Raw genomic sequence first — 57671 nt, 5'->3', positions numbered from 1 at the left:
CTGGAGAAGAGCAGGCAGATCATGCGCAATCAGCTTACCGACCGGGAATATCGCAAAAAATGTAAATTCATGATTGACAACAGCAGCGATATTGTAGAAAATACGTATGAACAAATAGATAAAGGATTGGTAGAACATGGATTTTTGTAGTATAGCCAGCGGCAGCAGCGGAAACTGCATTTTTGTCGGGACGGACCACACTGGCGTCCTGATCGATGCCGGGATCAGCGGGAAAAAGGTAGTCGCAGGTCTGCAGTCTATTGATCGCAGGCCGGAAGAGATCGATGCGATCTTTATTACACATGAGCACTCAGACCATATTAGGGGACTTGGCGTGCTGGCGAGAAAGTATGGGATCCCCGTCTACTCTACCGCAGGAACGAGGCGGGCGATGCTCGGGCAGAAGACGCTGGGGAAGGTAGATGAGAGCCTGTTTTTTGAGCTGAAAGCAGATGAACGCTTCTGTATCCGTGATCTGTGCGTCGAACCATTTCGTGTTTCACATGACGCGGCAGAGCCGGTCGCTTACCGCTTTTTTCAGGGCGATAAATCCGTTGCAGTTGCGACAGACCTCGGATACTACGATGAGTATATTGTGGATCATTTAAAGGATCTCGATGCAGTGCTGGTTGAGTCGAACCATGATACTCACATGCTTCAGGTCGGGGCGTATCCGTATTATCTGAAACAGCGCATTCTCGGCAAACGGGGGCATCTGTCGAATGAACATGCCGGACAGCTGCTGGGAGAGATATTAAATGATAAAATAAAAGCCGTAATGCTGGGACATCTCAGCCGGGAAAACAATTATGAGGCGCTTGCGATGGCGACGGTATGTGCGGAGATCACGATGGGGGAAAATCCGTTTAAGGCAGAGGATTTTCAGATCCAGATCGCCGGCCGGGAGGAACCTTCGCCGCTTATTGCCATCTGAGTGCAAGGCAGCTATGCAAAATACATATCTTACAGACTGATACGAAGAACCAGGGACTTGTATCAGGATCAGGCTATTTTATGAGCAGCAGGAGGAGAACGATATGAAAAGGACAATTATTACAGTAGTAGGGAAGGATACCGTGGGGATCATTGCGAGGGTGTGTACGTATCTTGCCGAAAATCATGTAAATATTCTTGATATTTCCCAGACGATCGTACAGGGTTTTTTTAATATGATGATGATCGCGGACGCAACGGATGCCGGGAAGGGCAGCGCGCAGATCGCAGAGGAGCTGGAAAAGCTCGGAGAAGAGATTGGTGTAACGATCCGCTGCCAGCATGAAGATATTTTTAATATGATGCACCGTATCTGAGAAAAGAACAGACAAAAAGCGGCTCGTCAGAATGTGTATACGGTAAGGAGAAGAAGTATCCATGATAAATATTTTAGAGGTAAATGAGACGAATAAAATGATCATGCAGGAGAATCTGGATGTCCGGACGATCACGCTGGGCATCAGCCTTCTGGACTGTATTGATAATGATCTTGATACACTCAATAAAAATATATACCGCAGGATCACGACTGCTGCAAAGGATCTTGTAGCGACCGGTGAGGCGATCGAGCGCGAGTACGGGATCCCGATCGTAAATAAAAGGATCTCGGTGACACCGGCAGCTTTGGTGGGCGGCAGCGCATGCAAATCCCCGGAGGATTTTGTGACGATCGCAAAGACGCTGGACCGTGCGGCAAAGGAGGTTGGGGTGAACTTCCTCGGAGGCTATTCGGCCCTTGTCTCAAAGGGGATGACAAAGGCAGACGAGTACCTGATCCGTTCGATCCCTCAGGCGCTCTCAGAGACAGAGCGGGTGTGCAGCTCTGTAAATGTCGGATCGACCAAATGCGGGATCGACATGGACGCGGTGCGTCTGATCGGCGAGATGATCCTGGAGACTGCCGAGCGCACAAAGGAACAGGATTCGCTCGGATGCGCAAAGTTTGTGGTATTTTGTAATGCGCCGGATGATAATCCGTTCATGGCTGGGGCATTCCACGGTGTGACGGAGGCAGATGAGGTCATCAACGTAGGCGTAAGCGGACCGGGTGTTGTGAAGCATGCGCTGGAGAGCGTGCGCGGCGCAGACTTTGAGACACTTTGTGAGACGATCAAAAAGACTGCGTTTAAGGTGACGCGTGTCGGACAGCTCGTTGCGCAGGAGGCTTCAAGACGGCTGGGGATCCCGTTTGGGATCATCGATCTGTCTCTTGCCCCGACACCGGCGATCGGCGACAGTGTGGCGGAGATCCTCTGCGAGATCGGACTGGAATATGCAGGAGCTCCGGGGACAACGGCAGCGCTTGCGCTGCTTAATGACCAGGTAAAGAAGGGCGGCGTGATGGCTTCCTCCTATGTGGGCGGTCTGAGCGGTGCGTTTATCCCGGTCAGTGAGGATCAGGGCATGATCGATGCAGTAAAGGCCGGAGCGTTAACGATAGAAAAGCTTGAGGCCATGACCTGCGTCTGCTCTGTAGGACTTGATATGATCGCGATCCCGGGTGATACGAAGGCATCTACGATCTCCGGTATGATCGCGGACGAGATGGCGATCGGCATGGTAAATCAGAAAACAACGGCTGTGCGTGTGATCCCGGTTATTGGGAAAGGAGTCGGAGAGACGGTAGAATTCGGCGGCCTGCTCGGCTATGCCCCGATCATGCCGGTGAATGGCTATTCCTGCGACGCATTTATCAGCCGGGGCGGAAGGATCCCGGCTCCGATCCACAGCTTCAAAAATTAAACGGACCTGCTCCGGGTGCAGGAGGATCAAAGGACAGACTCCCTTTCTGGCAGACAAGGAAAAACAAACCTGTTGCCGGAAAGGGAGTCTTTTTTTATCAAATAAGACATTTTTAAGTTTGTAGTTCTGCCGGGACACAAATGTTAAGTAAAAGTTAGGTAACAATAAGTAGGCATTAAGACGAAAAGATACGAGAAAGAGTGGGGGAAACAGGGGAATATAAACGAGCAAAAAACAATGAATGGTACAAAATAGACAATAAAGAAAGGAAAAAGCAGGTAGAAGTAAAAAAAATGACAAAATGTGCTTGACAAAAGTCCGGGCGAGAGTTAGGATATAGGCATATAAGTTAAGTAACAATAATCCAGGTGGACAGGAGGGTGGTGAGGCGTTTGGCAGGACGAAGCACAGTGTCCATGCAGAATATAGCAGACGAGCTTGGGATCAGTAAGGTTACCGTATCCAAGGCGATCAATGGCAAGGACGGCGTTGGCGAGGCACTAAAGGAAAAAATCTTGCAAACAGCAGCTGCGCGGGGGTATGTGCTTCCAGATTACGGACAGAGGAAAGCGAGAACGGTCGGCATCATCATGAGCGAACGTTTCAATTCCGGGGGCAGAGATCGTTTCTATATGGGGATGTACGATACGATCATCCACGAACTGAGAATGCGGGCGTATTCCAGCGCGATGATCACGCCGAACCGGGAAAGCCTTGAGCAGGATGCGGAGATGATCGAAAAGCCGGGAGTCTTTGACGGTCTGATCTTTCTCGGGATCCTGGATCGGGCAGTGCGGGAACGGATCGACCGGGTCGCGCTTCCAAAGGTATACGTGGATCTTTATGATGCAACATACCACTCTGATTCAGTCGTAACTGAGAATATTTATTCTGCATATGAAATGACAAAGTATCTGATCCGAAACGGGCACCGGGAGATTGGCTTTGTGGGGTCGCTCGGAGTGACAACGAGTATCAATGACCGCTATCTCGGATATGTGAGAGCTCTGCTTGAGAAAGGGCTCCCAAGACAAGAGATGTGGATCATTCCGGACCGGGATCGGGAAGGAGGCGCAGTAGAGCTGCAGCTTCCGGAAAAGCTGCCGACAGCCTTTATGTGTAATTGCGATGAGACGGCATTCCGGCTGATCAAGGCGCTGAAACTGAGAAATCTGTCCGTTCCGAAGGATGTGTCCGTCGCCGGATTCGATAATGATATCTATGCAAGACTGTGCGAGCCGGGGCTTACAACGGTTGCCGTGGACATGGAAGAGATCGGCAGAGTGGCAGTGGCGAGAATTGTCAGATGTATGGAATCTCCGGGCGAGAGGGACGGTGAGGTTTACCGGATACCTGGAAAGCTTGTTTTTCGGGATTCGGTGCAAGAATTGAGAGGAGAGTGAAAAAGTGAAGGAAACGAAGAAAAAGGTTTCCGTAAAGAAACCAAGATGGACCAAGAATGATACGGAGCTTTCGATCCTGGCGCTGCCTACGACGATATGGTACGTACTGTTCTGTTTCCTGCCGATGTTCGGTCTGATCATCGCATTTAAAAACTACCGGGTGACCGGGGGAAAGAGCTTTATTTACAATGTACTGCACAGTGACTGGTCAGGACTTAAAAATTTTGAGTTCCTGTTTAAGTCAAATGATCTGTTTGTTATCCTGAGGAACACGATCCTGTACAACGTTGCCTTTATTGTCCTTGGTATGTTCCTGTCTGTGGGACTGGCTATCCTGATCAGCCTCCTGCACAGCAAGCGCAAGTCAAAGGTATATCAGACGCTGATGTTCTTCCCGTATTTCATGTCATGGGTAGTAGTAGCGTACTTCCTGGATGCGTTCCTGAATCAGGATAATGGTCTGATCAACAGCATGCTGCGTGACGGCGGAGCAGAGCCGGTGCGCTGGTATATGACCGCCGGTGTATGGCCGTTCATTCTGATCTTTATGTACCTGTGGAAATCCACCGGTTACAATATGGTCATTTATCTCTCCAGTATCACAGGAATCGACACAACGCTGTATGAGGCGGCAGTCGTAGACGGCGCGACAAAGCGCCAGCAGGTATGGTATATTACCCTGCCGTGTCTGAAAAATGTCATTATCATGATGTTCATCCTGAATATTGGAAAGGTCTTTTATTCGGATTTCGGTCTGTTCTTCCAGCTCTCGCAGGGAGCTTCGGGATCGATCTTCAATACGACAGCAACGATCGACACATACGTATTCAATGCGATCCGCTCTTCAACACCGATCGGTATGACGTCGGCAGTTACTTTCTTCCAGTCTGTAGCCTGCTGCATCACGATCCTTGTAGCGAATGCAATTGTGCGTAAGATTGATGAAGACAGTGCGATTATATAGGAGGGAGAAAGATGGCAAAGAAAAAAGATATCATTGAGGCGCCGAAAAAGCTGAATCAGATATCGAAGAAATCAGATATCTGCTTTAATATCTTGTTTATCATCCTGGCCCTCATATGTATTGTTCCGGTAATATTTATTTTCATTATTTCCATATCCTCAGAGGAATCGATCCGCCATATCGGCTACCGCTTCATTCCGGAGTCCTTATCGGCAGATTCCTATATCTTCCTGTACCGGGAGGCGGATATGATCCTGCGTGCGCTCGGCGTTTCCGTATTTGTTACGGTAGTAGGTACGGCGCTCGGCGTACTTCTGACAACAATGATGGGCTACGTGCTCTCAAGAAGCAACTACAAGCTGAAGGGCTTTGCTACGATGATCGTGTTTATCCCGATGATCTTCAACGGCGGTATGCTTTCTTCCTACGTAGTAAATACACAGTTCATGCATTTAAAGGACAGCGTCTGGGCACTGATCCTGCCGCTGCTTGTTTCCTCCTTTAATGTCGTGATCTGCAAGACCTTCTTTAAGACAAATATTCCGGAGTCCGTCATGGAATCTGCACAGATCGACGGAGCATCGCAGTTTACGATCTTTGCGAAGATCGCGCTGCCGCTGGCGAAGCCGCTTCTGGCTACGATCGCTCTGTTTCTGACCTTTGGTTACTGGAATGACTGGTTCCAGTCTTCCCTGTATATCACAAATCAGAAGCTGTTCTCTCTGCAGGCGCTTCTGGACCATGTACAGAGAAATATCGAGATGATGGCAAACAACCCGGCGCTCGGCGCTACGATGGTAGAGTATATCAACAACATGCCGAAGGAAGGCGCCCGCATGGCGATGGCGATCATCATTATCGTACCAATCGCATGTACGTATCCGTTCTTCCAGAGATATTTTATCTCAGGTCTTACGGTCGGCGCGGTCAAAGGCTGATACTGCATTTTATAGTGGGGAAGGCCGTATGGCCTCCCTGTAAAAAATAAAATGGCTGCCTGCGGGCAGTACAAAATAAAAGGAGGATTTTTCATATGAAAAAGAAAAAGGTTCTTGCAATGACACTCTCAGCAGCAATGGCTCTTGGCGCATTCGGAGCAATGGGAGTGACCGCATCAGCAGACGATGTTGTTACCCTGAAATGGGTGCAGGTAGGTAACGGTATGCCGGAAAACTACGACGCATGGCTTGAGCAGATCAATCCGTATCTGGAGGAGAAGATTGGCGTAAATCTTGATATGGAGATCGTTCCGTGGGGCGACTGGGAAAACCGCAGAAGCGTTATCACAAACTCCGGTGAGTATTTTGATATTCTTTTTACTGACCAGACGAGATACAGCTCAGAGGTTGCTACAGGCGTGCTGATGGATCTGACAGAGCTTCTTCCGGAAGTTGCTCCGGAGCTCTACTCCTTCATTCCGGAGGATTACTGGAAAGCAGTTTCTGTAAACGGAAGCATCTACGGCGTTCCGTCCTACAAGGACAGCTCCGTAACACAGTACTTTATCTGGGACAAGGATATTGCTGACAAGTACGAGATCGATATCCAGAGCGTAACAGACTTTGACAGCCTGTATGAAGCGCTTACAAAGATCAAAGAGGGCGAGGGCGGATCTCCGTACTACATGTCCAAAAATGGCGCAGACTTCCTGGTAACAAACTACTTTGACCAGCTCGGCGCAGGTCTTTCTGCACTTGGTATCCGCTACGATGATGAGACAAAGACTGTCGTAAATCCGCTTGAGGATGAGGAGCTTCTTTCTGCTCTTGATGTAGTGCATAAGATGTATGTAGACGGCATCATCAACGGAGATGCTCCGACAGCAGATGATTCCAACAAGTACAGAACATTCTTCACAGCTCAGGGATGGAGCGGCGCAGCAAAATCCACATGGGGACCGAACAACGGTATCGCAAACTGTGAGGCAGTACAGTACGGTGAAACAATCGTATCCAACACGACTGTACGTGGTTCGATCAGTGCGATCTACTCCGGCTGCGAGCATCCGGAAAAGGCACTTGAGCTTTTACAGCTCGTAAATACAGACAGCAAGGTACGTGACTGGCTGTACTACGGTGTAGAGGGCGAGAACTTTGAGTACAATGAGGACGGCACAGTTACAAGACTGAACAGTGACTGGAGCATGGCTGGTTATACACAGGGTACCTTCTTTGACGTATCTGACATTCAGGGTCAGGAAGGCCAGTGGGAAGAAGTAAAGGCGCTCAACGAGGCTGCAACACCGTCCGCAATGCTTGGATTTGATATGGATACAAGCAAGGTTGAGACTGAGCTGGCAAACTGCCGCGCCGTATATGAGAAGTACAAATCAGAGTTCTTCACAGGCGCTCAGGATCCGAGAGAACTGATCGAGACGATCAAGAGCGAGCTCGATGCAGCAGGCTGGGAGACCATCCGTGCAGAGGCACAGGCTCAGGTAGACGCTACGAAGTAATGAATGACTGGCTCTTCGTGAGCCCTTAGCGAGCCATATGGCTGCTGCAAATTGTGTATCTTATATTTCGCATTTTGCAGCAGCCTTTTTTTACTACAATAACAGTGAGAGGAGGAGTGATATGTATCTTTTACCGGTTCCGAAGGAAGTGGTTTACCGGGAGAGTGAGTATGCTCTGCCGCATAAGGCACAGATTGTTTTGGCACAGTCCTGCACACAACAGGTATATGAATATGCCCTGCTTTTAAAAGAATCGCTCCAGGAGTGCGGCTGCAGCTGCTCTGTCCGCAGAGGCGGAAGCGGCGGCACAGTATCGCTTGCAGCAGATGAGAGTATGCCGGAGCAGAAATATTATCTGGAAATAGGAGAAAAGGGGATCCGGATCGTGGGAGGAGGAGACAGCGGGATTCTGTATGCGGTACAGACTCTCCGCCAGATCCTGCAGCAGTCCGGGCTTTTGCTTCCTCATATGGAGGTGACGGACTGGCCGGATTATGAAGTGCGCGGGTTTTATCATGACGCAGCACGCGGCCGGGTACCCAGGATGGAGTGGCTGGAGTCGCTTGTTGATACACTTAGCTTCTATAAGATCAATCAGCTCCAGCTTTATATTGAGCACAGCTACCTGTTTGCAGGGATGAGCGAGCTGTGGAGGGATGATACACCGCTTACGTCGGATGACATTCTGGCGCTGGACCGCTACTGTCAGAAGCGCGGCGTAGAGCTGGTGCCGTCCCTGTCTACCTTTGGCCATCTCTACAAGCTGCTCTCTACCACGCAGTATCGCAGATACTGTGAGCTTCCGGATGCAGGAGGGCAGCCATTTGGATTTAAGCAGCGTATGGATCATCATACGATCAATGTTTCAGACAAAGATGCCTTTTCGCTGATCTGTGATATGATCGCTCAGTTCCTTCCGCTGTTTTCCTCAAAGCGTTTTAATATCTGCGCAGATGAGACGTTTGACCTGGGAAGAGGAAAAAATAAGGAGCGTGCAGAGCGTGAGGGCAAGGATCGACTGTATATGGATTATGTAAAAAAGCTCTGTGCATTCGTGACAGAGCAGGGAAGCACTCCCATGCTGTGGGGCGATGTGCTGCTTGGTTTTCCTCAGCTGGCATCGGAGCTTCCGGAGGAAGCGATCTGCTTAAACTGGGGATATGCGCCTGATCAGAGTGAGGAGTCCACACGGATCTATGCAGGAACGGGTGTGCGTCAGTACGTGTGTCCGGGCGTAGGCGGCTGGAACCAGTTTATCAATCTGCAGCGATCCGCATACGAGAATATCAGCCGGATGAGCAGCTATGGTGTGAAGTACGGCTGCGAGGGGCTTCTGAATACAGACTGGGGCGATTTTGGGCATATTAATCATCCGGCGTTTAGTATTCCGGGGATGATCTGCGGCGCGGCAGCCTCCTGGAATGCAGGAGAACTGCCGGAGTATGAGCGGCTCAACCGGCAGATATCTGTTTTGCAGTACGGGGATGCGTCCGAACGGTTCAGCGGGCTTACCGGAATCCTTTCTGAGCAGGTGAGCTTCGGATGGCATGACGCAGTTCTTTTAAAAGAGCTGTGGGCGCCGCAGGGAAAGGAAGAGCTGTGTGCGCGGCTGGAAGAATCGCGTGCTCAGATCAAGACCGGACCACAAAAATGCAAAAAGATAGAAGAATGTATCCATGAACTGAAACGGTGCACGAGAACGATGGAAGGTGCAAAGCGCCGGATGGTCTATCCCTATCTTCTTGCTGCGCAGGGGATACAGATTTTTAATCAGATCGGAGAGCTTTTGCTGGATGCAGTGTGCGGTGACGCCGGCTGCGCGCAGACGGACTTTGACCGGGCGGATGCCGGAAAGAACCGGACAGAGTTTTCACGCAGAGCGTATGATACAGCGTCAGCGCTGGAAGAATGGTATTATCATTATCGTACACTCTGGAACACGGTGAGCCGCGAGTCGGAGCTCTACCGGGTCTCAGAGGTGATTTTCTGGTATGCAGATACACTCAGAGAGCGAGTGGCAAAATATACTTGGTGACAGGAGGAATGACAACAGATGTGGTATATTGACAAGAGGATACAGGTGATCTGCGATGAACTGAATAAGCTGATCACAGTAAAGACAATGCCGTTTGATTCGATTGAGTATAAGGAAGGACTGTTCTACTATCCGGATCAGGCGGAAAGAGAAGGCGGCGAATGGAAGGAGTTTGTGCCAAAGACCATGAAATGGTACGGACCGGATCGTTACTACTGGTTCCGGACCGATTATACTGTGCCGCAGGAGCTCGATGGAAAGGCTCTGCGTCTCCATGTGAAAACACAGATTGATGAGTGGGATGACGCAAGAAACCCGCAGTTCCTTCTTTTTGTAGATGGCGAGGTTACCCAGGGCCTTGATATGAATCACCGGATCGTGCAGATGACAGATGAAGCGAAAGCAGGACAGAAGTGGACTTTTGATATGCAGTCCTACACTGGCACGCTGTATTCCGAGTTTGACATGATCTTTGAGATGCAGCAGGTTGATCTGAAGGTTGAGAAACTCTACTATGATCTGGTTGTTCCGCTGCGCGCGTTTACACGTATGGAAAAGGATGACAAGAACCGGATGGACATCGAGACCGTGCTGAACAATGCAATAAATATGCTGGATCTGCGCACGCCGTACTCGGAGGAATTCTACAGGAGCATCGATGCGGCAGAGGAGTATCTCGAAAAGGCGATGTATCAGGACATGGCAGGCTGTGAGGATGTGATCGCTACGTGCATCGGTCATACGCACATTGACGTTGCATGGTGGTGGACCGTATCTCAGACCAGAGAGAAGGTGGCAAGAAGCTTTGCGACTGTGCTCAAGCTGATGGAGGAATATCCGCAGTACCGCTTTATGTCCAGCCAGCCGCAGCTTTATCAGTTTTTGAAGGAACGCTATCCAGAGGTCTATGGACGGATCAAAGAACGCATGAAGGAAGGCCGCTGGGAGCCGGAAGGCGGTATGTGGCTTGAGGCAGATACGAACCTGACGTCAGGAGAGTCGCTCACGCGTCAGTTCCTTTACGGAAAGAAGTTTTTCCGTGAGGAGTTTGGAGTGGACAGTAAGATTTTGTGGCTTCCGGATGTATTCGGATATTCCGGAGCGCTTCCGCAGATCATGAAAAAGAGCGGGATCGAGTATTTTATGACAACGAAGCTTGCCTGGAATCAGGTAGACAAAATCCCAAACGATACGTTTATGTGGAAGGGTATCGACGGTTCCGAGATCTTTACGCATCTGATCACTACGCTTGGCGTGGGACAGGATGAGGCAGATTTCTTTACGACATATAATGGTATGCTCCATCCGGATGCGATCATGGGAGGATGGCACAGATACCAGAACAAGGACATCAACAATGATATCCTGATCGCGTTCGGCTACGGAGACGGAGGCGGCGGCCCGACCAGAGATATGCTCGAGACGGCGAAGCGTATGGAAAAAGGAATCCGCGGCATTCCGAAAGTACGCCAGGAGTTTTCTAAAGTATACTTTGATGAACTGTATGACCGTGTCAGGGATAATCCGAGACTGCAGACGTGGGAGGGTGAGCTGTACTTTGAGTATCACAGAGGCACGTATACCTCTGTTGCCCGCAACAAGCGTTCCAACAGAAAATCCGAGGAGCTGATGATGGATCTGGAGCTTCTGTGCACCCTCGGTGCGCTGCAGGGCATCAAGACGCCGACGGAGCAGCTTGAGCGGATGTGGAAAGTGATCCTTTTGAACCAGTTCCATGATATCCTTCCGGGATCCAGTATCCATGAGGTATATGAGGTGACAAAGAAGGAGTATGCACAGCTGGAAGAGGAAGGAAACGCACTGCTTCGCGAGAGACTTGCAGCTCTTACGGGACAGGGCGAGAGTGTGACACTGCTGAATACGGCAGGCTTTGAGCGAAATGATGTGGTGCGTCTGCCGGCACATATCTCCGGAGCGCTTGAGGATGAGGATGGCAGCCGCTATCCGGTACAGGCGCTGGACGCAGAGGCAGTTGCTTATGTAAAAGGACTTCCGTCCAAGGGCTTTAAGTCCTTCCGCGTGGTAGCAGGTGAGGCGCAGTCCCCATTTACGCAGTCGGGCAATACGCTTGAGACGCCTTATTATACAGTAGTCTTTGATGAAAACGGCATGTTCTCCTCTATTTATGATAAGAGGAATGACCGTGAGATCCTCCAGCCGGGCAAAAAGGGCAACCGCTTCTGTATGTATGAAGATAAGCCGATGCACTATGACTGCTGGGATGTAGATATTTATTATACAGAAAAGAGCTGGGATGCCGTACAGCTTACGAAGATGGAATGGACGTCAATAGGTCCGGTGTGTGCAGTTCTTGAGATGGAGCGATCGATCAGCAATTCTCTGATCCGTCAGAAGATCTTCTTCTATGCGGATACTCCGAGGATCGATTTCGAGACATGGGTAGACTGGAAAGAACACCAGCATCTCCTGAAAGTACATTTCCCGATCGATGTACACACAGATGAAGCCTCGTTTGATGTACAGTTCGGCAACCTGACAAGAAAGGTGCACACGAACACGAGCTGGGATATGGCGCGTTTTGAGTCGTGCGGGCAGAAGTGGATGGATCTTTCTGAGGGACATTACGGCGTCAGCCTGTTAAATGACTGCAAATACGGTCATTCAGTGAGAGACTGCGAGATGGGGCTGACTCTGATCAAATCCGGTATTGAACCGAACCCGACCGCGGATCAGGAGGAGCACGTATTTACGTATTCTCTGTATCCGCACAGCGGCAATCTGCGTGAAAGCGATACGGTATATGAGGGCTACTGCCTGAACTTCCCGGTACACGTCAGGGAAGCAAGCGCATTTGCAAAGACTGCTTCCTTCGTATCCACAGACCGCAAGAATGTCATGATCGAGACGATCAAAGAGGCGGAGGATGGAAACGGCATCATCATCCGCGCTTACGAGTACGAGAATGCACGGACACAGGCAACGATCACCTTTGGCATGGGACATACGATCGCAAGTGTGCAGGAATGCAATCTGATCGAGGAACCGCAGGGTGAACCGATGAAGCACAGCACAGACAGCTTCGATTTTACGATCAGGCCGTATGAGGTGAAGAGCTACAGGGTGGTGCTGAAATAAGTATGGAAAAATATAAGGACAGAACGCTTTGCTCCCGGAAAAGGGCGGAAGATCTGCTGGGGCGGCTGACACTTACGGAAAAGGTAGGGCAGCTCAACCAGCGGCTCTACGGGTTTACAGTCTGCAAAAGAGATGGAGACAGACTTTCGCTCTCGGAAGAGTTTTGCCGCGAGGTGGAGCGCTTTGGCGGACTTGGCGTGCTGTATGGACTGTACCGCGCCGATCCCTGGTCCGGAAGAGATTACGAGAATGGTCTGGTGGGAGAGTTTGCGATACAGGCGTACAATATGGTACAGGAGTACGTGATCTCTCATTCCAGGTTCGGGATACCGGCGCTTATGTCGAGCGAGAGCCCGCACGGGCATCAGGCGCTTGATGGCTATCTGCTCCCGGTAAATCTGGCAGTCGGAGCGACATGGAATCCCGCTCTTGCAGAGCGTGGAGCCCGTGTATGTGCAAAAGAGATGAGGGCGCTTGGCGTAGACCTTGCGCTCGTCTCGATGCTTGACGTACTGCGCGATCCGAGATGGGGACGCTGTGAGGAGTGCTTTGGAGAGGATCCGTATCTGGCGTCGCAGTTTGCCCGGGCCGTCGTGTGCGGATACCGGGAAGAGGGCGTCGATGTGGTCGCAAAGCATTTTGCGGCGCAGGGCGAGACAACGGGAGGAGTTAATGCGAGCGCCGCGCGTATCGGAGAGCGCGAGCTTCGGGAGATCCATCTGCCTCCGGCGCAGGCGGCGGTCGAAGCTGGCGCGGCAGGTGTGATGGCAGCGTATAATGAGATCGATGGTATCCCCTGCCATAATAACAGGTGGCTTTTGGATGAGGTACTGCGTGGCGAAATGGGTTTTGACGGTATCGTGATGGCAGACGGCGTCGCTGTGGACCGGCTTGGATTCCTGTATGGGACCGTGCAGGAGTGCGGGGCAGCCGCACTTTCCTCCGGCGTTGATGTATCCCTCTGGGATGAGGGGTTTGCCCACCTGGAGGAAGCGTTTGCGCAGGGGCTTGTGACACAGGAACGGCTGGACGAGGCGGTACTGCGCGTACTGACGCGAAAGTTTGAAAGAGGGCTGTTTGAACAGCCGTATCTGACGCATGAGAAGTTCCGGGGAGGCTGTGCAAAAGAGCGCGCAAAGGAGGATGCGGACAGTGGATGTCCTGCCGCGTGTGATACGGTATCGCTTGCGCTTGCGCAGGAGTCCATGATACTTCTGAAAAATGAGGATGCGATTTTACCGCTTGCGCAGACATCGCCTCAGAAAAAAAGAAAGGTCGCTCTGATCGGAGAGCATATCCGTGATATCTATGCACTGCTCGGCGACTATACGCCTCCGGTGCGAAGTGGGAGCGCATGGACGATCGAAAGAGGTTTTCGGCACGTGTTTGCGCAGCAGGAGGGGCTGGAGGTTGTAGTGTGCGATACGGTGCAGCAGGCAAAGGGATGCGACGTGACCGTGCTTGTGCTTGGCGGAAGCTCCAGCCGCTTTGGAGAAGTGGAGTTCGATGTAAATGGCGCAGCGATCGCCGGTCAGAAAACGAAAATGGACTGCGGCGAGGGCATGGATCTGTCGTCTTTGGAGCTTCCCGCGGAGCAGCTGGCGCTTGCGAACTCCGTCTTTGCTTCTTGCGGGAGGGTTGTGACGGCTGTGATCGCCGGAAGACCCTACGCGATATCTGAGATTGCACGCCGTACGGATGCGCTTTTGTACTGTTTTTACCCGGGACCGGCAGGCGGGCTTGCGCTTGCCAGAGCAGTCTGCGGGCTTTGCGAGCCTTCCGGAAGACTGCCTGTGTCGCTGCCTAGAAGTGCCAGTCAGCTTCCGGTCTGGTATAATCACAGGATTTCATATGAAGCTATGCACTATGCAGACGAAAGCGCCGGTGCGGCATATCCGTTTGGTTTTGGGCTGGGATACGGGCAGGCGCAGTATGAGGCGTTTGATTTTCAGATGGAAAGCGGCGCGGGGACAGTTTCTTTTTGGATCAGCAATCCGTGCGACCGGGAGATCTCAGCTGTCCCGATGCTGTTTATCAGCCATCTCGGAGGCAGTATCGTGCCGCGCAAAGAGGAGCTGAAGCGCTTTGGAAAGTACCGGCTTGCTCCTGGCCAGGCAAGGCGCGTCTGCTTTGCGATCGAGGAGGATGACCTTGCTGTATGGGACTGCCGGATGCAAAGAAGGGTGGAGCCGGGAAGGGCTGTGCTCGCAGTGCGTGACGGAGCGCGCAGTCTGTGGCAGGCAGAGATTACAAAGGAATTATGTGTAAGGAGATGAGACATACTATGGAAAGACAGGAACTGCGGGACGGCTGGGAGATGCTGTGGAAAGAAAAAACGCTTGACACCTCTGTGCCGTTTTCCGTTTATCATGATCTGTTTACGCACGGGGAGATAGAGGACCCATATTACAGAGATAACGCAGAGGCAGCCATGGAGCTGTCAAGAGATGATTATACGTACCGCTGTCATTTTGATGTGCAGCCGCAGATCCTCTCCTGCGGGAAGATCCAGCTGCACTTTGACGGGGTAGATACGCTGGCCGATATTTATCTGAACGGGAGCCTGCTTGGAAGTACATATAATATGCACCGCGAATGGGAATTTGCAGTAAAAGAGCTGGTGCGGGAGAAGGACAATCTGCTCGAGGTGGCATTCCATTCTCCGATCGTCTATATGGAGGAGCAGGTCAGAAAACATGGCTCTATTCCAAGCAATACAGATACGCTGGATGGTTTTAACTATCTGAGAAAGGCAAACTGCATGTCGGGCTGGGACTGGGCGCCGAAGCTTCCTGATATGGGAATCTTCCGTCCGGTGACGCTGCTTGGCGTAGAGGAGGAACGGATTTATGGCGTGCTGATCCGTCAGAAGCATGAGGATGGACGAGTGACGCTCTCGTTCGATGTGGATACGCTGCGCGGCAGAAATGGAGAGCCGGTACAGTACCAGGTGAGCGTGACTGCGCCGGACGGAACCGTCATACAGGCGCAGGGATCGCCGGAGGCGCTTGTGATTGAGGAGCCAATGCTCTGGTGGCCGAGAGGCTACGGCGAGCAGAACCTTTATACTGTGCGCGTAGAAGCGCTTGTAAAAGAGCAGGTGCAGGATGTGTGGGAGCGAAGGATCGGACTGCGCACAATGGGAATGAAGATTGAGAAGGATCAGTGGGGCGAGAGCTTTGCGCATGAGGTAAACGGTGTGGCAGTCTTTGCCATGGGAGCTGATTATATCCCGGAGGACTGTCTGCTTCCAAGGTTCTCCAGAGAGCGTACGAAAGAGCTTCTGGAGCAGTGTGCGCTCGCCAACTACAATACGATCCGTGTATGGGGCGGTGCAGGGTATCCGGAGGACTGGTTTTTTGACCTGTGCGATGAGTACGGCTTTCTGATCTGGGAAGATCTGATGTTTGCATGCTCTACCTACCGTCTGACAGAGGAGTTCGAGGAAAATATTTCGCAGGAGATCGCAGAGAATATCCGCAGGATCCGCCATCATGCCTGCCTCGGGCTGTGGTGCGGAAATAACGAGATGGAGGGAATGATCGTCGATGGCTATACGACAGACCCCTATCTGCTTGGCGACTATACGAGAATGTACAGCTATGTGATCCCGAAAATCGTAAAACGGGAGGATCCCGATGCGTTTTACTGGCCCTCCAGTCCGTCTTCAGGAGGAGACTTTGATGATCCACATTCTGAGTCGAGAGGGGACGCGCATTACTGGAAGGTATGGCATGGCTATCAGCCGTTCCCGGATTACCGCAAGCACAATTTCCGTTATGCTTCAGAGTTTGGCTTTGAATCACTCCCGGCGATGAAGACGATCGAGAGCTTTACGCTTCCTGAAGATCGAAATGTCTTTTCCTGGGTGATGGATAAGCATCAGAGAAGTGAGAACGGTTATGCAAAAATGATGGTTTATATGGCGCAGTATTTCCGCTATCCGGAAAAGCTCTGCGATCTGGTCTATGCATCACAGCTGCTGCAGGCACAGGCGATGCGTTACGGTGTGGAGCACTGGAGGCGCAACAGAGGCGAGTGCATGGGAGCGGTCGTATGGCAGTTGAATGACTGCTGGCCGGTGGCGTCGTGGTCCTCGATCGACTATTTTGGAAGATGGAAGGCGCTGCACTATTTTGAAAAGAGATTTTTTGCGCCGGTCCTGCTTTCGTGCTGTGAGGAAGGACTCCTTTCCCAGAATCCGAACCTGAACTCCCGCCCATATGAGATCGAAAAGAGTATCCGCCTGCATGTGGCGAATGAGACAAGGCAGGAGCAGCAGGTGAAGGTGCGCTGGAGCCTGCGTGACAGCCATTCTGCGGTTATTGGAGAGGAGAAGGAGCAAAGTCTTACCGTTCCTGCACTTTCCGGCGTATGGCTTGACCGGGAGGAGTTCCCTCAGGCAGATCTTCTGGAGCACCACGTTTACTATGAGTGCGAGATGGATGGAGCAGTGATCTCTTCAGGAAGCGTTTTGTTTTCTATGCCGAAGTTCTATCGTTATCAGGACCCGAAGCTTTCCGTAAAGCAGGAGGGAGACGAGCTTGTCGTGACGGCAAAGGCGTATGCGGCGAGCGTAGAGCTGCTGAATGAAAACGAGGACTGGGTGCTTTCGGACAATTATTTTGATATGGAAGCAGGGGAGCGCCGCGTGCGCATCATCTCAGGCGATGCGAAGAAAATCCGCGTCCGCAGCGTTTATAATATCGGGTGAGATATTAAAAAACTATAAAAAGATAAATAAAAATGTTGACATAAAAAACCAGGTTTGTTATGATGCTTCTGTAACTTGTGGAAATAAAATTGTAATATTTGTGAAACAAATGTTTGTTTTATGACAGGTATGGAGGTAATCATGATGAAAAGGAGAACCAGATTTTCTGTATGCTTTCTTGCGACAGGTATGGTGTTTGCAGGGATGAGCGGTCTGCAGGCTGCTGCATCGGAGACAGATCCGGCAGAAGCTGCTGCAGCGACAGAAACGGTCGCCGATATAGAAACAGAGGCGGACACACAGACGCAGGAGCAGGCAGACAAGCCGGAGGACGACATGGTAGGCGAGCTGATCTTTGCCCAGTGCGAGGAATATATCAATGTCCGCAGTGATTCTAGCAAAAAGTCTGATATTGTCGCAAAGATCTATAATAAGGATTCGGCAGTCATTACAGATCAGGATGGCAGCTGGTATCAGATCCAGTCCGGAAATGTGACAGGATATGTAAAGGCAAAATTTTTCGCGACAGGCGCGCAGGCAGATGCGATCGCAGAAGAGGTGGCATATAATGTCGCAGTCGTTTATCCGGAAGAGCTGAACGTCAGAATGCAGCCGGGTGAGGACGCTGAGGTAGTGACGGTAGCGCACAGCGGAGACGAGCTGGAAGTGGTCGCTTCTGAGGGTGACTGGATGAAGGTAGCTCTTGGAAATGATGTATATGGATACATCCACTCAGATTATGCAGAATATAAGACGTACTATCCGACCGCCGAGACACCGGAGGAGGAGCAGGCGCGTCTGGCAGCAGAGACTGAGGCCGCAGAGGATGAGTGGGCACAGGCTCCGGCAGAGACAGAGCCGGTCTATGAGACGGAGGCTCCGGCACAGACCGAGCCGACATATGAGACAGAAGCTCCGGTACAGACAGAGCCGACATACGAGACAGAAGCTCCGGTGCAGACTGAGCCTGCGACGGAACCGGTCTATACAGAGACAGAGCCAGTCTACGAGGAGACAGAGCCGGTATACGAGGAAGAGACAGCTCCGCAGGAGACAGAGTATGAGGATAACGGATTTATCTATGATTCTGATCTCGGAGAGAATGTCTATGCAGACGGAACAACAGACACGATGACCTATGAGGAGAGTACGCCTGAGACAGAGCCGGTTTACACAGAGACGGAGCCGGTTTATGAGGAGACTGAGCCGACATACGAGACAGAAGCCACAGACTCATCCACAGGTCAGCAGATCGTTGATTACGCGATGCAGTTTATTGGAAATCCCTATGTATGGGGCGGGACAAGCCTGACAGAGGGAGCGGACTGCTCCGGTTTCACACAGTCGGTATTCGCAAACTTCGGCATCAGTCTGGCGCGTACGGCGGCAGATCAGTCATACGGAGGAACAGCTGTAGATATCAGCAGCATTCAGCCGGGCGATCTTCTGTTTTATGACAGCGGCGCAGGCATTGACCATGTTGCGATCTATGCAGGAGGCGGCATGATTGTCCATGCAAGCAATCCGAGAACTGGTATCACTACGTCAAATTATGACTACAGTACTCCGGTAGCAGCAAGAAGATACTATTAATCTAAAACAAGAAGATACTATCAATCTAAAGAGTGTTGTCCGAGAAAAGATCAAAGGACAGCACTCTTTTTTTGCAGTCCGGTTCAGAGAATGACCGGACTTGTTTCGTATACTGTTTTAAAAGGTTCTGCCGCAGCTCTTCTTTGCATGGCGCGGATGCTCCGATACAAATGGGAGGCGTATACATCCTGCTGCCACATAGAACGCGCGCAGCCGGACAGAAGGACATGCGCGTGTGAGGGCTTTGTCAGAAGGGGAATATGACTGTTTGCTTTCACCGCATGTAAAAGCGGGGAAGCTTCCCGGCGGAAGCCGAGGACATTTGCATAATAGACGGCGCCGTTTTGACGGAACTGCTCAACGGTCTGCGCTTCGATCGAGAGGATCACGTGGAGCAGCGCGCGCTGTATACGCGACTGTGTGATCTGCCGGGTTTTTAATGCAGCGACTGTCCCGCTCCAGGAAAGGCCGATCAGCTGATAGCGGAGCGCGCGTATGCGGTCGGACAGATCACTTCCGATGTCGAGGATCTGGTCGAAGGAGTCTGAGGACAGCAGCTTCTGCGTAAGGAAAGGGAGCAGATCATCCGGTGTGACGCGGTGCGGGAGCGCAGACAGGAACAGCTCCTGGCAGCTTCGCGGGATATAACGCAAAATGCTGCTGTACGGTCTGACGCCGGCTGCGGTCTGGTCCGGCTGGCTGCAGATTTCCTGCCGGACCGCGCTCGCAGAGCAGTATGCGCCGTCAAGCACGGTGCTGTTGTACTGGCTTCCGATCCGTTTTACAGGCAGCGGCGTGATGCGGCTTTTGCATTTTTTTAGTGCCTTGCAGTATTCGATGCCGAGGATGTTGTTGGGGGAGGCGAGAAAAGCCGTCCAGGTATCGTCGGGATCTGATGCGGCGGGAGCGGACAGAAGGGCCAGTGCTTTGCTTCGCGCTTCGGGGAAGGTTCTGCCCTGCTTTAGAAGACGGCGCAGCATTTCAACGTATGGCTCTGGCTCATCCAACAGGATGCGGGCGATCTTTTCAAAGCGATCACGGTCATCGCGTTCGGCTCCGAAACAGAGCGTATCGACAACGCCGAGATGATCCAGAAGTGCGACAGCACCTGTGGCAAAGTATTCTGCGCTCCCGGTGGCATAACAGACGGGCAGCTCGATCACCAGATCTGCACCGCAAAGAAGCGCCATATGTGCTCTTGTGTGCCGGTCAAAAAGGGCCGGCTCACCGCGCTGTACATAGTCGGGGCTCATCACGACAACTGCAAAATCAGCGTTTGCTGCCTCTTTTGCTTTCTGGATATGGTACTCATGTCCGGTATGAAACGGATTGTATTCTGCGATGATCCCGACTGTGCGCATTTTGCCCCTCCCCGGCCATCCGGCATTCGGTCATTTGTACAGACCGGACGGACAGCGTTGTTTTATTTTCAATACAATAGTAATATTCCTCATTTTAGCAGACAAAAATCGCCTGTGCAACGCAAATTTCATCTTGTCCGCTGTAAGAATTTGGGGTATAATCAAAATAACGCAAATATAAGTGAAAGGAGTCCATGAATCATGGCATTTATTGACATTCTTAAAGCAAAAGCAAAAGCAAACAAAAAGACGATTGTTTTACCGGAGACGGAAGATCGCAGAACGTATGAGGCAGCAGCAAAGATCCTCGCAGAGGGTATTGCTGATATTGTCCTGATCGGAAGCGAGGAGGCTGTGGCGAAGGGCAGCGAGGGCCTTGACCTGACAGGCGCAAAGATCGTTGATCCGGCTACATATGAAAAGACACCAGCTTATATCGACAAGCTTGTTGAGCTTCGTTCCAAGAAGGGCATGACACCGGAGCAGGCAAAGGAGATCCTCCTGAACCAGTATCTGTACTACGGCGTTATGATGGTAAAGATGGGCGATGCAGACGGTATGGTATCCGGAGCATGTCATTCTACCGCAGATACACTCAGACCGTGTCTGCAGATCCTCAAGACAAAGCCGGGTACAAAGCTCGTATCCGCATTCTTCCTGATGATCGTTCCGGATTGCGAGTACGGTGCAAACGGCGCATTTGTATTTGCTGATTCCGGACTTGTACAGGATCCGAATCCGGAAGAGCTGGCAGCGATCGCAGCATCCTCCGCAGAGTCCTTCGAGCTTCTCGTTGGCGAGGAGGCAAAGGTTGCCATGCTGTCTCACTCTACAAAGGGCAGTGCAAAGCATGCGCTGGTAGACAAGGTAGTAGAGGCTACAGCGATCGCAAAAGAGCAGTATCCGAACCTCAAGCTGGACGGCGAGCTGCAGCTTGATGCAGCGATCGTTCCGAGCGTAGGCAAGTCCAAGGCTCCGGGCAGCACTGTGGCAGGTCAGGCAAATGTTCTGGTATTCCCGAACCTTGACGCAGGAAATATCGGATACAAGCTGACACAGAGACTCGGCAAGGCAGAGGCTTACGGTCCGGTCACACAGGGTATCGCAAAGCCGGTAAATGACCTTTCCAGAGGATGCTCCGCAGATGACATCGTAGGTGTGGTAGCTATCACGGCAGTACAGTGTCAGGCAGCTGACAAATAAGATGGTTCCCGCGGATAAAAGCGGCAATAAATAATAGAAAGAGGAACAGAAAAATGAACGTATTAGTTATCAACTGTGGCAGTTCATCACTGAAATACCAGTTAATCAATTCAGAGTCCGAGGCGGTACTGGCAAAAGGTCTGTGCGAGAGGATCGGGATCGACGGCAGACTGACCTACCAGAAGGCAGGCTGTGATAAGGAAGTGACAGAGGCGGCAATGCCGACACACAAAGAGGCTATCCAGATGGTACTCGATGCTCTTGTCAATGACAAGACGGGTGCGATCGGCGATCTTTCTGAAGTCAACGCAGTCGGACACAGAGTCGTACATGGCGGCGAGAAGTTTGCAAGCTCTGTAGTGATCAATGAGGACGTGCTCAAAGCGATCGAGGAGTGCAACGATCTGGCTCCGCTCCACAATCCGGCGAACCTGATCGGTATCCATGCATGTATGGAGCTGATGCCGGGCGTACCGATGGTGGCAGTATTTGACACCGCATTCCATCAGACTATGCCGGCAAAGGCATATCTGTACGGACTTCCGTATGAGTACTATGAGAAATACGGTGTGAGACGCTATGGCTTCCACGGCACATCTCACAGCTTTGTTTCCAAGCATGCGGCAGAGTTTATGGGGCTTGATCTGAACCATTCCAAGATCATCGTAGCGCATCTTGGAAACGGCGCTTCCATCAGTGCAGTGCTTGACGGTCAGTGTGTAGATACATCTATGGGTCTGACTCCGCTGGAAGGTCTCGTTATGGGAACACGTTCCGGTGATATTGATCCGGCTATCATGGAGTTCATCGCAAAGAAAGAGAATCTTGACATTGCAGGCGTTATGAACGTACTGAACAAGAAGTCCGGTGTACAGGGCATTTCAGGCGGTCTTTCCAGCGACTTCCGCGATCTGGAGGAGGCAATGGAGAACGGCAACCAGATGGCAGCCAACGCGATGGAGGTATTCTGCTACAGAGTAGCAAAATACATCGGTTCCTATGTGGCAGCCATGAATGGTGTGGATGCGATCGCTTTCACAGCAGGTATTGGCGAGAATGCAGGTATTGTCCGTGAGAAGGTACTCGGCTACCTTGGCTATCTGGGCATCACACTGGATGCAGAAGCAAACAAGGGACGCGGCGAGGATATGATGATCTCTACACCGGATTCAAAGGTGAAGGTTGCAGTTATCCCGACAAACGAAGAGCTTGCGATCTGCCGCGAGACAGTAGCGCTCGTATAGGTCTGTTTTACAGTTCCATTGAGAAAAAATATATGCGGCGGCAAAGGTCGGCAGACACTTGCCGCCGTGTCGTGTTGCGCCAGATAGCGAAATACACGGAAAAATGTGAAAAAGTTGTAAGAAAAAGTACAAAAACCTGTTGACAAATCAACATATGGTAGGTATAATTTAAAAAGTGCGTTAGGAGGAATATGTCTTGTTGGACTTGACTGATGTAATTTTAACTGAGGGAAAGACCGTACACCGGGATGTCGAGCTCGGGCTGGATAAGCTTTCTTACCGGTTCGGGGATTTTGAGATCACGCAGAGATCGCCGGTTTCTCTTCAGATAGAGAATTGCGGAGACAGAAAACTGATCTTAAAGGGCAGTGCGGTGCTTGAGGTATTGATTCCATGTGCGCGTTGTCTGAAGCCGGTTGCTTCAGAGATCAATATTCAGTTCGATTTTGAGACTGATTTGGATGAGAAAGATTATATTGATGGATATAACCTGGATGTGGATCAGCTTGTTCACGATGAGGCATTGTTAGTCTGGCCGGAGAGAACTCTCTGCCGCGAAGACTGCAAAGGACTTTGCAGCACCTGTGGACAAAATCTGAATGATGGCTCATGTGATTGTGAACGAACAGATTTAGATCCAAGAATGGCCAAAATCCTTGATATTTTCAGTAATTTTAAGGAGGTGTAAATTATGTCTATCTGTCCAAAGAATAAAACTTCCAAAGCGAGAAGAGACAAGAGAAGAGCAAACTGGAAAATGAGCGCTCCGACACTTGTAAAGTGCAGCAAATGTGGCGAGCTGATGCTTCCGCACAGAGTCTGCAAAGCTTGCGGAACTTACAACAAAAAAGAGATTATTACAGTGGAGTAATCCTTTGTGATGAAACGTCCGGGCATCTTGAAAAAGATGCCCATTTTTCTGTTGATTTTTAGAATGATGTTTAGTATAGTAATAGCGTGGCAAATGCAGGAAGGATTTTCAGGCATATTGTGCACGGTAGGAGGAACAAAATGGAAGACGTAGTTCGCGTAGTAGTCGACGCCATGGGCGGCGACAATGCACCGGAAGAGATTGTAAAGGGCGCAGTACAGGCTGTGATACATCATGAGAATATCCATGTCATCCTGACCGGATACCGGGAGGCGATTGAAAAGGAGCTTGCGAAATATACGTACCCGTCAGATCGGATCGAGATCGTCCATACGTCTATGGTGATCGAGACGGCAGAACCGCCTGTGGCGGCCATCCGTACGAAGAAAGATTCTTCCATCGTAGTCGGTCTGATGATGGTCAGACGGGGAGAGGCGGATGCCTTTGTCTCTGCCGGAAGCTCAGGAGCGATTCTTGTGGGTGGACAGGCGATCGTCGGCAGAATCCGGGGGATCGAACGGCCGGCTCTTGCCCCATTGATCCCGACAAAGGACGGGGTAGCTCTGCTGATCGACTGCGGGGCAAATGTAGACGCAAGATCCTCGCATCTTGTGCAGTTCGCACGGATGGGATCGATCTATATGGAGAATGTCATGGGCATCGCGAAGCCGCGCGTTGGCATCGTGAATATCGGAGCCGAAGAGGAAAAGGGAAATGCTCTTGTCAAGGAGACGTTTCCGCTGCTGAAGGCCTGTGAGGATCTGAACTTTACCGGCAGCATCGAGGCGAGGGATATTCCGGGCGGAGCCTGTGATGTGATCGTCTGCGAAGCCTTTGTCGGCAATGTGATCCTGAAGCTGTATGAAGGCGTTGGAGCAACGCTTGTAAGTAAGATCAAGGGAAGTATGATGGGAAGCCTGCGGACAAAGCTGGGAGCGCTTCTGGTCAAACCGGCGCTAAAGAAAACACTCAAGTCTTTTGACGCTACGGAGTATGGAGGAGCGCCGCTGCTTGGCCTGAAGGGGCTGGTAGTGAAGACGCATGGAAGCTCAAAGGCGAAGGAGGTCGAGAATTCGATTTATCAGTGCGTGCAGTTTAAGCAGCAGCGGATCAATGAGAAGATTCTCGAGCATATCCGGGTCGACGGGGACCATCAGGAAAATAAAACAGAAAAATAATAATATAGAAAAGAAAGGGTTTGAATTATGGAATTTGAAAAGTTGCAGAGTATTATCGCAGAGGTTTTAAATGTTGCCGCAGATGAGATCACACCAGAGACTACGTTTGTAGACGATCTCGGAGCAGATTCTCTTGATGTATTTCAGATCATTATGGGAATTGAAGAAGAGTTTGATATTGAGATCCCGAATGAAAAGGCGGAAAAAATCGTTTCTGTAGGAGATGCGGCCGCAGCGATCAAAAATGCAATCGGATAATACAGGGAGGCTTTTAAAAGCCTCCTTTTTATAAGCCGCGGGCGGCAGCGCCCATCAAAAGGAGGACGGCAATGGGAGAGTTTAATGGAAGAGAGCTGGAGAGAAAGATCGGTTACTGCTTTCGGGATAAAAGGATGATCCGGCAGGCGATGTGCCACAGCTCTTATGCAAATGAACACAGGACAGAAGGAATACATGACAATGAACGGCTTGAGTTTCTGGGAGACGCTGTGCTGGAAGTAGTCAGCAGTGATTTTCTATATCATGAGTATCCGGATATGCCGGAGGGGAAGATGACGCGTCTGCGCGCAAGCATTGTCTGTGAACCGACGCTGGCACTTTGTGCAAGAGAGATTGATCTTGGCAGCTATCTGCTGCTTGGAAAGGGCGAGATACATACGGGCGGGCGTTACCGCGATTCAATCGTCTCAGATGCGATGGAGGCGCTGATCGGCGCGATCTATCTGGATGGTGGGTTTGCTAATGCAAAAGAATTTGTGCTGAAATTTGTGCTGACAGATATTGAGCACAAAAAGCTCTTTTATGATAGCAAGACTATCCTGCAGGAGATTGTCCAGCGCGATTTTAAGGGGGATGAGATCCGGTATGTGATCACAGATGAGCAGGGACCGGATCATGCAAAGCTCTTTACCGTTGAGGTATATATCGGAGCGCGTGCGGCAGGAGTCGGACAGGGCGGTACGAAAAAGGCGGCGGAGCAGGAGGCTGCCTATCGTGCGATCATCGGATTAAAGGGGAAAACATCAGAATGTATCTGAAAAGTATAGAAGTACACGGTTTTAAATCATTTGCCAACAAAATACTGTTTGAATTCCATAATGGGATCACGGCGATCGTTGGACCAAATGGAAGCGGAAAGAGCAATGTCGCAGATGCCGTGCGCTGGGTGCTCGGCGAGCAGAGTGCAAAGCAGCTGCGCGGAGCGAGCATGCAGGATATTATTTTTGCAGGTACGCAGACGCGCAAACCACTTGGATATGCGTCGGTGTCTATCACACTCGATAATTCAGATCACCGTCTTCCGGTTTCTTATGACGAGGTGACCGTGACGAGGCGCGTATATCGCTCAGGCGAGAGTGAATATCTGATCAATGGGACACAGGTGCGCCTGAAAGATATCAATGAGATGTTCTATGATACGGGTATCGGAAAAGAAGGATATTCGATTATCGGACAGGGACAGATCGACAAGATTTTAAGCGGTAAGCCGGAGGAGCGCCGCGAACTCTTTGATGAGGCTGCCGGCATTGTAAAATTCAAGCGCCGCAAGAATACGGCTCAGAAGAAGCTGGAGGCGGAACGTCAGAATCTTGTGCGCGTGAATGATATTTTGAGCGAGCTGACACGACAGCTTGGCCCCCTGGAGAGGCAGGCGCAGACGGCGAAGGTTTACCTGCAAAAAAGAGACGAGCTGAAGCGGTATGATGTAAATCTCTTTTTGCTCGAATTTGAACGTCTGGGAAAAGAGCTTGCCGAGACAGCAAAGAAGCAGGAGCTGACCGGAGAGCAGCTTGCACAGACAAAAGAGAAGTACGAGAAAGCGAAGGAAGAGTATGCGGCGCTTGAGGCGCAGATCGAAGCGCTGAATGCCAGATTTCAGGACAGACGGGACGAGGTTTCGCAGGGCAGGCTGCGCAGACAGCAGTTTGAAAATCAGATCGAGCTGCTTGGAGAACAGATTAATACGGCAAGGACGAGCGATGAGCATCTAAGAGCACGCATTAAGGCTCTGTGCAGGCAGATCGAGGAGCATGACGCACAGAAGGAAGAGGCAGGAGAGACGCTTGCGAATCTGCATGCACAGCTTTTGCAGATGCAGGAAAAGGAGCAGGAGGCAGCAGAAGCAGCGGATGCGATAAAAGCACAGATCAGGCAGCTGGAGCAGGGCATTGAGGAAGGAAAGAGCAGCATTATCAGTCTGCTAAATCAGCGCGCTACGGTGAAGGCGCGGATGCAGCGCTATGACACCATGCTTGAGCAGGCACAGATCCGCAGGGCACAGCTGTCAAAAGAAGCGCTGCAGTTAAAAACGGAAAGCGCGCAGCACGAGGCCGTCTACCAGGAGATTTCCGGGGAATATGAGGCTGTCACAAAACGGATCAATGCGCTGAGTGAGCGCAGCGACTGTGCAAATGAGGAACTTTCCGTGGCACAGCAAAAGCTCTATGAATACAACCGCCAGATGGAGCAGGAGCAGACGGAATACCACAGAGAAGCTTCAAGGCTGGAGTCTCTGAGGAATATCGCAGAGCGCTATGACGGCTACGGCAACAGTATCCGGCGTGTCATGGAACAAAAATCGAGGGAAAAAGGAATACTTGGCGTTGTAGCTGATATTATAAAAGTAGAAAAGGCATATGAGGTGGCGGTGGAGACTGCTCTGGGCGGCAGTATCCAGAACATCGTTACAGATACGGAGGAGACAGCAAAGCGTCAGATCGAATTCCTGAAGAAGAACCGGTATGGGCGCGCGACATTTCTTCCGCTGTCCGGTATCAGTGGAAAAGGAAGCTTTTCTAATCCGCAGGCACTTGCGCAGCCAGGCGTCATAGGGCTGGCAAGCACGCTGGTGAGCGCAGATGCGAAGTATGCGCAGCTGGTTCAGTTCCTGCTTGGAAAGACGGTTGTTGTGGACCATATTGATCATGCGATCGCGCTGGCGCGTAAGTACCATCAGTCGCTGCGCATCGTGACGAAGGACGGAGAGCTGTTAAATCCGGGAGGTGCGATGAGCGGAGGTGCGTTCCGCAATTCCAGCAATCTGCTTGGACGCCGCCGGGAGATCGAAGAGCTGGAGCAGCAGACAGCAAAACGGGAAGCTGTACTGAAACAGCTGCAGCAGGCGATCGATGAGAGCCGTGCGCAGAGGAACGGGCTGCGCGATGAGATCGTGAGGCTGAAAGATCAGCTTCAGAGTGAATATCTGGCGCAGAATACCGCGAAGATGCGTCTGAATGAGTTAAATGAAAAGCACGGTACGACGGAGCAGGGCTATAAAAAGCTGCAGTCAGAATCCGGAGAGCTGGAACAGCAGCTCGCTCAGATCAAAGACAGTAAAAAGCGCGAGGAAGAAGAGCTTGGAAGCTCAGAGGAGATGGAAAAAGCGACCCAGCAGGAGATCCTCGGACAGCAAAAGGAGCTGGACACAAAGCGCGAGGAAGAACGCCAGGCGATGAATGCGATGGAGCAGGTGCGTCTGCAGCTCTCTGTGATTTCGCAGCAGGAGGAGTTTCAGAAGCAGACGCTTTCCCGTATCGCGCAGGAGCGCAGCGCGCTTCTGGAGGAAAAAAAGCGGTATGAGCTGGAGGTAGAAGAAGCAGCCAGAAGTGTATCAGACCGAAAGGAGCAGATCGTAAAGATACAGGAGAGTCTGCAGGAAGCTGCACAGGCAGAGGGCGCCCTTGAGGAGGAGATTGAACGCCTCGCAAAAGAAAAAGAAGAAAAGGGTGCGGTGCATAAGCAGTTTTTTGCTACACGGGAAGAACTCTCGGAACAGATGGGTCTTCTGGACCGCGAAAACTTCCGCTTAAATGCACAGCTTGAAAAGATGAATGAGCAGAAGGAGCAGCAGATCAACTATATGTGGGAAGAGTATGCGCTCACATACGGCGCTGCCAAGGAGCTGCGGGAGGAAGAATTTACAGGAGCAGCGGCGCTCAGGAAGATGATCTCCTCCTTAAAGGGCGAGATACGCGGGCTTGGAAATGTCAATGTCAATGCGATCGAGGACTATAAGGAACTGTCCGAGCGCCATACGTTCCTGTCGGGCCAGCATGAAGATCTGCAAAAGGCCGAGGAGGCGCTGCTGAAGATCATAGAGGAGCTTGACAACGGTATGCGCATACAGTTCCAGGAACAGTTTGCACGCATCCAGACGGAATTCGATAAGGCATTTAAGGAGCTTTTCGGAGGCGGAAAGGGCGAGCTGCAGCTTGTGGAGGAAGAAGACATTCTTGACGCAGGGATCCGCATTATCGCGCAGCCGCCGGGAAAGAAGCTGCAAAACATGATGCAGATGTCCGGTGGAGAAAAATCTCTGACTGCGATCGCTTTGCTTTTTGCCATACAGAATTTAAAACCGTCTCCGTTTTGTCTGCTCGATGAGATTGAAGCAGCGCTCGACGAGAGCAACGTAGACCGGTATGCAGGCTATCTTCATAAGTTGACAAAAAACACACAATTTATTATTATTACACATAGGAGAGGGACGATGACAGCGGCGGACCGGCTGTATGGCATTACCATGCAGGAAAAGGGTGTGTCTGCTCTCGTCTCAGTAAATCTGATAGAAAATGACCTGGATGGATGACAGAAATAGGGAGTGAGATGGTATGGAGGAAAAGAAAGGCTTTTTTAAGCGTCTCGTAGCAGGGCTTACGAAGACGAGAGATAACATCGTATCGGGGATTGACGCGATCTTCAGCGGATTTTCCAGTATAGATGATGATTTTTATGATGAGATTGAAGAAATTCTGGTAATGGGAGACATTGGCATCAACGCGACTACTTCCATCATTTCGAATCTCAGAGCAAAGGTAAAGGAACAAAATATCAAGGATCCGGCAGAATGCAAAAAGCTTCTGATTGAGAGTATTAAAAGTGAGATGAATGTCGGGGAGACAGCGTACGAGTTTGAGAACCGGAAGTCTGTCGTGCTGGTGATCGGAGTAAACGGCGTCGGCAAGACGACGAGCGTCGGAAAGCTGGCAGGGAAATTAAAGGATCAGGGGAAAAAGGTCGTACTGGCAGCTGCGGATACCTTCCGTGCAGCGGCAGGAGAGCAGCTGACTGAGTGGGCAAACCGTGCAGGCGTCGATATTATCGGCGGTCAGGAGGGCTCTGACCCGGCCTCTGTTGTATACGATGCGATCGCGGCGGCAAAAGCGCGTCATGCGGACGTCCTCCTGTGTGATACTGCAGGACGGCTGCACAACAAGAAAAATCTGATGAGCGAGCTTGGCAAGATCAACCGGATCATTGACCGGGAATATCCTGAGGCATTTCGTGAGACGCTCGTTGTGCTGGATGGCACGACAGGGCAGAATGCCCTTTCCCAGGCCAGAGAGTTTAAAGAGGTAGCAGATATTACAGGGATCATATTGACAAAGCTGGATGGCACGGCAAAGGGCGGTATCGCGGTTGCGATCCATTCGGAGCTTGGTATTCCGGTAAAATACATCGGAGTCGGGGAGACGATTGATGACCTGCAGAAGTTTAACGCAGACGAGTTTGTAAATGCACTGTTTGATGTAAAAGAAGCGTAACGCTTATTGCAGTCCCAAATGGTGTGACAGCACAGCGATGCATGTACGTGCGACATGAGGAATGGGAGGAGACAAAACGATGGAAACGGAGAAGATGCTTACCCTGGAGGCGTTTGAGGAGGCTTCTGAGTGTGTGAAGCAGGCAGCGCAGGAGACAAAGCTGATCTACAGCGAATACTTCAGTGCGCAGACGGGCAATAAAGTCTATCTGAAGGCAGAGAATATGCAGGTAACGGGTGCGTATAAGATCCGCGGGGCATACTACAAGATCAGTACGCTTACGCCGGAGGAGCGGGCAAAGGGGCTGATCACAGCTTCCGCCGGCAATCATGCGCAGGGGGTGGCGTACGCGGCAAAGGCATACGGCTGCAAAGCAGTCATTGTGATGCCGGCGACGACGCCTCTGATCAAGGTCAACCGTACAAAAAGCTACGGTGCAGAGGTCGTGCTGCACGGGGAAGTGTACGATGAAGCGTGCGAGCACGCATACAGACTGGCAGAAGAGCACGGTTATACATTTATCCATCCGTTTGATGATCTGGCGGTGGCTACGGGACAGGGAACGATCGCGATGGAGATCATCAAGGAGCTTCCGCTTGTGGATTATATCCTTGTACCAGTCGGCGGCGGCGGGCTGGCGACCGGAGTATCGACACTTGCAAAGCTGCTGAACCCCAAGATCAGGATCATAGGTGTGGAGCCTGCCGGAGCCGCCTGTATGAAAGCGTCACTGGAGGCCGGCCATGTGGTGACACTTCCGGGCGCAAATACGATCGCAGACGGTACGGCGGTCAAAACTCCGGGAGCAAATATCTTCCCGTATTTCCAGAAAAATATAGATGATATCATCACGATAGAGGATGATGAGCTGATCGTTGCCTTTCTTGATATGGTAGAGAACCATAAAATGGTGGTCGAGAATTCCGGCCTGCTGACTGTGGCAGCATTAAAGCATCTGGATGTTAAAAACAAAAAGATTGTTTCTGTTTTAAGCGGCGGCAATATGGACGTGATCACAATGGCGTCTGTTGTGCAGCACGGGCTGATCCAGCGCGACCGTATTTTCACAATATCTGTCCTGCTTCCGGACCGTCCGGGCGAGCTGGTGCGTGTAGCGTCTGTGATCGCAGAGCAGCAGGGAAATGTGATCAAGCTTGACCACAATCAGTTCGTAAGCACAAACCGCAATGCGGCGGTAGAGCTTCGCATTACGCTTGAGGCGTTTGGGACGGATCATAAAAAGAAGATCATCAAGGCATTGGAGGAGCAGGGCTATTCTCCGGTGCTGAAGGTGACAAGTCTGTAGGTGATTTTCGGTCATTTACTGCCACTATAGGATTATCTGTGATGCAGGGGAATGGATCATTTTTAGCGTGAACTTTGCACAGAATAAGGTTTCTTCTTCGTTCACCTCGAATTTCCCATCCATCAAAGTAAGCATTTTACGGACGCTTTTCAGACCGATACGATTGCTTTCGGTTTTGGAGGCGTCCTTTTTTACCGCATTTGTAAGTGATATGATCATACAGGAGCCATCAGAGGTGAGGTTCACCTGCACAGGCTCTTTTTTATTGCCGTATTTGATGATATTGGAAAACAGGTTTCCGAGTACCCGCTTGAGCATGGCAGGATCGGCAAGTATGCAGCACTGCGGACTGAGAGGATCAGGCGCAAACATCTGTACTTCAAATCCCGTCAGACGCAGATATTCTGCATTTTCTCTGAGACATTGCAATAAAAAACCGGCAGGGACTTCTGAGATTTCTGCGCTGTCGCGGTCTTCATAGACAAGGGCATACTCAAACATCCGGTCGGTCAGCTCACGCAGATCTGCTGTTTTTTGCAGACAGCGGTTCAGATATTCTGCATGAAGCTCGGGATTGCGGTTAAGACGCAGGACTTCCAGATAGCCGTTTAAAACAGTGAGCGGCGTGCGCAGATCATGTGACATCGCAGTGATCAGATCCTGATTGGCGGCACGGCTTTCCTGCTCCTGCTGGATTGTTTCGGCAAGTGCCTGACGCAGGCGGTCGAGCTCACAGGAGAGCGCACCGAGTTCGTCATAGCCAAGTCTTGGAACGGGAGTCTCCAGATCACCTCCGGCCATGCGCAAAATGCTCTGTTCGATACGGATAACGATACTCATTTTGCTGTTGATAAAGAAAAGAAGAAGAAAGCTGAACAAAAGGATGGCCAGAATAAGTGACGTGATCACCCACGGAAGGAGAAAGAGAAGCTGATGGTAGCTGTAGACTATTACGAATGCTTCTCCATTGTTGAATTCTGTTGTCATCTGAAGATCGTGTACGCCAGAATCTGGTATCAGCAGATCATAGAGCGAGAGGATCAGAAAGTTTTGCTTCGAATAAAGGAAGGACGGGGATCTCCCCGCACGGTAAAAACCATCATCGATCCCGTAGATATATACGCCAGTGTAGGGATCTGCAAGATCGAAGTAAGGGTCAAGCGCTTTTACCTGTTTTTCATCCTCCATGGAACTGGGGATATCATATTTTAATGCTTCTGTAAGCAGCTGGCTATAAAAGTCTTCGCTGGGGGAAAGGGGCAGGGACGTATGAGTCAGGAGCAGATCAAATACGTAAAAGCGGTTTTGCCACAGAGCCTCAAAAAGGAGGAAGGAGAGCAGGGTGGAGATGGCCAGCACGAGAAAAAAGCGGGCGCGCAGCTTTAGATGAGAGAGCTTGTATGACGCAGATTTCCATATCCTTTTCATCTTCTTTTTAATCACAGTAATACCCCCTTCCCCAGATGGTTTTGATCAGTTTCGGGTTTTGCGGATCATCCTCAATCTTCCGGCGCAGATTTCGGATATGGACCATAACGGTATTGTTGGCTCCGTAATAATATGGCTCCTTCCATACAGACTCATACAGGCGGCTTGCCGAGAAAATCTGAGGCCGGTTTTTGACAAGGAGGAGAAGCATAGCGTACTCCGTGTCAGTAAGGATCAGGCGCTGTCCATGTGCGCGGACCTCCCCGGCTGTTTCGTCAATCGCCAGATGATGAAAGGACAGTGGTTGTGGGAACGTCTCCTGCGTATCTGCATATGCCGCATCCTGCGATAAGGCAGAACCTTCCCGCATGTGAGATTTACCCTGATAGATCTGATAGCGGCGCAGCAGTGCGTGGACACGGTCAAGCAGCTCGCTGTAGGAAAAGGGTTTGGAAAGATAATCATCTCCTCCGCTTGAAAACCCTAAGGTTTTGTCGCTGTCCTTTGTCCGTGCGCTCAGGAACAGGATCGGTGCGTTTGTGTATTTTCGCATTTCCAGACAGGTCTGATATCCGTTTCTGCCAGGCATCATAATATCCAGGATGATCAGGTCATAGCTGCTTTCATGAAGCTGCAGCAGGGCAGCATCCCCGCTTGCGGCTGTTTTTACGATATAGCCCTCTGCAGTAAGAAGAATCTGTATAATTTCGAGGATCTCAGGATTATCGTCAACAGCAAGGATCCGGGTCTGTGCTTCGTTCATGTGGCTACACTCCTTTTTCAGATGATTCTGTGGCTATCATATCACAATGTCCGCAGTATTTCACTGCGGCTTAAGAAATCTTAAGGTTTTCTTTTGGGGTTTCTTAAATAATTAAGGATAGGATAGAAAGTACCTGATTGAAACAGGAAAATAACGGTTATCCTGTTATCAGAGACGGTATGGCGCGGGCAGCTCCCGGTACGCTTCTGGATCAGTGAGGCGGGTCTGAAGGGGCTGCGGCACAGAAAATACAAGACGGAGGTGCAGGCGGGTATGATTTCAATCGTTATCCCATGCTTTAATGAGGAAGAAGCGCTTCCGGTATATTACCGGGAGATGAAAAAAGTGATGGAAGAGATGAAGGAGCAGTCGTTTGAGCTGCTATTTGTAGACGATGGGTCTGCAGATGGGACGCTTGAATGGATGCGGAGGATGCATCAGGAAGATGAGCGGTGCCGGTATCTGTCCTTTTCCAGGAATTTTGGAAAGGAGGCGGCCATTTATGCGGGACTTTCAAAAGCAAAAGGAGAATATGTGGCAGTGATGGATGCAGATCTGCAGGATCCGCCGTCGCTGCTTCCGGAAATGTATCGGATCCTGCAGGAGGAACCGTATGACAGTGTGGCCACGCGGCGTTCAACGCGGGCGGGAGAGCCGTGGCTGCGTTCAAAGCTTTCCGGCTGCTTTTACGGTTTTGTGAACCGTATTTCAAAGACACAGATCGTAAGCGGAGCCAGAGATTACCGGCTGATGAAGCGGTCTATGGTGGATGCGATCCTGGAATTGCAGGAATACAGCCGCTTTACAAAGGGAATGTTTGGATGGGTAGGGTTCCGTACCAGGTGGCTGGAATTTGAAAATGTGGAGCGGTGTGCAGGAGAGACGAAGTGGAAGCTGGGAAAGCTGTTTTTATATGCTCTGGAGGGGATCGGCGGTTTTTCGACTGCTCCGTTGTTCCTGGCGCCATTTCTGGGGTGCCTGTTATGTCTGGCAGCCGTGGCCACGGGCACAGTCAGTCTTATCGCCGCGCTTGCCGGAGGCGGTCATGTGCAGGGGATCGTGCTGCTGGCGGCACTCGTACTGCTCGTGGGCGGGATACAGCTTGTGTGCAGCGGGATTTCTGCCTGGTATCTTTCCAGGACGTATCTTGAGGCGAAGCACAGACCGATCTATATTTTACAGGAGTCAAGTGAGGATAAGCAGACGCGGGTCATGCTTGTCCCGGTGAAAAAGGAGAGCAGATATGAGACGGCATAAGGAGGAGATCTGGCAGCGCTGCCGGAAGGATGCTGTTGCGGCAATGCTGCTGGCAGCTCTTTCGCTTTTTTTCTGCTGGTTTTTTATCGGGAGGTTCGGGATATTCGGATCAAAGGTGGACTGGATCAGTCAGCACAGTGTGATACCGGATTATTTCCGGCAGCAGTTTTATGAGACGGGAGAACTGTTTCCGGAGTTTGCGCTGAATCTTGGAGGCGGGCAGAATATTTATAATTTTTCTTATTATGGGCTGTATAGTCCGGTCATCCTGCTGTCGTATCTGTTCCCGTCTGTTTCCATGGGAGATTACATCATGGTCAGCTCCATATGTCTGGCAGCGCTCTCGGCAGTGCTGTTTTATCTGTGGCTTCGCAGCCGCGGATTTACGTGTACGCTTAGTTTCTGGAGCGCGCTGATGCTGGAGCTGTCTGGCCCTGTGATCTTTCACTCGTCACGCCATGTGATGTTCGTCAATTATATGCCGTTTCTGATTCTGTCCCTGTGGGGGATCGACCGGTATTTCGGCAATACGCCGGAAGTGTTAAGCGATGATCTTGCCGGCAGAAAGAACAGAAGCAAAAGAGAGCACAGGCGTTTGCATCAGACATTTTATGGAAGTCCGTGGCTTTACATAGGCAGCGTATTTCTGATGATCCTGACGAGCTTTTATTTCAGTGTCGGAGGACTCCTTGTTCTGTGTATTTACGGATTGCACCGCTATGCGCAGGTGTCGTCTCGATACCGTATGTCGTTTCGGCAGTTTGGGAAGGATGCAGTGGCATTTTTGCTTCCGCTTGTCACAGCAGTGTGTATGAGCGCGTTTCTCCTTGTGCCTACAGCGTATGCGCTTGCCGGGAAGCGGGAGGCGGCACAGGCGCCTTCTCTGGCAGCGCTTCTGACACCGGATTTTTATGATTTCCGGCTGTTTTACAATTCCTACGGGATCGGTCTTACTGCCTTTGCCGCAGCAGCGCTGCTTGCCGGATGCTGCTGGAAAAAGGCAGAAAACCGTATTCTGATCTGGAGCTGTATCGCAGTGCTGCTGCTGCCGGTTTTCCCCTGGATCTTAAATGGAGGGCTGTACCCGAGGGATAAGGCGCTGATCCCGTTTTTGCCGCTTTTGTGTTATGTGACTGCGATTTATGCAAAGCGTCTGCAGGAGGGAAGAAGGGATGGCGGTGCAGTGCCGTATATCCTTGTCGCCGTTTTGCTGATCTGGGGGAGCGGATATCAGGCTTCGGACTGGATGGATAGCCTGAAAACTCTCTTCCCGGCTCTTCTTGAGGGCGGGATGATCAGCTTTCGGCAGCAGAGAGTTCTTTTACTTTTTGACGCATTCCTGATGCTTCTTTTTTATCTTATATTCCGGTGGAGAAGAAATATCCGGTATCTGGTGATCCCGCCGGTGCTCTTTTTGATGCTGTTTGGGATCTCTTTCCACGGTGTAGGAAATATTGAAAGTGAAGCCTTCTATGATCAGGTGACAGATGAGCGCACTGGCGAGGCGATGCAGGAGGTGCTTAATCAGGAGCAGGGTTTTTACCGGATGGAACAGTGCGGGACTTATGCAGAAAATATGGCGAACGTAGATCGAATCTGGGATATGGACCAATACAGTTCCTCGATCTATGCCTCTTCCTACCATGATGGTTATCAAAGCTTTTGCCAGGAGACATTCGGACTGGAACAGCCGACTCGAAATGCACTGATCCAGCAGGTGTCGCAGAACCCGTCCTTTCGCCGTCTGATGGGCGTAAAATATATTGTGATGAACGACAGGGAGGAAAACGCGCAGAAAAGACAGAAGGCGCAGCTTCTGGCATCAGGCTATGAGCTGTGCTGTGAGAAGGATGGGGTGCAGATTTATCAGAACGGGGATGTCGCTCCGATCGGATATGTTACGGACCGTGTGATAACGCAGGATGTGTATGAGGCGCTTCCCTTCCCGTACAATCAGATCGCGCTGGAGTATTTTGCCGTTGCCGGCACATCTTCCGGAAAAAAGAAAACGGCAGACCCTCAGGCGGAAGCAGAAACGATCAAAGCACAGCTTTCTGAATGTGTCAGAGAGATTTCTGTATTTTTCCCGGAAGAAAACGGAAGCATTATCCCTGCAGGAGGGGGAAAAACAGGCACATACTCTAAAAATGCCTATTCTAAAGTTTTATATAATGAAGAGGAAACGGCAGGAGAGTCGGAAAAATCCCGGAATAACGGCGAAAATGGGAAAAGAAAAAATATACACTCTGAAAATGCCGAATCTAAAGTTGAATATTACCAGGCAGATTCTCTCTATGTAAATACGAAAAAAGCGAGGACAATTCAGGTTCCGACAGATGGAACAGATGCGTTTGAACAGCCCTGGGTATTGTATCTGCAATTCACTGTGAAAAATGCTCATCCGTCTTCTGATCTGACAATCTCTGTGGAAGGCGTACAGAATAAATTGTCTGCCTCCACGCATCTTTATAAAAATGAAAATACGGTTTTTACGTATGCGGTCCCGATGCAGGCAGGACAAGGGGAGATTGAGATGACATTTGGACAGGGGGAATATGACCTGATGGATGTGACCTGTTTTGCCAAACAGGAGACGGGGCAGGAAGCGGAGCGTTCTGGCGCAGAAACAGAAGACCGGCCATATGGGGATGGAAAACAGACCGGATGGATGCCGGATGACAGACAGACGAAAGGAAATGTGATCACAGGAACGGTCTGTGCAAAGGAGACAAGCTGGTTTGTGACTTCTATTCCATATGATGAGCACTTTGAAGTACTGATCGACGGGATCCATACTGTGCCCGGACTGGTAAATATGACATTTCTCGGTTTTCGGATCCCCGGGGGAGAGCATACGGTCACATTTATCTACCATGCTCCCGGTCTGACAGAGGGAAAGACTCTGGCGCTTCTGGGGATCGTGCTGTGTGCGATGCAGCTGGCGGCAGAGTGGAAAAAGCGGCGCGCTGTGCTTTGCCGCCAGAGGCGGTCGAAGGAGTATTGACACTTATTCCCCCATTCTGTATAATTTAGCGTAATTTAGCTATTGGAGAGAGGTCAGGGGGAGGACTGGATATGCAGATTGAGCATGGGAGTAATTCACTGCGTGCAAAAATAACAAATCAATCGGCAATTTTGAAGATCATTTACTATTTTGGTCCGATCAAGCGGGCGGACATTGCAGACAGACTGGATCTGACGCTTCCGACTATCACAACGAACGTAAATGATATGATCGCGGAGGGGATCGTGAGAGAGACCGGGATCTGCGGGGCAGATGGAAAGCGGGTCGGCAGGAAGGCGCGGCTTGTTGAAATTGTTCCGCAGGCGCGGCATTTTATCGGGATTGAGATCACAGGAACGCGGCGCGCGATCTGTGTGGTCGATTACTGCGGCAAGGTGCTGGAGTCGTACTATGACAGTGAACACTGCGTGGATTATGAGGAAAATATCCGAAAGACCTGCGGTATTGCAGAAGCCTGTCTGAGCCGGCTCCACCTGTCATGGCAGGATATTTACGGCGTGTGTATCGGGCTGCCCGGAGTGGTGGACCGTGCGGAAGGGATCTTAAAGGTGCATCCGGGGAATCAGTGGATCAATAAAAATATCCGTGCGGATTTTAAGCAGCTGACTGGCTATGAGGGGGACGTGGCAGTAGAGAATAATGCGTGCGCCCGTGCTTCTGGCGTGAAGCTGTACCGGCGGGAGCTGCTGTCGGATGTGCAGAGCTTTGTCTATCTTTTTGTGGATCGGGGAATCGCGTGCCCGCTGATCGTCAACAGCTTTCACTATACAGAGTCTGTTGTGGGAGCCGGAGAGGTCGGACATATGGTAATGGAGCCGGGAGGCGCCAGATGCAGCTGCGGGAATGACGGCTGTCTGGAAGCATACTCAAGCGACCGTGCGGTGATCGACCGCTGCGTGGAGGCGATGGCAGACGGAAAAGCATCTGTTTTGCGTGAAATCTGTAAAGAGGATCAAAGACCGTCGATCGCGCAGATCCTCGCGGCGCAAAAAGCGGGAGATCCTCAGGTGTGCCGTATCGTGGAGAAAGCAGTCTATACACTCGGTATCGCGGTGGCGAATATTGTTAATTTCACGAGCCCGGATACAATCCTGATCGACTGTAAGCTGTTTAGTGAGGAGGAAAACCGGAAGCTGATCCTGGATACAGCAAGAAAAAATCTGTGTAATAAGACGTACCGGGGGGTACAGAGCGTTTTTGTAGAGCCGAGCAATGACAGCGGTGCAAAGGGAGCGGCGGCTGTTGCGATCAATATGTGTATGCAGTGATTTCTGAGAATGGGAGACTGCTGTAAAATGCGTCAGAGATTTTTGAATTGACGTGTTTTGCAGCGCTTCCCATTCTTTTTTTCTGATAATTCAAAGGAAAAAATACACAAATGCAGGAGTGAAAAATTATATAAAATGTCAATTGATTATTGGATGACAGTGTGTTAATTTTAAAGCAACAATAATTAATTTATTTAATTAATTAAGCAGATTGTTAAAAAAATATTTTTTAAGGAAAAGAAAACAGGCAAAACCTACAATCTGCAAAAAGATAATGTCAGAAGATTTTCAGCAACTCATTCACGGGAAATCCACCACAGATCCAGCAAAGAGATATTGAGCACAATTGAAAAGCTGCATGGATACAGTTATGAGAACGGAGGAAACAATATGCCATTAGTGCCAATGAAAGCGATTTTGGACGCAACAGAAACTTATAACTATGCGCAGGGGGCATTTAATGTAAATGCAGTCTGTCAGGCAAAAGCAGTGATCGAGGTACACGAGATGTTCCGGTCCGCAGCGATCCTGCAGGGCGCAGATCTGGCGAACGCGTTTATGGGCGGACGCACCGATTTTGCGAACGGGACGCTCGAGGATAAGAAAAAGGGCGCGCAGAATATTGCGAACGCAGTAAAAAAATACGCAGAGAACAGCCCGGTCCCGGTAGCGCTTCACCTGGATCACGGAAAGAATTTTGAATCCTGTGCGGCAGCGATCGCAGGCGGATATACCTCCGTTATGATAGACGGCTCATCACTTTCCTTCAAGGAAAATATGGAGCTTACGAGAGAGGTTGTAAAGTATGCGCATGAGCGCGGCGTTACGGTCGAAGGTGAGCTTGGGGTGCTTGCAGGCGTGGAGGATCACGTATTCGCAGCGACTTCTACCTATACCAACCCGATGGACGCAGTAGAGTTTTTCAAGAAAACAGGAGTCGATGCTCTGGCGATCAGCTACGGTACAAAGCACGGAGCAAATAAAGGAAAAGATACGGTGATCCGCAAAGAGATCGCGATCGCCACAAAGGAATGTATGCTGCATGAGGGCATCGAGGGTACACTGGTAAGTCACGGCTCCTCTACCGTACCTCAGTATATCGTAAAAGAGATCAATGCGCTTGGCGGAGATATCCATGACGCATACGGGATCAAGAAGGAGCAGTTAAAGGAAGTTTCCAAGCTCGGTATCCGAAAGATCAATGTGGACACAGATATCCGCCTTGCGGTGACGAGAAATCTCAGAGAATTGTTTGCGAACGCTCCGATGCTTCGCGAGAGTGCTTCGATCGGTGCGATCTACAGCCTGCTGGAAGCTAATCCGTCCGCCTTTGATCCCCGCGTATTCTTCCCGCCGATTATGGATACTGTGATGTACGGCAATGTACCGGATGAGGATGTGGCGCTGATCGTAGACTGCATCGAGCGCGGTGTAAAAGAGGTAGTCGGAACGCTGATCGTGGAGTTCGACAGTGTAGGAAAGGCCGGGCTGATTGAAAATGTTTCGCTGGATGAGATGGCGGAGCGGTATCGCAGGAAAGGGATCTGACAGATCGCGGCATGAAAAGAAAGGACAGGAATATATGGGAATGAATATTCTGGTAGCGCACGGCGGCGGCCCGACCGCGGTGATCAACACATCACTGCAGGGTGTGGTAGAAGCGGCGCGCGCGTCAGGAAAAGTCGATAAAATCTATGCAGCGCGGTTCGGCGCGGAGGGGATCCTGAAAGGAGATCTGATCGATCTGACCGGGGTTCCGGCAGAGGTGATCAGCAGGCTGTCGCACACACCGGCTTCTGCGATCGGCTCCTGCAGACGCAAGCTTGGTGAAGCGGATTATCCGACAGTGCTGGAGACACTAAAACGGTTTCAGATTGACGCCTTCTTCTATAATGGCGGCAATGATTCGATGGATACCTGCAACAAAGTAAATGATCTGGCAGTGCGGGAAGGTCTGGATATCCGTGTGATCGGTATCCCCAAGACAATGGATAATGACCTCGAAGTAACGGATCACTGTCCGGGATTTGCAAGCGCTGCACGGTATGCGGCAGTAAATGCGTCAGAGCTTGCGCTCGATGCGTCCGGTCTGCCGATCCATGTAGTCGTTATGGAGCTGATGGGGCGCAATGCCGGATGGGTAACGGCTGCGTCTGCCATGGCAAAGCGTCTTACCACCTGCGAGCAGCTGATTTACCTTCCGGAGGTACCAGTCGATGAGGATCGGATGCTTGCAGATATTGAAAAAGCATATGCAAAAGGAAACGGGCTGCTGGTAACAGTAAGCGAAGGAATTTGCGGTCTGGATGGAAAGCCTCTGGCGGATACAGGTATTGTGGATGGCTTCGGACATGTCGTCCCGGGTGGTGCGGCACAGCACATTTCAGATCAGATCATGCAGAAGCTCGGGATCAAGTCAAGGGCAGAGAAGCCGGGGCTTCTGGGCAGAACGAGTATCCCGTATGTTTCCCCTGTTGACAGGCAGGAAGCGTACGATGTGGGCAGCTTTGCTGTGGAGGCGGCGCTCCGGGGCGAGAGCGGTCATATGGTAGCGATCGAGGCGCACAGAAAGCCGTCATATTCAAGCAGACTGTTCCTGACGCCGCTTGCGGGAGTGGCAAATGCAGAAAAGAAATTCCCGCTTGAGTGGATCATTGATGGAAATCAGATCGCAGATGAATTTTTTGAGTATGCCAGTCCGCTGATGGGCGGAGATCTCCCGCAGTTTGCATTTCTCAGGTAAGGAGGGCACAGGATCGGGATCCCCGGAAGACAGAGGACAGAAAAGGAAGGAATACATAGCATGAAACATATTTATCTGAATTTAAAGCGTTTTGATGTACCGGTGGAGCTTGGAGGCGTCAACCGCCTCGCGCCGGTCTGCGATTGGGCAAAAGCGGTAGTGACAGGGACGCAGGAGGCGCTGCGCGCGTATGATCCGGCCGAGGTGGAGTTTATCCAGTTCCTTCCGGAAGCACATCTGATCGCTGCAGTACAGGCGCGCACCGAAAACAGTCCGGTGCAGATCGGCAGTCAGAGCGTGTATCGCGACAATACCGCCGTGGGAGGGAATTTCGGCGCGTTTACAACGAATCGTCCGGCTTCTATCGTAAAAGCGATGGGCTGTACAGCCGCACTGATCGGACATTGCGAGGAACGAAATGACAAAAAGGGCATCCTTGCGGAGGCAGGGGTGACAGATATGTCCGCAGTGGACCGTCTGCTGAATAAGGAGATCCGCTGTGCGGTGGATGCAGGGCTTAAGGTCGTTTACTGTATCGGCGAGACGAGCGAGGAGCAGCCGAGGTGGCAGGAGGTGCTCGGAGCGCAGCTGGACGCCGGACTGGATGGGATCGATCCGTCCGCAGTAGTGATCGCATATGAGCCGGTATGGAGTATCGGACCGGGGAAGGTTCCGGCAGATAAGGAATATATTACGAAGATCGCGTGCTTTGTCAAGGAGCGCACAGGCGGCATGGACGTTGTATATGGAGGCGGACTGAAAGCGGATAATGCGGCGATGCTGGCTTCGATCGAGGAAATCGACGGCGGGCTGATCGCTCTTACGCGGTTTACAGGTGAGATTGGATTTTACCCGGAGGAATATCTGGAGATCATCCGGCTGTATCTCGGAAAATAACGATAAAAAAGAAAAGGAGAGACTCAGATGAGACTGGAATTTGAATATGGCAATGGCATGATGAGCGCAGAGCTTCCGGATTCAACGGATGTGTTTATTCCGGGGGAGACGGTTGCAGATCCGCCGTGCCTGCCGCAGGACTGGGACAGCCTGTATGCGGCGACACTGGAGAGCATCCGCAATCCGATCGGTATGCCGACGCTGACAGAGATCGCAAAGGCGGGAGACCGGGTGGTCATCGTCATTCCGGATATTGTAAAGGGAGGCAACCAGCCGACCTCACACAGAAAGGTAGCGATCCGCGCGTGTCTGGATGAGCTTTACAGTGTCGGTGTGGAACGAAAGGATGTGCTGCTGCTTTTTTCCAACGGACTGCATCCGCGTGCGACAGTAAAGGAAATGCGCACGATCCTCGGAGAAGAGCTGTTTCAGGAATTTTATCCGCATGGGCAGATCACGAGCCACGACAGTGAGGATTACGAGCATCTCGTGGATCTTGGGTACACCGAGGCAGGGGATCACGTGATTATGAACAAATATGTCTTTGATGCAGATGTGGCGATCTTGATCGGCCATACACAGGGGAACCCGTACGGCGGGTACTCAGGCGGATACAAGCACTGTGCGACAGGGATCAGCCACTGGAGAAGTATTGCGAGCCACCACGTGCCGGATGTTATGCATAAGCCGGATTTCGTGCCGGTATCCACAAGCAGTGTGATGCGCCAGAAGTTTGACCGTCACGGTATGTTTATGGAAGAGAAAATGGGAAAGAAATTTTTCTGCTGCGACGCTGTGCTTGATACAAAATCGCGTCAGATCGAGATCAATTCCGGATATGCCAGGGAGATGCAGCCAGTCAGCTGGAAGACGGCAGACAAGCGCACCTATGTGCACTGGGCAGAAAAGAAGTACGACGTAGTCGTGTTCGGGATGCCGACGAATTTCCACTACGGAGACGGCATGGGGACGAATCCGATCCAGATGATGCAGGCGCTTTCCGCACAGGTGATCCGCCACAAGAGAGTACTTTCTGACCGCTGCGTGTTTATCGTTCCGAGCATCTGCGACGGATGGTTCCACGATGAGCGGTGGCCGTATCTGCGTGAGCTGTATGAGATGTTCCAGCACGATTCCATGAACATCCTGCCGGATATGAACCGCTACGGGGAGTATTTCGGAACGAATGAAGAGTATATCAGAAAATACCGTTTTGCAAATGCGTTCCATCCGTTCCACGGATTTTCCATGATGAGCTGCGGACATCTGGCAGAGGAACACACGAGCGCGATCTACATTGTAGGAGCGCGCGAGCCGGGTATTGCAAGAGGCATGGGACTGAAGACAAGAGCAACGGTGGAGGAAGCGCTTGCAGATGCAATGAAGAAGTATGTCGGCCCGAATCCGAACATCCTCGCATTGCCGAAAACATTCACAACAGCAGCAGTGCATCTTTGCATGAAGGATCCGTCACAGAACAGCCATACAAGAGACGGGCACGGACATCCGTGCTGCGGCTGATCAGCACCCCGTCAGGGCTTAGGTAAAGGAAGGTAAGAAATGGGCGACAAAAAGAAGAAAAAAATAGTGATTAATGACAAGGTATGGCTGCTGATCTCACTGGCAGCGGCGCTGCTCGTATGGTATCTGCTCTCTATCGGAGATGTGACAAGCAGAAGCTTCCCGTTCGCGGACAAGGTCGTTCCGACGGTAAAGACGATGATCGACCGCGGCGCATTCTGGAAGGATATTGCAAGCAGTATGACATGTGTGGCAGCAGGGTTTGGGCTTGGCTTTATTACATCCTTGCCGGTAGCGTTTTTGATGGCGTGGTATACGCCGGTGCAGAAGATCATCGAGCCGTGGATCAACTTTATCCGTAATATTCCGGCCCTGGCATACGCGCCGCTCCTTGTTATCACGTTTGGAGTCGGTCAGAAGCCGGCTGTGATCCTGATCTGGATCTGCACATTTATGACAATGAGTATTACGATCTATCAGGGAATCAAAAATATTGATGTAACCCTGCTCAAAGCAGCAAAGGTACTTGGCGCAAATGATTTTGATATTTTCGTAAAGATCATCTGCCCGGCTACCGTTCCGTTTATCATCACGGCAGTCCGCCTTGGACTCGGGGCAGCTCTTACGACCCTGCTTGCGGCAGAGTCTACCGGTGCTCAGGCTGGTATCGGTATGAGAATCCGTTCCCTGTCGAACTCTTTTGAATCAGCTCCGATGCTGATGTACATTATTTTACTTGGTATCATTGGCCTGATCCTGGTAAAGATTGTTGATATTATAGAAAGGAAATTAACAGGATGGCAAGAGAAGATAAATTAGTAAAATTAAAAATTGATAATGTCTATAAAGAGTACGAGGGACGCAACGGGAAGATGGTCGCGTTAAACGGCGTAAATCTGGATATCAGAGAAAATGAATTTATCTGTGTGGTAGGACCGTCCGGCTGCGGAAAATCTACTCTGCTCAATATTATCGCGGGCCTGCTGGAGCCGACAAGCGGAGCGGTGTATCTGGATGGAAAACAGATCGAGGGCACGGGCGTAGAGCGCGGCGTCGTATTCCAGCAGTATGCGCTGTTCCCGTGGAGGACAGTACTAAAAAATGTCATGTTCGGTCTTGAGATGAAAAAGGTCCCGAAGGCACAGGCGGAAGAGATCGCGAGAAAATACATCAAGGCTGTAGGGCTTGAGGGCTTTGAACACTCTTACCCCAAGGAGCTTTCCGGAGGTATGAAACAGCGTGTGGCAATCGCGCGCGCATACGCAGCAAATCCGGAGGTTCTGCTTCTGGATGAGCCGTTTGGAGCACTCGATGCACAGACGCGTGTACAGCTTCAGACCGAGCTTCTGAATACGTGGGAGCATGAGAAAAAGACCTGCTTCTTTATTACTCATGACGTAGATGAGGCGATCATCCTGGCGCAGCGCGTGATCATTATGAGTGCACGTCCGGGGCGGATCAAACGGATCGTAGATATTGATATCCCGTATCCGAGAACGCAGGAGACGAAGTCAGAGCAGAGGTTTCTCGAGCTGAAAGCAGAAATCTGGAATGAAGTTTATCAGGAGTTTCTGGAAGTGCGCAAGTAAGCGCAGCAAAAAGAAACAGACAAGGGGCGGACGCTCCAAAACACCGTACTTGACCGCGCAGGGCGGTTCAAATAAAACCCAATTTAAGGAGGAAATAAAATATGAAATGGAATCTGAAAAAGCTGACAGCTCTGTCTGCAGCAGCAGTGATGGCAATGTCCTCTATGACAGCATTTGCACAGGAGGCAGAAACAGAGGCTCCGGCAGCAGATGTAGAAACTGTTCAGCTCAATGTAGCTTATATGCCGAACTACGCTTCTTTGTGGTCTGTGCTGACTGGTATTGACCAGGGATTCTTTGCAGAGGAAGGACTTGAGATCAAGCTCTGGGAGTTTGCAGATGGTCCGTCTGAGATCGCAGCGATGGAGGGAGGCAGCATTGACCTCGCTTATATCGGACACGGTGCGCATAAGCTCTGCATTAACGGGCAGGCAAAGATCTTTGCACCGAGCTCTGTACACAGCACAGACAGGATCATTGTCCTTCCGTCTTCTGAGGTTACGAGTGTAGACGATATCGCAAATCTGAAAGGAAAGAAGGTTGCGTACAATGCAGGATCTTCTTCTGAGACAGCTTTAAATGGTGCGCTGGCAGCAGGCGGGCTGACGCTTGAGGACATTGAGGCGTATGAAATGGACGCAACAAACATGGTGGCAGCGATGGCTTCCGGTTCTGTAGACGCATGTACTGCATGGAATCCGTACAGCAATCAGATCATGGAAATGTCTGAGGATGCAGTAGAGCTTGAGTTTGCAACAGATTCTGTAAACCTGTCAAGCTGGATCTGCCTGCCGCAGTATGCAGAGGAGAACCGTGATATCCTGCTTCGCTTCAGCCGTGCGTTGTACAAATCTATGGAATACGCTTCTCAGGAAGAAAACTGGGACTATGCAGTTGGGCTGTATGCAAAGCAGTGTGCAAAAGACAAAGAGGCCTGCCTTGTTGAGACTGGCGATGCGACCTGGTTTAGCGCTGATGATGTGAGAACTGGAATCGAAGACAATACGATGCAGGATTACTATCAGAGACAGCAGGAGATGTTTATTGAGAGCGGAGATGTCGAGGGTGAAGTGCCGCTTGAGGATTATGTAATGTTTGACCTGATGAAAGAAGCACTGGCAGAATAATCATGATAAGAACCCTGCGGAGTAAACAGGAATGCTTATTCTGCAGGGTATTTTTTGCCCTTTTTCGCGGCAGCAGACGGAAGTTTTTACGTCATTTTACGTTACAGGAGGGTTTGCCTGCTGCTGTGTGCGATGGAAAGGAGAGGACCATGCGAGTAATCTATGAAGACGGGGCTCCGGGACCGGTTGTGTTTGCGGCGCAGGAGCTGCAAAAATATCTGGAGCAGATGGTAAAAGATCTGGCGCAAGCCCCCTTCTCTGTCCGGCTGCAGATAGATGCCGGACTGTGCGATGCTTCTGGCGGCTGTGATGCCTTTTTAGTGCAGGTCACACAGGACGGAGGCGTGATCGCCGGCGGCAATCCGAGAAGTGTGCTGCTTGGCGTCTACGACTATCTGCATCATCTGGGATGCCGCTTTTTGCTTCCGGCACAGGGGGGTGAGGTGATCCCGCAGACAGAAAGAGGGAGCCTGTGTGCATCCTATCAGAAAAGCGCATCCTTTTACCACAGGGGTGTTTGCATCGAGGGAGCAGATTCCTTCGAAAATATCAGAGATTTTATTGACTGGCTGCCCAAGCTTGGGTATAATAGCTTCTTTTTGCAGTTTCAGGTGCCGTATGCGTTTCTGGCGAGGTGGTATCATCATGACGAGAATCCGTATCGCGATGCGCAGTCTTTTACGTATGGAGATGCTGCGCGGTGTATGGAGGAGCTGGAAACACAGCTGGAAAAAAGGGGGCTGCTGCTGCATAAAGTAGGACATGGGTGGACCGGAGAGGCCCTGGGGTATCAGACGGCATCCTGGGATACGAATAAGGAGACAGTAACCCCTCAGGTAGAGCGGTTTGCGGCAGAGCTTGATGGAGAGCGGAAGCTGTATCAGGGAATCCCGGCAAATACGAACCTCTGCTACCATTCGGAAGAGGCCATTGATGTGTTTGCGGCATCGGTAGTGGCGTATGCAAAAGAGCATCCACAGGTAGATTATCTCCATATCTGGCTGGCAGATGATTACAACAATGTTTGTGAATGTGAGGATTGTGTAAAGACAACGCTGTCTGATCAGTATGTGGATCTGTTAAATGAGATCGACCGCCGATTGGCGGAGGAAGGGCTCGAAACACGGATCGTGTTCCTTTTGTATCAGGAGCTTTTGTGGCCGCCGGTAAAGAAACGCCTTATTCATCCGCAGCGCTTTGTGCTGATGTTTGCTCCGATCAGCCGTACCTTTGAGGAATCCTACGCACTGGAGCAGATACCGCAGGCGCTTCCGGAATATGTGAGGAACCAGATCGTGCTTCCTGCAAGTCTTGGAGAAAATCTGGCTTATTTAAGGGGATGGCAGGCGCAGTTTGAAGGAGACAGCTTCGTCTACGACTATCCGCTTGGGCGGGCGCATTATGGGGATTTTGGGTATCTGCATATTGCGAGAGTGATCCATGGCGATATTCAGAAGCTGCGGGAAATGGGATTGAACGGCTATATCAGCTGTCAGGAGCTGCGCGCCTGCTTTCCGAATGCGATGCCCAATTATATGATGGGGCGCACGCTGTTTTGTGAGCAGACCGATCCGCAGGAGCTGATCCGGGAATATTTTGACGCTGCGTATGGAGCGCATGCCAGGGAGGCACAGGAATATCTGGAACAGCTTTCTGCGCTTGAATGCTGCGATTATATCAATGGAAAGGGAAGCCGTATAGAGGCAGAGATCGTACACCGGATGCAGCGGCTGCGTACATGCTGTGAAGCTTTCCATCCGGGAGAATGGCAGTCTGAATCGAAAACGGAGCAGCTGTTTTATCAGATTTTGGAGCATCACCGCAGGACGGTTTTGTATCTGGCGCACGCTGTCTTGCTTCTTGCATCGGGAGAGAAGGAGCAGGCGCTGGAGGCATGGAAGGAAATGAGGGAATATATCTGCAAAGCGGAACCGCAGTTCCAGCCGTATCTTGACGTATACCGCATTCTTGAGGTGACACAGAAGTATACAGGATTTCGATAAGAGAGAAGGACAATGTCCTGTTTATAGGAGGAAAATAGAAATGAGACATGAGTATTATTACTATACAAAAGAAGAATTACTGGACGCACCGAAGATCCCGGTTGTTGTAATGGATGATAATGCCGCTGTTTTTGAGGCGATGGCACAGGAGATGGCAGAAGAGATAAAGAGAAAAAATGCACTGGGCGAAAAGACGGTCTTTATCTGTCCGGTGGGGCCGGTGGGGCAGTATCCATACTTTGTAGATATTGTAAACCGTGAAAATATCAGCCTCAAAGATGTCTGGTTCATCAATATGGATGAATATCTGACAGATGATAAAGAGTGGATTGATGCATCTGACAGGCTGAGCTTTCGCGGATTCATGGACCGTACCGTCTATACGAAGATCAGACCGGAGCTTGTCATGCCGCCACAGCAGCGCGTGTTCCCGGATCCGCATGATCTGGAACATATCCAGAAGCTGATAAAGGAGCTGGGCGGAGTAGATATCTGCTTTGGCGGGATTGGGATCAACGGGCATGTGGCATTTAACGAGGCACAGGACGAGCTGACGCCGGAAGAGTTCAGAAATCTTCATACGAGAACGCTTGCGATCACACGAGAAACAAGGACAACAAACGCGATCGGTGATCTCAACGGTGCGATTGACGACATGCCGCGCTACTGTATCACGATCGGCATGAATGAGATTTACGGCGCGAGAAAGATCCGTCTGGGATGCTTCCGTGACTGGCACCGCAGTGTTGTGCGCCATGCGGCATACGGCGAGGTTTCCGCACATTTTCCGGTCACACTTTTGCAGGAGCACCCGGATGCCATGATCCGCATTACGGAGTTTGTGGCAGATCTGCCTCAATAAGCAAAAGAAAAGCTGCAGCATATGGAGCGTATATCCGAGGAATAAAAGGAGTAGAAAGATGAATACTTACTATATTATAAATGGAATGGTCTATCTGGATCATAAATTTGTGCCGGCGACACTGAAATTATCGGACGGAAAAATCCATGTATGTTCTCCTCAGGAGAGCGTATCAGAAGATGCCGGGAGGGTGATCGATGCAGCCGGAAAAAAGGTGGTGCCCGGGTTTATTGATGTGCACACACATGGAGCAGTAGGCGTGGATGTAAATGGGGCAGACCCCGGGGGACTGAAAAAGATTGGCGCTTTTTTTGCAGAAAATGGGACGACCTCATGGCTGGCGTCCGTTCTGACGGATACGAAGGAGCAGACGCAGTGGTGTATTGACCAGTATAAAAATCTGGATCAGTCTGCGGCAGATGCTTCCCAGCTGCTGGGTATTCATCTGGAGGGTCCGTTCCTGGCAAAGGAATATAAAGGTGCCATGCCGGAGCACCTGCTTTCGCTTCCGGATATAGCGCTCGTAAAGGAATATCAGGACAGGGCGGACGGAGGAATCCGGTATATTACAGTGTCTCCTGAGATCCCCGGTGTGGCAGAGATGATACCGGAGCTTGAGAAGCTGGGGATCACTGTAGCGATCGGACATTCCGGTGCGACCTATCAGCAGGCGATGGCAGCGATCAATGCCGGAGCATCGTGCGCAACGCATACCTGCAATGCCATGCGGCTTCTGCATCAGCATGAGCCGGCGATTCTTGGCGCTTCTCTGGAATCTGACATTTACTGTGAGATGATCTGCGACGGTCTCCACCTGCATCCTGGGATTGTGCGGCTGTTGATAAAGACGAAGGGAACAGACCGCATGGTTGCGATCACAGATTCGATCATGGCGGCAGGGCTTCCGGATGGCAACTATCATCTTGGCGTCAATGAAGTGGTAGTAAAGGATGGGGATGCCACACTTGCCTCCAACGGAACGAGAGCAGGCAGCACGCTGACACAGGATCGCGCGCTGCGAAATGCAGTATCCTTTACCGGCCGGCCGCTGGAAGAGCTTCTTCCTGCATTTACAGAGAATCCGGCAAGGCTTCTTGGCGTGTTTGACACAAAGGGGTCGATCGCAGAGGGAAAAGATGCAGATCTTGTAGTGCTGGATGATGATCTGCAGGTGACGCAGGTGTTCTTAAGAGGAAATCTGTTTTTAGATGGGAGAGATGCAGCACATGAAAAAACAGAGTGAAAACGCAGCTCTGTCACATCTGTCAGATGCACAGATCTACTGGAAGCTGTTTTGGACAACGCTGATGTTAAGTGTCAGCACATTCGGGGGCGGCTTTGTGATCATCGGTATGATGAAGCAGAAGTTTGTGCAGCAGCTTGGCTGGCTGGAGGATGATGAGATGCTGGATATGACGGCGATCGCGCAGTCATCTCCGGGAGCGCTTGGCGTGAATATTGCAATTGTTGTGGGCTACCGGATCAAAAAATTCTGGGGAGCAGTCGTCTGCACGCTTGGAGCAGTGATCCCGCCGCTTGTGATTATTTCTATTATTTCAGTATTTTATAATCAGTTTAAGGATAATACATATATCGCGATCGCGCTTCAGGTCATGCGTGCCGGTGTGGCGGCTGTGATCTGTGATGTGATCATTGATCTGGCAGGAGGCGTGCTCCGTACAAAAAGCCTGCTCTGGATCGGAATGATGTGCGCTGCCTTTTTCGCGACAGCGGTATTCAACGTGAGCGCGATCGTGATCATACTGGTATGCGGGGCGATCGGACTTTTGAACGTGCTGGCTGAGGAGAGAAAGGAGGCTTCCAAATGATTTATCTTGAGTTGTTCTGGGCTTTCTTTCAGATCGGGCTTTTCAGCTTCGGAGGAGGGTACGCGGCAGTGCCGCTGATCCAGCACCAGATCGTGGAGACGAACCACTGGCTGGAAATGAGTCAGTTTGCGGATCTGATCACGATCGCAGAGATGACGCCCGGACCGATCGCGGTCAACAGCGCCACCTTTGTCGGTCAGCAGATCGCGGGGCTTCCCGGCGCCGTCATCTGTACGCTGGGCTGCATTTTGCCGTCCTTCGTCATTGTTCTGGCCTTGTCCTGGCTTTACGTAAAATACCGCAGTTTAAAGACGATCCAGGGTGTGCTCACAGGGCTGCGTCCGGCTGTTGTCGCGATGATCGCTTCCGCTGGACTGTCTCTGCTTTTGCTGGCGCTCTTTAATGCTTCGCTGTTTACTGTCCGGCTTTCTGATTTTCGGATCATAGAAGCGCTCCTGTTTGTATTTTGTCTCTTTTTGCTGCGAAAAACAAAGATCGGGCCAATTCCGATCATCTTCGGTTCAGGACTCGTTGGTACGCTGATCTATGTACTGATGGGCAAGTAAGAGGAGAAGTGAGGCAAAACGGGGGCAGCATAACGATGTATCTGCTTCGGGGGTATTGCAAAATATTTTGCAATACCCCCGTTTTTGTACCATGTGCTGTACCTGGCGGTCTGCCCCGGAAAGAATAAAACAAAGAGTAGGGTAAGATTATCGTCGGTCTCCTTTTGCAAGGTGAGAAAACAGAAAATCATTGTACTTTTTTTTGATTTTTGTTCTTTCCCGGCGACAGATCAATGCTTCCGTGCCATCCCGGAAACGGCAGACGTCCTTGTCGATGCAGGAAATGTAGTCCATCTGGACCAGAAGTCCGCGGGAAATTTTTAGAAAATGTGCAGAGTCGATCTGTTCCTCCAGCGCTTTGAAGGTGATGGCAATGTGCTTTGGAATTGCTTCACCGGTTAAATAAATATCAACGCCTTTGCGGCAGCTCTGGATCTTCTGCACATCCTGCAGTGCGAAAGTATAAGTCTTTCGCTCAGAGCAGATCTCGAGCAAATCCATTGGGCGGTGGATACGGTCATAGAACCGTTCCAGAAGCGTATGGACCTGTTCCTGCCGGAGCGGTTTGAGCAGATAGTGGAGCGCGTCAAGGTCAAAGGCTTCCAACGTGTGATCCACGCTCGAGGTTAAAAACGCGAGAGGTATTCTGGGAAGCAGCTTTCGGATTTCGTGTGCTGTGTCAATCCCGTTTATCTGTTTCATATAAATGTCCAAAAGCAGCAGGTCATAAGAGGCACCCTGCTGTATAACAGAAAGGAGCGCTTCGCCGCTTTCAAAACAATCGGTATGTAACTGCAGATGAGAGCGTTTGGTTTCGGCAAGGAGCAGTTGCTGTATCATCAAAATATCTTCAGGCGCATCCTCGCAGATCGCAATGTGTAGCATAATATCCTCCGATAAATAAATCCTGTCAGAGAAAAGAGGTCTGACGGAGTTAGTATAGCATATTTTTGGGAAATTGTGTAAATGAAATAGTATAAATGAGTGTGAATGTATGACCGAATGGTATCAGGTTTCGCCCGAGTGGTATGATTTTCCCATTGAGTGGTACTGTGCTGAGGGGAAGAAAGAGGGTATACTGGATACGAAAGCGGCAGCAGATATGCAAAAAAAGGAGAGAAAAAGGAGCGATAGAGATGAAAAACAAGAGAATACTGGCATTGGCGGTCAGTATGGCAATGATGTTTCAGGTGTGTTCGCCGGTGTCTGCGGAAGACATGATTGTGGAACCGGTTGTGCAGACCGAGACAGTGCAGACAGAGGCGGTGCAGGAGAGTGTTGTTCCTGAATCGAACCCGTCAGAGGGAGAGAGTATGTTGCAGGAGGATCCGACAGATCCGACGGAAGAAAGTGCTGCTTTGCAGGATGATACGCAGTCTGTCGGCGAAGAAGATCTTCTATTAGACACAGAGACAGAACTTATAATAGAAGATTCGTTTTCTGATGTGCAGACGGATGCAGAGACGGGAACAGAACCGGAGTCAGAACCCGAAAGTGGATCAGAGTCTGAATCCGATACAGAGCCTGTGTGGGATGGCGAATTGTCTCTCGATCTGACGGATACGACACAGATGTATACGGTGGAAAATAATCTGCCGCGTGCACAGGAGCATAAGCATGAGATGTCAGTGGAGTGTGCAGGTGGAGAGGGAGATGTGGAATTTCAGCCGGTCGATAGTACAAATGCGTGGAAAAGCATGAAAAACGGAGGCAATTACTATCTCACGAAGGATATTTCTCTTGTGCCAAAAGATGGAAGTCTGCAATTAGCATCAGGTGCGACACTGAATCTTTGTCTGAATGGGCATACGGTCAAGCCATCCTCGTGGCAGGTGGGGTATATCATCACAATCAATGAAGGCGCTACATTGAATCTGTGTGACTGCACGGGTACGGGAAAAATAGGCGGCGCCAAACCGAATCGTGATGCAGTGGGAGGATCGGTGTGGAACGCCGGCGGTACCTTCCATATGTATGGAGGAACTCTTTCAGACAATGATGCGGCAAATACATCCGCTACATCAAATAAAGAGAATGCACGTGTGGCAGGGCTTTATTCTACTGCAGGCGGACAGAGCTATATGTATGGCGGCAAGATCCAGAATAATAGAGGATTTCGGTGTGGTGCCGGAGTACACATTCTGGAAAACTCAGTATTTGAGCTGCGCGGGGGTACGATCTCAGGCAACCGTCTGTTTGGAAGGCAGGTAAGTGGTGTTATGGGACCGCGCGGCGCAGGCGTTTACGTGGAGGAGTCTACATTTACCATGACAGGAGGCAGCATTACCGGCAATGAGATGACAAGCGATAAGTCCTGGGGTGCTGGTGTCTATACAGATTCGGATTCTTCCTTTACTATGACAGGCGGAAGTATCACAGGAAATACTGCGGCGAGTCAGGCACATGGCTTAGGTGTGTGCGCAGGCGGAACGTTTACCATGTCGGGTGGTACGATCTCAGGTCATACAGGAGGCAGTCAAAGCTCGGGCGGCGGCGTATACGTTTCTGGAAAAATGGTCATGGAAGGTGACGCTGTGATTGAGAATAATCAGCTTTCGTACCAGGGTTCGGTTAATTACGCGCAGGGCGCAGGTGTGCTTGTCAGCAACGGGGCTTTCGTGATGAACGGCGGAACGATCCGCAATAATGCGAGCCAGCATCAGGGCGGAGGAGTCTGTGTTTTTGCTGATGTAAAGACGGGATCATTTGAGATGAATGGAGGTACCCTGGAAGGCAATACGGCGTCTAAATATGGAGGAGCAGTGTATGTTAGTTTAAAGTCTTCATTTACGCAAAACGGTGGAACGGTAAAAAATAATCAGGCTCCACAGGGAAGCGCTGTATACCTGATGGGAGGTACGCTCGGAACAGCAGATTTTATCATGTCAGGCGGAGCAATGACAGGAAATGGAAATGAAAATACGATCGGTACGATCCTTGCAATGGGGGAATCGAGTGTTACTTTAAAGAATGGTGAGATCAGCGGCAATACTGCAAAGCAGGGCGGCGCACTGTTCTTCTCGTCGCGCAGCAGTGATGACAGCGGCTTGCTTACGATCGAGGGCGGCACAGTTACAAACAATACGGCATTATTGGCAGGCGGCGGTATATATTATGGCGGCCCGTCTGATATTGCAATCTCCGGTGCTCCGGTTATCATGAATAATACGGCAAATGGAGCAGCAGATAATTTCCGGATCGGAAATGATAAATATCTTGCACTGGGAGAAATGACAGATGGCGCACAGATCAGCGTCATGACCGCAAAACAGCCGGGCGGACCAGATGATAAGGTTGTCTTTACGAGGGCGGCGGCAGAGGATTATACACAGTATTTTCACTCGGACAAAGCGGAATATTTTGTGGCATGTGATACTGACAACAGTCTTTATCTGAGATCTGCTGCGGAGTATGCGATTACTTTTGAGAATGTCACAGAAGAAAACTGGCCGGATGGTACACTGGTGCCAACATCCTATATGGAAAAAGCAGGTCTGGCGTCTCTGCCGGAACCCGTGAAGGAGGGGTATCGCTTTGACGGGTGGTATACGACAGAGGATTTTGCGGACGGAAGTCAGGCGACGTCGATTGGAAAAGAGGAAACGGGAGACAAGATTTTCTATGCAAAATGGACTGATATAAAAGTCCCTGTTTTGTCAGCCAAACTGGCAGATGGCAAAGAGAGCGGTGTGTGGTATACAGACGCCGGTATCGAGATGGAGTATCAGGATAATCATACACAGAACCCGCAGATTTATGTCAGAACAGACGATGCAGAGGAAGTGCCGCTTGCGGATCTGCAAAGCGGCGGGGTATGGAGTATTCCAGAAGAAGGGATTCACAGCTATACCTTCTGTGCAGCAGATGAGGCAGGAAACAGGTCAGATACAACAACGATAGAGGTATGGCTTGATAAGACAGCTCCTGTATTTGGAACAGTCTCTTTTGAAGGGAAGACGAACGAGGATGGAAGCTGGAATATCGGTGATAATACGAAGAATGCAGTTGTTACGATCATTGAGGAACACAGCGGTGTCTCTGAGATTTTGTACACGATAGAGCCGGAAAGCGGTGCCGCTCAGACTGGAACTGCTCCGGTAAAGGAAAACCGTGCGCAGATTCCGATTGCAGAGGATTTTGTCGGTGTTATCCGCATCAACTGCACGGATGCAGTCGGACATCAGGCAAAAGAGCTTGTACTTCGTGCCGAAAAAGATCAGGTAGAATCTGAAACAGAGACAGAGCCGACGATCTCAAAGAAGGAAAAGGAATCGGCAGAGCAGTCACTTCGCAGATCTAATACGCTTGCGGTGGGAAGCGGCAAGCTGACCGTGAAATGGGGCAAGGTAAAAGGCGCGGACGGATATGAGATATATGCCGCAGCCTGCGGAAAGGATATGAAGCTTGTAAAGACAGTATCCGCAGACAAAAAAAGAAGCGTGACGATCAAGAAGATCGGAAAAAAGAAGATCAAAAAGTCTGAGGAGTATAAAGCACAGGTAAAAGCATATCGCATGGTGGATGGCGAAAAGCTGTACCTTGCAGAAGGGCTTACACTTCATGCGGCAGGACCGTCTCACAGCCAGAAAACAAATGTATCAAAGCTGAAAGCAGCGAAGAACACGTATCAGATCAAGCGCGGCAAACAGACAAAGCTGTCGATAATGGCGACAAAGCAGAACAGGAAAAAAACTCTTCTAAGTGAAGGACATTCTGCGCAGCTGCGGTACTGGTCAACCAATAAGAAAGTAGCCTCCGTCAATGCAAGAGGTTATATCAGAGGAAAGAACAGGGGAACGTGTTATATCTATGCGATGGCGCAAAATGGCGTTGTGACCCGGGTAAAGGTGAAAGTAAAGTGACAACTTAAAACGCAGTGATGATTTATTTGCGGGGAATATCGTGTGTGAATGCGGTATTCCCTGTATTTTTGCAATTGGAGCATCTTAGAGTATAATTATCATTGGCAAAAATAAAGGGAAGAGATCGAAACCTCTTCCCAATCATACAGATTTATCTTATTGTTTAATTGCTGAGAAAAAACATAAGGAGTCTGTATGATGAGTTCAA

The 57671-nt window shown here is 50.7% G+C and carries 43 protein-coding genes (1 of these 43 running past the window's edge); 39 read left to right on the top strand and 4 right to left on the bottom strand.

Annotated elements, in window-relative coordinates; all coding sequences use genetic code 11:
- The 13 genes from coaE to QOX44_RS11100 all read left to right on the top strand — a co-directional run.
- Window positions 1–150: the final stretch of a dephospho-CoA kinase gene (gene coaE, locus QOX44_RS11160; protein WP_283683227.1), read on the top strand. 456 nt of this gene lie to the left of the window's left edge; 150 of the gene's 606 nt are visible here — the last part of the coding sequence; its start codon lies beyond the left edge, outside the window; its stop codon occupies window positions 148–150.
- Window positions 137–934 (top strand): MBL fold metallo-hydrolase, encoded by a 798-nt coding sequence (locus QOX44_RS11155; protein ID WP_283683226.1) that lies wholly within the window; start codon window positions 137–139, stop codon window positions 932–934. The genes coaE and QOX44_RS11155 overlap by 14 nt, the downstream gene beginning before the upstream one ends.
- Window positions 935–1037: 103 nt before the next feature.
- Complete coding sequence (locus QOX44_RS11150; RefSeq protein WP_283683225.1) at window positions 1038–1310, top strand: ACT domain-containing protein; 273 nt, start codon at window positions 1038–1040, stop codon at window positions 1308–1310.
- A gap of 61 nt (window positions 1311–1371) precedes the next feature.
- The gene (locus QOX44_RS11145; protein ID WP_283683224.1) at window positions 1372–2736 is read left to right on the top strand and encodes a PFL family protein; all 1365 of its coding nucleotides are present in this window, start codon (window positions 1372–1374) and stop codon (window positions 2734–2736) included.
- Between the two features lie 383 nt (window positions 2737–3119).
- Window positions 3120–4139 (top strand): LacI family DNA-binding transcriptional regulator, encoded by a 1020-nt coding sequence (locus QOX44_RS11140; RefSeq protein ID WP_283683223.1) that lies wholly within the window; start codon window positions 3120–3122, stop codon window positions 4137–4139.
- A 4-nt stretch (window positions 4140–4143) separates the two neighbouring features.
- Window positions 4144–5103, top strand: coding sequence for an ABC transporter permease (locus QOX44_RS11135; protein ID WP_283683222.1), 960 nt, complete (start codon window positions 4144–4146; stop codon window positions 5101–5103).
- A gap of 11 nt (window positions 5104–5114) precedes the next feature.
- Window positions 5115–6041, top strand: coding sequence for a carbohydrate ABC transporter permease (locus tag QOX44_RS11130; RefSeq protein ID WP_283683221.1), 927 nt, complete (start codon window positions 5115–5117; stop codon window positions 6039–6041).
- A 95-nt stretch (window positions 6042–6136) separates the two neighbouring features.
- Complete coding sequence (locus QOX44_RS11125; protein WP_283683219.1) at window positions 6137–7558, top strand: ABC transporter substrate-binding protein; 1422 nt, start codon at window positions 6137–6139, stop codon at window positions 7556–7558.
- Window positions 7559–7679: 121 nt separating this feature from the next.
- Window positions 7680–9593 carry a beta-N-acetylhexosaminidase gene (locus QOX44_RS11120; RefSeq protein ID WP_283683218.1) on the top strand — a complete coding sequence of 638 codons (1914 nt, stop codon included), beginning with the start codon at window positions 7680–7682 and terminating at the stop codon, window positions 9591–9593.
- Between the two features lie 18 nt (window positions 9594–9611).
- Window positions 9612–12710 (top strand): alpha-mannosidase, encoded by a 3099-nt coding sequence (locus tag QOX44_RS11115; protein WP_283683217.1) that lies wholly within the window; start codon window positions 9612–9614, stop codon window positions 12708–12710.
- A 2-nt stretch (window positions 12711–12712) separates the two neighbouring features.
- Window positions 12713–14986: a glycoside hydrolase family 3 N-terminal domain-containing protein gene (locus tag QOX44_RS11110; protein WP_283683216.1), complete on the top strand. Its 2274-nt coding sequence runs from the start codon at window positions 12713–12715 to the stop codon at window positions 14984–14986.
- 8 nt (window positions 14987–14994) lie between these two features.
- Window positions 14995–17424 carry a beta-mannosidase gene (locus QOX44_RS11105; RefSeq protein WP_283683215.1) on the top strand — a complete coding sequence of 810 codons (2430 nt, stop codon included), beginning with the start codon at window positions 14995–14997 and terminating at the stop codon, window positions 17422–17424.
- Window positions 17425–17565: 141 nt separating this feature from the next.
- A complete protein-coding gene (locus QOX44_RS11100) occupies window positions 17566–19017 on the top strand; it encodes an NlpC/P60 family protein (RefSeq protein ID WP_283683214.1) in 1452 nt (483 codons plus the stop codon).
- A gap of 83 nt (window positions 19018–19100) precedes the next feature.
- Here QOX44_RS11100 and QOX44_RS11095 read toward each other — a convergent pair whose 3' ends face one another.
- The gene (locus tag QOX44_RS11095) at window positions 19101–20378 is read right to left on the bottom strand and encodes a tRNA(Met) cytidine acetate ligase (protein ID WP_283683213.1); all 1278 of its coding nucleotides are present in this window, start codon (window positions 20376–20378) and stop codon (window positions 19101–19103) included.
- 201 nt (window positions 20379–20579) lie between these two features.
- On the opposite strand from QOX44_RS11095, the gene pta reads away from it, so the two are divergent.
- The 10 genes from pta (at window position 20580) to ilvA (ending at window position 31723) form a co-directional block, all read left to right on the top strand.
- Entirely contained in the window at window positions 20580–21581 is a 1002-nt protein-coding gene (gene pta, locus QOX44_RS11090) for a phosphate acetyltransferase (RefSeq protein ID WP_283683211.1), read from the top strand.
- 53 nt (window positions 21582–21634) lie between these two features.
- Window positions 21635–22825 (top strand): acetate kinase, encoded by a 1191-nt coding sequence (locus QOX44_RS11085; RefSeq protein ID WP_283683210.1) that lies wholly within the window; start codon window positions 21635–21637, stop codon window positions 22823–22825.
- A 196-nt stretch (window positions 22826–23021) separates the two neighbouring features.
- The gene (locus tag QOX44_RS11080) at window positions 23022–23513 is read left to right on the top strand and encodes a YceD family protein (protein WP_283683209.1); all 492 of its coding nucleotides are present in this window, start codon (window positions 23022–23024) and stop codon (window positions 23511–23513) included.
- 3 nt (window positions 23514–23516) lie between these two features.
- On the top strand, window positions 23517–23696 hold the full coding sequence (gene rpmF, locus QOX44_RS11075) for a 50S ribosomal protein L32 (RefSeq protein ID WP_283683208.1): 180 nt from the start codon (window positions 23517–23519) through the stop codon (window positions 23694–23696).
- Window positions 23697–23836: 140 nt separating this feature from the next.
- Window positions 23837–24874 (top strand): phosphate acyltransferase PlsX, encoded by a 1038-nt coding sequence (plsX, locus tag QOX44_RS11070; RefSeq protein WP_283683207.1) that lies wholly within the window; start codon window positions 23837–23839, stop codon window positions 24872–24874.
- 27 nt (window positions 24875–24901) lie between these two features.
- Window positions 24902–25132, top strand: a complete 231-nt coding sequence (acpP, locus tag QOX44_RS11065) for an acyl carrier protein (RefSeq protein WP_283683206.1) — start codon at window positions 24902–24904, stop codon at window positions 25130–25132.
- 71 nt (window positions 25133–25203) lie between these two features.
- Window positions 25204–25911, top strand: a complete 708-nt coding sequence (gene rnc, locus QOX44_RS11060; RefSeq protein WP_283683205.1) for a ribonuclease III — start codon at window positions 25204–25206, stop codon at window positions 25909–25911.
- The gene (gene smc / locus QOX44_RS11055; RefSeq protein ID WP_283683204.1) at window positions 25902–29462 is read left to right on the top strand and encodes a chromosome segregation protein SMC; all 3561 of its coding nucleotides are present in this window, start codon (window positions 25902–25904) and stop codon (window positions 29460–29462) included. The genes rnc and smc overlap by 10 nt, the downstream gene beginning before the upstream one ends.
- Window positions 29463–29484: 22 nt before the next feature.
- Window positions 29485–30417, top strand: a complete 933-nt coding sequence (ftsY, locus tag QOX44_RS11050; protein WP_283683203.1) for a signal recognition particle-docking protein FtsY — start codon at window positions 29485–29487, stop codon at window positions 30415–30417.
- 94 nt (window positions 30418–30511) lie between these two features.
- Window positions 30512–31723 (top strand): threonine ammonia-lyase, encoded by a 1212-nt coding sequence (gene ilvA, locus QOX44_RS11045; RefSeq protein WP_283683321.1) that lies wholly within the window; start codon window positions 30512–30514, stop codon window positions 31721–31723.
- A gap of 24 nt (window positions 31724–31747) precedes the next feature.
- Here the strand turns inward: ilvA and QOX44_RS11040 are convergent, their stop codons facing one another.
- Both QOX44_RS11040 and QOX44_RS11035 read right to left on the bottom strand, forming a co-directional pair.
- On the bottom strand, window positions 31748–33166 hold the full coding sequence (locus QOX44_RS11040; RefSeq protein WP_283683202.1) for a sensor histidine kinase: 1419 nt from the start codon (window positions 33164–33166) through the stop codon (window positions 31748–31750).
- Entirely contained in the window at window positions 33159–33914 is a 756-nt protein-coding gene (locus tag QOX44_RS11035; RefSeq protein WP_283683201.1) for a response regulator transcription factor, read from the bottom strand. Before QOX44_RS11035 ends, QOX44_RS11040 begins: the two co-directional genes overlap by 8 nt.
- Before the next feature lie 273 nt (window positions 33915–34187).
- Here QOX44_RS11035 and QOX44_RS11030 point away from each other — a divergent pair, with 273 nt between their 5' ends.
- The 15 genes from QOX44_RS11030 (at window position 34188) to QOX44_RS10960 (ending at window position 52601) form a co-directional block, all read left to right on the top strand.
- Window positions 34188–35171, top strand: coding sequence for a glycosyltransferase family 2 protein (locus QOX44_RS11030; protein WP_283683200.1), 984 nt, complete (start codon window positions 34188–34190; stop codon window positions 35169–35171).
- Entirely contained in the window at window positions 35158–38175 is a 3018-nt protein-coding gene (locus QOX44_RS11025; RefSeq protein ID WP_283683199.1) for a YfhO family protein, read from the top strand. Before QOX44_RS11030 ends, QOX44_RS11025 begins: the two co-directional genes overlap by 14 nt.
- Before the next feature lie 71 nt (window positions 38176–38246).
- Window positions 38247–39464: an ROK family transcriptional regulator gene (locus tag QOX44_RS11020; RefSeq protein WP_283683198.1), complete on the top strand. Its 1218-nt coding sequence runs from the start codon at window positions 38247–38249 to the stop codon at window positions 39462–39464.
- A gap of 390 nt (window positions 39465–39854) precedes the next feature.
- On the top strand, window positions 39855–41012 hold the full coding sequence (locus QOX44_RS11015) for a class II fructose-bisphosphate aldolase (RefSeq protein ID WP_283683196.1): 1158 nt from the start codon (window positions 39855–39857) through the stop codon (window positions 41010–41012).
- A gap of 34 nt (window positions 41013–41046) precedes the next feature.
- On the top strand, window positions 41047–42207 hold the full coding sequence (locus QOX44_RS11010; protein WP_283683195.1) for a 6-phosphofructokinase: 1161 nt from the start codon (window positions 41047–41049) through the stop codon (window positions 42205–42207).
- A 60-nt stretch (window positions 42208–42267) separates the two neighbouring features.
- Window positions 42268–43104 carry a triose-phosphate isomerase family protein gene (locus tag QOX44_RS11005; protein WP_283683194.1) on the top strand — a complete coding sequence of 279 codons (837 nt, stop codon included), beginning with the start codon at window positions 42268–42270 and terminating at the stop codon, window positions 43102–43104.
- Window positions 43105–43131: 27 nt separating this feature from the next.
- Entirely contained in the window at window positions 43132–44625 is a 1494-nt protein-coding gene (locus QOX44_RS11000; RefSeq protein ID WP_283683193.1) for a lactate racemase domain-containing protein, read from the top strand.
- 39 nt (window positions 44626–44664) lie between these two features.
- The gene (locus tag QOX44_RS10995; RefSeq protein WP_283683192.1) at window positions 44665–45444 is read left to right on the top strand and encodes an ABC transporter permease; all 780 of its coding nucleotides are present in this window, start codon (window positions 44665–44667) and stop codon (window positions 45442–45444) included.
- Window positions 45423–46214 carry an ABC transporter ATP-binding protein gene (locus QOX44_RS10990; RefSeq protein ID WP_283683191.1) on the top strand — a complete coding sequence of 264 codons (792 nt, stop codon included), beginning with the start codon at window positions 45423–45425 and terminating at the stop codon, window positions 46212–46214. Before QOX44_RS10995 ends, QOX44_RS10990 begins: the two co-directional genes overlap by 22 nt.
- 101 nt (window positions 46215–46315) lie before the next feature.
- The gene (locus QOX44_RS10985) at window positions 46316–47341 is read left to right on the top strand and encodes an ABC transporter substrate-binding protein (protein ID WP_283683190.1); all 1026 of its coding nucleotides are present in this window, start codon (window positions 46316–46318) and stop codon (window positions 47339–47341) included.
- Window positions 47342–47490: 149 nt separating this feature from the next.
- Entirely contained in the window at window positions 47491–49344 is a 1854-nt protein-coding gene (locus QOX44_RS10980) for a DUF4838 domain-containing protein (protein ID WP_283683189.1), read from the top strand.
- A 40-nt stretch (window positions 49345–49384) separates the two neighbouring features.
- On the top strand, window positions 49385–50206 hold the full coding sequence (locus QOX44_RS10975; protein ID WP_283683188.1) for a glucosamine-6-phosphate isomerase: 822 nt from the start codon (window positions 49385–49387) through the stop codon (window positions 50204–50206).
- Window positions 50207–50264: 58 nt separating this feature from the next.
- Complete coding sequence (gene nagA, locus QOX44_RS10970) at window positions 50265–51449, top strand: N-acetylglucosamine-6-phosphate deacetylase (RefSeq protein ID WP_283683187.1); 1185 nt, start codon at window positions 50265–50267, stop codon at window positions 51447–51449.
- Window positions 51433–52035 carry a chromate transporter gene (locus tag QOX44_RS10965; protein ID WP_283683186.1) on the top strand — a complete coding sequence of 201 codons (603 nt, stop codon included), beginning with the start codon at window positions 51433–51435 and terminating at the stop codon, window positions 52033–52035. Before nagA ends, QOX44_RS10965 begins: the two co-directional genes overlap by 17 nt.
- A complete protein-coding gene (locus QOX44_RS10960) occupies window positions 52032–52601 on the top strand; it encodes a chromate transporter (RefSeq protein ID WP_283683185.1) in 570 nt (189 codons plus the stop codon). The genes QOX44_RS10965 and QOX44_RS10960 overlap by 4 nt, the downstream gene beginning before the upstream one ends.
- A gap of 147 nt (window positions 52602–52748) precedes the next feature.
- Here QOX44_RS10960 and QOX44_RS10955 read toward each other — a convergent pair whose 3' ends face one another.
- Window positions 52749–53486: a LytR/AlgR family response regulator transcription factor gene (locus QOX44_RS10955; protein WP_283683184.1), complete on the bottom strand. Its 738-nt coding sequence runs from the start codon at window positions 53484–53486 to the stop codon at window positions 52749–52751.
- A gap of 251 nt (window positions 53487–53737) precedes the next feature.
- On the opposite strand from QOX44_RS10955, the gene QOX44_RS10950 reads away from it, so the two are divergent.
- Entirely contained in the window at window positions 53738–57463 is a 3726-nt protein-coding gene (locus QOX44_RS10950; RefSeq protein WP_283683183.1) for an InlB B-repeat-containing protein, read from the top strand.
- Window positions 57464–57671: the final 208 nt, after the last annotated feature.

This window comes from Parablautia sp. Marseille-Q6255, assembly GCF_951230155.1.
GTDB lineage: Bacteria > Bacillota > Clostridia > Lachnospirales > Lachnospiraceae > Choladousia.
This window is presented reverse-complemented; position numbering and strand designations above follow the sequence as displayed.

Bases quoted from the DNA above. Each gene is read 5' to 3' on its own strand.
- QOX44_RS11155 (WP_283683226.1), top strand. From the start codon at position 137: ATGGATTTTTGTAGTATAGCCAGCGGCAGCAGCGGAAACTGCATTTTT.
- QOX44_RS11150 (WP_283683225.1), top strand. From the start codon at position 1,038: ATGAAAAGGACAATTATTACAGTAGTAGGGAAGGATACCGTGGGGATC.
- QOX44_RS11145 (WP_283683224.1), top strand. From the start codon at position 1,372: ATGATAAATATTTTAGAGGTAAATGAGACGAATAAAATGATCATGCAG.
- QOX44_RS11130 (WP_283683221.1), top strand. From the start codon at position 5,115: ATGGCAAAGAAAAAAGATATCATTGAGGCGCCGAAAAAGCTGAATCAG.
- QOX44_RS11125 (WP_283683219.1), top strand. From the start codon at position 6,137: ATGAAAAAGAAAAAGGTTCTTGCAATGACACTCTCAGCAGCAATGGCT.
- QOX44_RS11120 (WP_283683218.1), top strand. From the start codon at position 7,680: ATGTATCTTTTACCGGTTCCGAAGGAAGTGGTTTACCGGGAGAGTGAG.
- QOX44_RS11115 (WP_283683217.1), top strand. From the start codon at position 9,612: ATGTGGTATATTGACAAGAGGATACAGGTGATCTGCGATGAACTGAAT.
- QOX44_RS11110 (WP_283683216.1), top strand. From the start codon at position 12,713: ATGGAAAAATATAAGGACAGAACGCTTTGCTCCCGGAAAAGGGCGGAA.
- QOX44_RS11105 (WP_283683215.1), top strand. From the start codon at position 14,995: ATGGAAAGACAGGAACTGCGGGACGGCTGGGAGATGCTGTGGAAAGAA.
- QOX44_RS11100 (WP_283683214.1), top strand. From the start codon at position 17,566: ATGATGAAAAGGAGAACCAGATTTTCTGTATGCTTTCTTGCGACAGGT.
- QOX44_RS11095 (WP_283683213.1), bottom strand. From the start codon at position 20,378: ATGCGCACAGTCGGGATCATCGCAGAATACAATCCGTTTCATACCGGA.
- pta (WP_283683211.1), top strand. From the start codon at position 20,580: ATGGCATTTATTGACATTCTTAAAGCAAAAGCAAAAGCAAACAAAAAG.
- QOX44_RS11085 (WP_283683210.1), top strand. From the start codon at position 21,635: ATGAACGTATTAGTTATCAACTGTGGCAGTTCATCACTGAAATACCAG.
- rpmF (WP_283683208.1), top strand. From the start codon at position 23,517: ATGTCTATCTGTCCAAAGAATAAAACTTCCAAAGCGAGAAGAGACAAG.
- plsX (WP_283683207.1), top strand. From the start codon at position 23,837: ATGGAAGACGTAGTTCGCGTAGTAGTCGACGCCATGGGCGGCGACAAT.
- acpP (WP_283683206.1), top strand. From the start codon at position 24,902: ATGGAATTTGAAAAGTTGCAGAGTATTATCGCAGAGGTTTTAAATGTT.
- rnc (WP_283683205.1), top strand. From the start codon at position 25,204: ATGGGAGAGTTTAATGGAAGAGAGCTGGAGAGAAAGATCGGTTACTGC.
- smc (WP_283683204.1), top strand. From the start codon at position 25,902: ATGTATCTGAAAAGTATAGAAGTACACGGTTTTAAATCATTTGCCAAC.
- ftsY (WP_283683203.1), top strand. From the start codon at position 29,485: ATGGAGGAAAAGAAAGGCTTTTTTAAGCGTCTCGTAGCAGGGCTTACG.
- ilvA (WP_283683321.1), top strand. From the start codon at position 30,512: ATGCTTACCCTGGAGGCGTTTGAGGAGGCTTCTGAGTGTGTGAAGCAG.
- QOX44_RS11035 (WP_283683201.1), bottom strand. From the start codon at position 33,914: ATGAACGAAGCACAGACCCGGATCCTTGCTGTTGACGATAATCCTGAG.
- QOX44_RS11030 (WP_283683200.1), top strand. From the start codon at position 34,188: ATGATTTCAATCGTTATCCCATGCTTTAATGAGGAAGAAGCGCTTCCG.
- QOX44_RS11025 (WP_283683199.1), top strand. From the start codon at position 35,158: ATGAGACGGCATAAGGAGGAGATCTGGCAGCGCTGCCGGAAGGATGCT.
- QOX44_RS11020 (WP_283683198.1), top strand. From the start codon at position 38,247: ATGCAGATTGAGCATGGGAGTAATTCACTGCGTGCAAAAATAACAAAT.
- QOX44_RS11015 (WP_283683196.1), top strand. From the start codon at position 39,855: ATGCCATTAGTGCCAATGAAAGCGATTTTGGACGCAACAGAAACTTAT.
- QOX44_RS11010 (WP_283683195.1), top strand. From the start codon at position 41,047: ATGGGAATGAATATTCTGGTAGCGCACGGCGGCGGCCCGACCGCGGTG.
- QOX44_RS11005 (WP_283683194.1), top strand. From the start codon at position 42,268: ATGAAACATATTTATCTGAATTTAAAGCGTTTTGATGTACCGGTGGAG.
- QOX44_RS11000 (WP_283683193.1), top strand. From the start codon at position 43,132: ATGAGACTGGAATTTGAATATGGCAATGGCATGATGAGCGCAGAGCTT.
- QOX44_RS10995 (WP_283683192.1), top strand. From the start codon at position 44,665: ATGGGCGACAAAAAGAAGAAAAAAATAGTGATTAATGACAAGGTATGG.
- QOX44_RS10990 (WP_283683191.1), top strand. From the start codon at position 45,423: ATGGCAAGAGAAGATAAATTAGTAAAATTAAAAATTGATAATGTCTAT.
- QOX44_RS10985 (WP_283683190.1), top strand. From the start codon at position 46,316: ATGAAATGGAATCTGAAAAAGCTGACAGCTCTGTCTGCAGCAGCAGTG.
- QOX44_RS10980 (WP_283683189.1), top strand. From the start codon at position 47,491: ATGCGAGTAATCTATGAAGACGGGGCTCCGGGACCGGTTGTGTTTGCG.
- QOX44_RS10975 (WP_283683188.1), top strand. From the start codon at position 49,385: ATGAGACATGAGTATTATTACTATACAAAAGAAGAATTACTGGACGCA.
- nagA (WP_283683187.1), top strand. From the start codon at position 50,265: ATGAATACTTACTATATTATAAATGGAATGGTCTATCTGGATCATAAA.
- QOX44_RS10965 (WP_283683186.1), top strand. From the start codon at position 51,433: ATGAAAAAACAGAGTGAAAACGCAGCTCTGTCACATCTGTCAGATGCA.
- QOX44_RS10960 (WP_283683185.1), top strand. From the start codon at position 52,032: ATGATTTATCTTGAGTTGTTCTGGGCTTTCTTTCAGATCGGGCTTTTC.
- QOX44_RS10955 (WP_283683184.1), bottom strand. From the start codon at position 53,486: ATGCTACACATTGCGATCTGCGAGGATGCGCCTGAAGATATTTTGATG.
- QOX44_RS10950 (WP_283683183.1), top strand. From the start codon at position 53,738: ATGAAAAACAAGAGAATACTGGCATTGGCGGTCAGTATGGCAATGATG.